This window comes from Scopulibacillus darangshiensis (assembly GCF_004341035.1).
Classification (GTDB): domain Bacteria; phylum Bacillota; class Bacilli; order Bacillales; family Sporolactobacillaceae; genus Scopulibacillus; species Scopulibacillus darangshiensis.
Genome location: NZ_SLXK01000009.1, coordinates 1 through 57,671 on the forward strand (window position 1 = coordinate 1; position 57,671 = coordinate 57,671).

Annotated in this window: 43 protein-coding genes, 2 pseudogenes and 1 other annotated feature (1 of these 46 running past the window's edge); of the genes and pseudogenes, 31 read left to right on the top strand and 14 right to left on the bottom strand. The window is 42.0% G+C overall.

All coding sequences use genetic code 11. From position 1 onward, the window contains the following. Positions 1-364 precede the first annotated feature (364 nt). Positions 365-1,882: a flavin monoamine oxidase family protein gene (locus EV207_RS08080; RefSeq protein WP_243646992.1), complete on the bottom strand. Its 1,518-nt coding sequence runs from the start codon at positions 1,880-1,882 to the stop codon at positions 365-367. 152 nt (positions 1,883-2,034) lie between these two features. On the opposite strand from EV207_RS08080, the gene EV207_RS08085 reads away from it, so the two are divergent. From EV207_RS08085 to EV207_RS08130, 10 genes are all read left to right on the top strand, one after another. Beyond that, the gene (locus EV207_RS08085) at positions 2,035-2,412 is read left to right on the top strand and encodes a PH domain-containing protein (protein WP_132745511.1); all 378 of its coding nucleotides are present in this window, start codon (positions 2,035-2,037) and stop codon (positions 2,410-2,412) included. Positions 2,413-2,701: 289 nt separating this feature from the next. Further along, positions 2,702-3,880 carry an ROK family transcriptional regulator gene (locus tag EV207_RS08090; protein ID WP_165886873.1) on the top strand — a complete coding sequence of 393 codons (1,179 nt, stop codon included), beginning with the start codon at positions 2,702-2,704 and terminating at the stop codon, positions 3,878-3,880. Beyond that, on the top strand, positions 3,877-4,869 hold the full coding sequence (locus EV207_RS08095; RefSeq protein WP_132745515.1) for an asparaginase: 993 nt from the start codon (positions 3,877-3,879) through the stop codon (positions 4,867-4,869). Before EV207_RS08090 ends, EV207_RS08095 begins: the two co-directional genes overlap by 4 nt. A gap of 17 nt (positions 4,870-4,886) precedes the next feature. Next, positions 4,887-6,452: a glutathione ABC transporter substrate-binding protein gene (locus EV207_RS08100; RefSeq protein WP_132745517.1), complete on the top strand. Its 1,566-nt coding sequence runs from the start codon at positions 4,887-4,889 to the stop codon at positions 6,450-6,452. Positions 6,453-6,538: 86 nt separating this feature from the next. Beyond that, on the top strand, positions 6,539-7,462 hold the full coding sequence (locus EV207_RS08105; protein ID WP_132745519.1) for an ABC transporter permease subunit: 924 nt from the start codon (positions 6,539-6,541) through the stop codon (positions 7,460-7,462). A 62-nt stretch (positions 7,463-7,524) separates the two neighbouring features. After that, complete coding sequence (locus EV207_RS08110) at positions 7,525-8,376, top strand: ABC transporter permease (RefSeq protein WP_132745692.1); 852 nt, start codon at positions 7,525-7,527, stop codon at positions 8,374-8,376. Between the two features lie 13 nt (positions 8,377-8,389). After that, positions 8,390-9,391 (top strand): ABC transporter ATP-binding protein, encoded by a 1,002-nt coding sequence (locus EV207_RS08115; protein WP_132745521.1) that lies wholly within the window; start codon positions 8,390-8,392, stop codon positions 9,389-9,391. After that, the gene (locus EV207_RS08120; RefSeq protein WP_279389180.1) at positions 9,378-10,343 is read left to right on the top strand and encodes an ABC transporter ATP-binding protein; all 966 of its coding nucleotides are present in this window, start codon (positions 9,378-9,380) and stop codon (positions 10,341-10,343) included. Before EV207_RS08115 ends, EV207_RS08120 begins: the two co-directional genes overlap by 14 nt. Positions 10,344-10,363: 20 nt before the next feature. Beyond that, positions 10,364-11,749 carry a leucyl aminopeptidase family protein gene (locus EV207_RS08125; protein ID WP_132745523.1) on the top strand — a complete coding sequence of 462 codons (1,386 nt, stop codon included), beginning with the start codon at positions 10,364-10,366 and terminating at the stop codon, positions 11,747-11,749. Next, positions 11,739-12,422 (top strand): copper homeostasis protein CutC, encoded by a 684-nt coding sequence (locus EV207_RS08130; protein WP_132745525.1) that lies wholly within the window; start codon positions 11,739-11,741, stop codon positions 12,420-12,422. The genes EV207_RS08125 and EV207_RS08130 overlap by 11 nt, the downstream gene beginning before the upstream one ends. 389 nt (positions 12,423-12,811) lie before the next feature. Here the strand turns inward: EV207_RS08130 and EV207_RS08135 are convergent, their stop codons facing one another. Genes EV207_RS08135 through EV207_RS08145 form a run of 3 tightly spaced genes read right to left on the bottom strand, consistent with a single transcriptional unit; the run spans position 12,812 to position 16,869 of the window. Further along, positions 12,812-13,804: a substrate-binding domain-containing protein gene (locus EV207_RS08135; RefSeq protein WP_132745527.1), complete on the bottom strand. Its 993-nt coding sequence runs from the start codon at positions 13,802-13,804 to the stop codon at positions 12,812-12,814. 15 nt (positions 13,805-13,819) lie between these two features. Next, on the bottom strand, positions 13,820-15,100 hold the full coding sequence (locus tag EV207_RS08140) for a response regulator transcription factor (RefSeq protein WP_132745529.1): 1,281 nt from the start codon (positions 15,098-15,100) through the stop codon (positions 13,820-13,822). 2 nt (positions 15,101-15,102) lie between these two features. Beyond that, positions 15,103-16,869, bottom strand: a complete 1,767-nt coding sequence (locus EV207_RS08145; RefSeq protein ID WP_132745531.1) for a cache domain-containing sensor histidine kinase — start codon at positions 16,867-16,869, stop codon at positions 15,103-15,105. 233 nt (positions 16,870-17,102) lie between these two features. Here EV207_RS08145 and EV207_RS08150 point away from each other — a divergent pair, with 233 nt between their 5' ends. The 6 genes from EV207_RS08150 to EV207_RS08175 all read left to right on the top strand — a co-directional run bounded on the left by EV207_RS08150 (position 17,103) and on the right by EV207_RS08175 (position 26,724). Next, positions 17,103-18,095, top strand: coding sequence for an ABC transporter substrate-binding protein (locus EV207_RS08150; RefSeq protein ID WP_132745532.1), 993 nt, complete (start codon positions 17,103-17,105; stop codon positions 18,093-18,095). Positions 18,096-18,194: 99 nt separating this feature from the next. Further along, positions 18,195-19,730: a sugar ABC transporter ATP-binding protein gene (locus tag EV207_RS08155; protein ID WP_132745534.1), complete on the top strand. Its 1,536-nt coding sequence runs from the start codon at positions 18,195-18,197 to the stop codon at positions 19,728-19,730. Further along, a complete protein-coding gene (locus EV207_RS08160) occupies positions 19,714-20,709 on the top strand; it encodes an ABC transporter permease (protein WP_132745536.1) in 996 nt (331 codons plus the stop codon). Before EV207_RS08155 ends, EV207_RS08160 begins: the two co-directional genes overlap by 17 nt. Beyond that, positions 20,706-21,734 (top strand): galactofuranose ABC transporter, permease protein YjfF, encoded by a 1,029-nt coding sequence (gene yjfF, locus EV207_RS08165; protein ID WP_132745538.1) that lies wholly within the window; start codon positions 20,706-20,708, stop codon positions 21,732-21,734. Before EV207_RS08160 ends, yjfF begins: the two co-directional genes overlap by 4 nt. Before the next feature lie 101 nt (positions 21,735-21,835). Beyond that, a complete protein-coding gene (locus tag EV207_RS08170) occupies positions 21,836-24,646 on the top strand; it encodes a PA14 domain-containing protein (protein WP_165886874.1) in 2,811 nt (936 codons plus the stop codon). A gap of 344 nt (positions 24,647-24,990) precedes the next feature. After that, the gene (locus EV207_RS08175; protein ID WP_132745542.1) at positions 24,991-26,724 is read left to right on the top strand and encodes an ATP-dependent nuclease; all 1,734 of its coding nucleotides are present in this window, start codon (positions 24,991-24,993) and stop codon (positions 26,722-26,724) included. A 163-nt stretch (positions 26,725-26,887) separates the two neighbouring features. Here the strand turns inward: EV207_RS08175 and lsrF are convergent, their stop codons facing one another. Genes lsrF through EV207_RS08195 form a run of 4 tightly spaced genes read right to left on the bottom strand, consistent with a single transcriptional unit; the run spans position 26,888 to position 30,576 of the window. Further along, positions 26,888-27,682 carry a 3-hydroxy-5-phosphonooxypentane-2,4-dione thiolase gene (gene lsrF, locus EV207_RS08180; protein ID WP_132745544.1) on the bottom strand — a complete coding sequence of 265 codons (795 nt, stop codon included), beginning with the start codon at positions 27,680-27,682 and terminating at the stop codon, positions 26,888-26,890. Further along, positions 27,683-28,051: a cupin domain-containing protein gene (locus EV207_RS08185; RefSeq protein WP_132745546.1), complete on the bottom strand. Its 369-nt coding sequence runs from the start codon at positions 28,049-28,051 to the stop codon at positions 27,683-27,685. Between the two features lie 22 nt (positions 28,052-28,073). Then, complete coding sequence (gene lsrK, locus EV207_RS08190) at positions 28,074-29,633, bottom strand: autoinducer-2 kinase (RefSeq protein WP_132745548.1); 1,560 nt, start codon at positions 29,631-29,633, stop codon at positions 28,074-28,076. Beyond that, entirely contained in the window at positions 29,611-30,576 is a 966-nt protein-coding gene (locus EV207_RS08195; RefSeq protein WP_132745550.1) for a sugar-binding transcriptional regulator, read from the bottom strand. The genes lsrK and EV207_RS08195 overlap by 23 nt, the downstream gene beginning before the upstream one ends. 258 nt (positions 30,577-30,834) lie before the next feature. On the opposite strand from EV207_RS08195, the gene EV207_RS08200 reads away from it, so the two are divergent. From EV207_RS08200 to EV207_RS08220, 5 genes and pseudogenes are all read left to right on the top strand, one after another. Further along, the gene (locus EV207_RS08200) at positions 30,835-32,355 is read left to right on the top strand and encodes a sugar ABC transporter ATP-binding protein (RefSeq protein ID WP_132745552.1); all 1,521 of its coding nucleotides are present in this window, start codon (positions 30,835-30,837) and stop codon (positions 32,353-32,355) included. Next, a pseudogene (locus tag EV207_RS08205) lies at positions 32,355-33,302 on the top strand (ABC transporter permease subunit); the annotation flags it as partial. The gene EV207_RS08200 and the pseudogene EV207_RS08205, both read left to right, overlap by 1 nt. A 73-nt stretch (positions 33,303-33,375) precedes the next feature. Further along, positions 33,376-34,377 carry an ABC transporter permease gene (locus tag EV207_RS08210; protein WP_132745696.1) on the top strand — a complete coding sequence of 334 codons (1,002 nt, stop codon included), beginning with the start codon at positions 33,376-33,378 and terminating at the stop codon, positions 34,375-34,377. Continuing rightward, complete coding sequence (gene lsrB, locus EV207_RS08215; protein ID WP_132745556.1) at positions 34,377-35,453, top strand: autoinducer 2 ABC transporter substrate-binding protein LsrB; 1,077 nt, start codon at positions 34,377-34,379, stop codon at positions 35,451-35,453. Before EV207_RS08210 ends, lsrB begins: the two co-directional genes overlap by 1 nt. Positions 35,454-35,516: 63 nt before the next feature. Further along, positions 35,517-36,167, top strand: a pseudogene (locus EV207_RS08220) (amidohydrolase); the annotation flags it as partial. Between the two features lie 52 nt (positions 36,168-36,219). Here EV207_RS08220 and EV207_RS08225 read toward each other — a convergent pair. The 3 genes from EV207_RS08225 to EV207_RS08235 form a co-directional block, all read right to left on the bottom strand. Further along, positions 36,220-37,545, bottom strand: coding sequence for an MFS transporter (locus EV207_RS08225; RefSeq protein ID WP_132745560.1), 1,326 nt, complete (start codon positions 37,543-37,545; stop codon positions 36,220-36,222). A 182-nt stretch (positions 37,546-37,727) separates the two neighbouring features. After that, positions 37,728-38,921, bottom strand: a complete 1,194-nt coding sequence (locus tag EV207_RS08230) for an iron-containing alcohol dehydrogenase (RefSeq protein WP_132745562.1) — start codon at positions 38,919-38,921, stop codon at positions 37,728-37,730. Between the two features lie 203 nt (positions 38,922-39,124). Continuing rightward, on the bottom strand, positions 39,125-39,847 hold the full coding sequence (locus EV207_RS08235) for a GntR family transcriptional regulator (protein WP_132745564.1): 723 nt from the start codon (positions 39,845-39,847) through the stop codon (positions 39,125-39,127). 354 nt (positions 39,848-40,201) lie between these two features. Next, positions 40,202-40,435: a binding site (T-box leader), on the top strand. Positions 40,436-40,516: 81 nt separating this feature from the next. On the opposite strand from EV207_RS08235, the gene proB reads away from it, so the two are divergent. The 3 genes from proB (at position 40,517) to EV207_RS08250 (ending at position 44,323) form a co-directional block, all read left to right on the top strand. Further along, the gene (proB, locus tag EV207_RS08240) at positions 40,517-41,641 is read left to right on the top strand and encodes a glutamate 5-kinase (protein ID WP_132745566.1); all 1,125 of its coding nucleotides are present in this window, start codon (positions 40,517-40,519) and stop codon (positions 41,639-41,641) included. Next, positions 41,638-42,888 (top strand): glutamate-5-semialdehyde dehydrogenase, encoded by a 1,251-nt coding sequence (locus EV207_RS08245; RefSeq protein ID WP_132745568.1) that lies wholly within the window; start codon positions 41,638-41,640, stop codon positions 42,886-42,888. The genes proB and EV207_RS08245 overlap by 4 nt, the downstream gene beginning before the upstream one ends. A 130-nt stretch (positions 42,889-43,018) precedes the next feature. Beyond that, positions 43,019-44,323, top strand: a complete 1,305-nt coding sequence (locus EV207_RS08250) for a M20 family metallo-hydrolase (protein WP_132745570.1) — start codon at positions 43,019-43,021, stop codon at positions 44,321-44,323. Positions 44,324-44,372: 49 nt separating this feature from the next. Here EV207_RS08250 and EV207_RS08255 read toward each other — a convergent pair whose 3' ends face one another. Together EV207_RS08255 and EV207_RS08260 are read right to left on the bottom strand one after the other, a co-directional pair. Beyond that, on the bottom strand, positions 44,373-46,106 hold the full coding sequence (locus tag EV207_RS08255; protein ID WP_132745572.1) for a hydantoinase B/oxoprolinase family protein: 1,734 nt from the start codon (positions 46,104-46,106) through the stop codon (positions 44,373-44,375). Next, complete coding sequence (locus tag EV207_RS08260; protein ID WP_132745574.1) at positions 46,107-48,152, bottom strand: hydantoinase/oxoprolinase family protein; 2,046 nt, start codon at positions 48,150-48,152, stop codon at positions 46,107-46,109. It lies immediately after the preceding gene. 266 nt (positions 48,153-48,418) lie between these two features. Here EV207_RS08260 and EV207_RS08265 point away from each other — a divergent pair, with 266 nt between their 5' ends. The 5 genes from EV207_RS08265 to EV207_RS08285 all read left to right on the top strand — a co-directional run bounded on the left by EV207_RS08265 (position 48,419) and on the right by EV207_RS08285 (position 55,381). Beyond that, positions 48,419-49,180, top strand: a complete 762-nt coding sequence (locus EV207_RS08265; protein WP_132745576.1) for an IclR family transcriptional regulator — start codon at positions 48,419-48,421, stop codon at positions 49,178-49,180. An 81-nt stretch (positions 49,181-49,261) separates the two neighbouring features. Then, entirely contained in the window at positions 49,262-50,902 is a 1,641-nt protein-coding gene (locus tag EV207_RS08270) for an OPT/YSL family transporter (protein ID WP_132745578.1), read from the top strand. Positions 50,903-50,920: 18 nt separating this feature from the next. Next, a complete protein-coding gene (locus EV207_RS08275; RefSeq protein WP_132745580.1) occupies positions 50,921-52,018 on the top strand; it encodes a DUF917 domain-containing protein in 1,098 nt (365 codons plus the stop codon). Further along, entirely contained in the window at positions 52,015-53,571 is a 1,557-nt protein-coding gene (locus tag EV207_RS08280; RefSeq protein ID WP_132745582.1) for a hydantoinase/oxoprolinase family protein, read from the top strand. The genes EV207_RS08275 and EV207_RS08280 overlap by 4 nt, the downstream gene beginning before the upstream one ends. A gap of 148 nt (positions 53,572-53,719) precedes the next feature. Beyond that, entirely contained in the window at positions 53,720-55,381 is a 1,662-nt protein-coding gene (locus EV207_RS08285) for a PucR family transcriptional regulator (protein WP_165886875.1), read from the top strand. Between the two features lie 77 nt (positions 55,382-55,458). On the opposite strand, the gene EV207_RS08290 is transcribed toward EV207_RS08285, so the two are convergent. After that, positions 55,459-55,659: a substrate-binding domain-containing protein gene (locus tag EV207_RS08290; protein ID WP_207902933.1), complete on the bottom strand. Its 201-nt coding sequence runs from the start codon at positions 55,657-55,659 to the stop codon at positions 55,459-55,461. A gap of 463 nt (positions 55,660-56,122) precedes the next feature. Between EV207_RS08290 and EV207_RS08295 the strand changes: the two genes are divergently transcribed. Both EV207_RS08295 and EV207_RS08300 read left to right on the top strand, forming a co-directional pair. Next, positions 56,123-57,058, top strand: coding sequence for a DUF1177 domain-containing protein (locus EV207_RS08295; RefSeq protein ID WP_132745586.1), 936 nt, complete (start codon positions 56,123-56,125; stop codon positions 57,056-57,058). Positions 57,059-57,080: 22 nt separating this feature from the next. Continuing rightward, on the top strand, positions 57,081-57,671 hold the 5' end (the start) of the coding sequence (locus EV207_RS08300) for an MFS transporter (RefSeq protein WP_132745588.1). The gene runs 723 nt beyond the window's last position; the window shows 591 of its 1,314 coding nt (coding positions 1-591); the start codon lies at positions 57,081-57,083; its stop codon lies beyond the right edge, outside the window.

Consider the following 57,671-nt stretch of genomic DNA (forward strand, 5'->3'; position numbering starts at 1 on the left):
TCGTTCATAGTGGCGATGAACACCCAAAGCCGGTAAAAATACGGCCTCGAGGTCGTTCATAAGGGTGATGAAAGCCCGAAGTCAGTAAAAATACGCCTCGAGGTCGTTCATAGGTGAGATGAAAGCCCAAAGTCGGTAAAAATACGGCCTCGAGGTCGTTCATAAAGGCGATGAAAGCCCAAAGTCGGAAAAAAACGGCCTCGAGGTCGTTCATAGTGGCGATGAACACCCGAAGTCAGTAAAAATACGGTCTCGAGGTCGTTCATAGGTGAGATGAAAGCCCGAAGTCGGAAAAAATACGGCCTTGAGGTCGTTCATAAGCGATTTGAATCCCTATGAGTGGTCCAAAGAACCATCCGCCGCCTTATCTTCTCGGCAGATCATTGATTTCATGGGCCACTCTAATCCCTGATTGGATGGCTCCCTCCATCCAGGCGGGGAGGGTTGACGTATGGTCCCCTGCAAAATGAACGCTTCCCTCAGGGGCATAGATATAAGGAAATAACTCCGTTTGCTGACTTGGTTTGAACAATGAAAAGGCTCCGCCGCCAGTGAATCGGTCGTGAGCCCAACTTTGGGAGGCTCCTGTAAGAAATGCGTCATAAATTGAATTGCCGTGGACGGTTGCCAAGTTATCCAACGCATGCCTAATTCGGCTTGACTCAGGTAGACTATCCCATGGCAGCGTATCATCCTCCCATGTATAACTTGCCAATATTATACCGGATCCCGAGGAACCAATTAAATGGCTTGGATAATAAGCAAATCGAATCGGCATATCCGTGATCAATTTCCCGCCCCGGAGCCCTTCTTTCTCCCAGAATCTGTGTGTGAACTGAAGCCCGATTTTGGTGGAGCTAGCATAGTGAAGTTCCCTAATAGCCTTATATTTATTGTGAGAAAAAGTATGGCGCGGTTCAATGTCGATAATGGAAAGCACAGAAAAGGGGACAGTCACAATGGCAAGATCCGCGGTGAATTCCAGCTGCCTTAAGCTAGTGGTTTGGGTGGCGCGGATGGTGACTTTTCCGTCATTATGGTGTCTGATTTTTGTCATCCTATGCCCTAGCAAGATGTCTTCCTTCAAGTATGGGATAAAAGCCTTTGGCAGCCGGTCATTTCCACCCTCGACCTCATAATAAGACATGTTTAGATTTAACAGCGGCAGGAACTCTCTGAGAATTGAGGTGAAAGCAAGCTCTAGAAATCCCTCAAGATCAATAATAACTTCAACCATTTCTAACGCACCGGGCGATAAAGACGCCCCTACCGGATTATATCTTAGGAAGTCGCCCATTGAGTAGCTATCAAACCTCTTTAGAACCACGGGCCAGTTGTTTAATGGGTCTTGCTGAATAAAATCGATCACTGGTTTTATTGCTGACAGTAGCAGTTCTTCTGCTGTTTTTCCTTTTTCGTGCGGTGCTACAGGGTATTTTAAAATATCCGGGTTCTGCCAATACGTTCGAAGGTTTGTCTTGATTCCGTTAGCATAAATGAGATCTTGAGGCGTTGTATTTTTAAATTCATTTATTGGCAGGCGGAATTTTTCTAGGTATGCCAAGACTAAATGATGGGTATTTGGGATCCGCATCGCACCGACATCAAGGTACAAATCATCGACAAAAGGATACCTTAAGGTGTATACACGGCCGCCAATCCGGTCGTTAGCCTCTAAAATCGTTACGCTATGCCCCGCTTTTTTTAAAAGGGATGCCGCAACTAACCCCGCCATGCCAGCACCGGCAACAATAATCTTTTTTGGGAGCTGTGTTGGCCTTAAGCCTTGTCTAATGGTAAAAAGCATTTCTTCATACGACAATGAAGAAGGCTTGTAATCTGCCAATTCCTCTTCCTCCAAACAAACTTTAGGATTTACCATTATCCTATTCGCCTAAGGGTTCGGGTTATGATTTTTTGGTGCCAGGCACCAAAAAAAACGATATAATGAAAAAACACAATTGGACATAGACTTGAATGTGATACCCGAGTTTTCTAATCATGTAGAACAAAATGAGCAAAGGGGATGGCAAGATGGGATTATTAGGCGGTATGCTGGGAAATGCATCTAATGTAGATAAGGAAGATGTAAAAAGAGAGCTAGCTGATATTTTAACCGAATCTGAAGAAATTGATTTCGCTTTTAAACTAGTAAGAGATTTACTTGTTTTTACAGACAAGCGTTTTATTGTGGTTGATAAGCAAGGTTTAACAGGCAAGAAAATAGATTATCATTCCATTCCTTATAAAAGTATTTCTCACTTTAGTGTAGAAACCGCAGGCCATTTTGATTTAGATGCTGAATTGAAAATTTGGATTTCAGGGGCAAGTACACCTGCAGTTTCTAAACAGTTTAAAAAAGACAATGCCATCTACGATATACAAAAAGTATTAGCAACTGTTTGTGTTTAAGGGATCTGCATTTACCTCAGCAATGACAAAAGACCGTCGTCCTTCAGTAAGATGGACGGCGGTTTCTTTTTTGATCAAAATATGAGTGCAGACAAAAAATGCCCCTTTTATATATTTTCAGAATTGCATTGACTTTAGAAAAAGAATACTATATATTAATTAATAACTTCACTGGAGTAATTAATCATAGATTTATTGGTTATTTGTGTTTTATTGTCTTGTTAAAGCTTTCTAAATCTATATTTTATAAATAATTTATCCCATGGAGAAAAAATATAAAGGTGATGCTATGAAAAAGAAAGATCAAAATTACATAAAAAAGGAAAATAAAGGGTTAGTACTTGAATTGATTCGAACATTGGGGCCAGTCTCAAGGGCTAAGATTGCCAGAGTAACAAACATGAGCCCCACGACAGTTTCCAGGATTGTTTCTTCACTGATAGAGCTTAACTTTGTGGAAGAGACCGATCAGATGACGAGTGGCGTCGGCAGGAAAGCTAATCTATTGGCTGTAAAGGCTAGTTCGATTCTATCAATTGGGATTGAACTAGATGAAAAGTTAACAAGGGTAGGATTTATTGACTTTTTGGGAAATATCGTTTGTTTGGAAGAGTACCACAGAGATTCAGGAGGAAGCCCAGCACTTGTTATTGCACAACTAAAAAAGTATATCCAAGAGCTGATAGAAAAACACCATATCCAGACAGATAAAATAAAAGGGGTCTGCGTCGGCCTGCCTGGTTTGATCAATGCTGACAACGGCCATGTTGATCTGTCGGTCCAAATGCAATGGCGACAGGTTGAGTTTGCAAAACAGCTTAAGGATGTACTTGGTTATGACGTGATTATTGATAATGAATTAAAGCTAAAGGCTTATGCTGAGGGGATTTTTGGTAAGGGCAAAAAAAGCAAGAAAATGGCCATGATCGGCTTTGGCAGCGGGGTAGGCTCATCATTAATAGTTGATGGTGACATCTATCGCGGTCACTCCAATTATGCGGGGGAAATCGGCCATACCGTCGTTGACAGCAATGGCATCCTTTGCTCTTGCGGCAATTTTGGCTGCTTGCAAACCTACATAGCTGAACCGTTTTTATTAGAGGAAGCTTCTAAGAAAGGCAATGTTCGCAGCTTGCAAGACCTTATTGCAACCGCAAAATCGAACGAGAATTGGGCTATTAATATCATTGAGCGCGCCATAACGTATGCTGCTATAACCATTAATAATGTCGTATGCGTTAATAATCCCGATATGGTTGTTCTGACAGGGTCCTTAATTGAGCAGTCCAACTATATGAGAGAAAGAATTTTTAACAAATGCACGGTTCAAATTTGGGAGCCCTTAAAGGATTCTTTCACTTTAGAAACGTCATCTCTGGGTTCTCAAGGAGTGATCCTTGGGGCTGGAATGAAAATACAAAAGGAATTTATAAAACAACTTAATTTTGAAGAGGTGCTATTAAAATGATTGATTCCATTTTGGTTTCAGAATACAGAGGAAACATACTTGAGAATGTCCATCATGGTGTTGTCTGTGGCATCGATGAAAATAAAAAGGTCGTTTTTCAGAAGGGGGACATCCAGCACCCCGCCTTTTATCGCTCAGCAATGAAACCGCTTCAGGCTATTCCGGTTTTTAAAACGGATGTTGCCCAAAAATATGGTTTGACTTCTGAAGAATCCGCCCTTTTCATCGCTTCACATAGAGGGGAAAGCTATCATCGGAGAGCATTGCAATCGCTATTGGACAAGCTTAAGCTATCGGAGTCTTCGCTTATCTGCCATGAATCCTATCCCCTAAATGACCAACCTAAAGCGGATTGTTTGTGGAATCATTATCCTAAAAGAAAATTATTTCATAATTGTGCAGGGAAGCATCTTGGGTTTCTAGCATGTGCAAAGGAAAATGGCTGGGATGTCGGCACGTATTACGACACTGACCACCCGCTTCAGCAAGAGATTCTTGAGACGGTTTCAAATTTATCAGAGACACCTAAGCAGGAAGTTGGAATTGGATCAGATGGCTGCGGGGCGCCAATCTTTGCTGTTCCCTTATATAATATGGCTTTGTCGTATCTGAAATTTGTTTGTCCAGAAATGATAGAGAATGAGGATGTTAGACAGGCAGTCGTTAAAATTGGCCGGGTCATGAATGCAAATCCAAAAATCATTGCTTCACATCAATTTGTTTGTACGGAATTATTACAGGACCCGAACATCATTGCGAAGGGAGGCGCACAGGGAGTTTATTGCTTTTCGTTAAGAAAGGAAAAAATGAGTTTTGCCTTAAAAGTATTGAGCGGCTCTGAATTGGTATGGCCAGTATTGATTGCCGATATTCTTGAAAAAATCGGCTATGAAAATAAAGAAACAATTGAGCGATTATATGAGCTTAGATCACATGACATCAATAACGATAATGGAAAAGTGATCGGTCATACGACCTTAACTTTATAAAAGGAGAAGAGATGACTATGAATTATAAGAAAATAACCTGGTTGTGTCTCATTGTTGCAATGATAATGGCTATGACGGCATGTGCAAAAGGCCCTTCGGATTCAGAAAGTGCATCATCCGCTAAAAATGACAAGGATATTACAATTGCAGTCAATCAAAATTTTACGACGCTTGATCCGCAAAATGTAAGCGATACCTTGTCAATTTCAGCTACACACGCTATGTACGAAGGTCTAGTTGGTTTTGATAAGAATATGACTATTAAACCTGTGTTAGCAACAGATTATAAGGTTAGTAAGGACGGATTGGTTTATACCTTTAATTTAAGGAAAAACGTTAAATTCCATGATGGGGCAACATTTGATGCCAACGCTGTAAAGGCCAACTTTGATAGAATTCAAGGTTCCAAAGGTTCACTGACCGCTTCACACTATTTGAAAAACTTAAAGGATATTAAGGTTATTGATGACAACACCGTTCAATTTACTTTAACCAAGCCTTTTAGCGCAATGCTAAATAAATTTGCGATGATACCGATGATTAGTCCTAAGGCCATTAAGAAATATGGCAAAAACATTGGTCTTCATCCAGTGGGGACAGGACCTTTTGAATTCGTAAAATGGAATCAAGGTGAATCATTGATCTTAAAAAAGAATCCGGATTATTGGGATTCAAACTATCCGAAAGTTAACAAAGTTACATTCAAATCAGTACCTGAGAACGGTTCGCGCGTAGCGATGCTAAAAACTGGAGAGGCAGATTTTGTTTATCCTTTACCGGAACAAAACGTGAAGTCTCTCAAATCTTCGAGCGATATCAGCATTGATCAGACTGAATCGACGATCGTAAGATATGTTTCCATCAATACGAATAAGAAACCATTTAATAATAAAAAAGTTCGATTAGCAATGAACTATGCTTTAAATAAAGATACTTACATTAAAGTTGTAAAGAATGGCTTTGGCAGTAAGTTAGATTCAACGATGTCCCCTAAAACCCAATTTTATTCTAAACAGGGGGTTTATGAGTACAACCTGGATAAAGCAAAAAAATTAATGAAAGAAGCGGGATATCCAAATGGGTTTTCAGCAGAAATTTGGGGAGATACGGCATCAGATACTATGAAGGGCATGCAGTTTGTTCAGCAACAACTTGCCAAAATCGGCATTAAATTAAAGGTAAAAGCAATGGAACAAGGCACATTATCGAATGAAATCTATTCGCCTAAAACACCTGACCAAGCCAAAGTGCAGCTATGGTATGTCAGCTGGTCACCATCATCAGGAGATGCTGATGGGGCAACCCGTTCATTATTCAGCAGTGAGTCATTCCCGCCTAACGGCGCAAATACTGCCTATTATAAAAATAATGAAGTAGATAGTCTGATTAAAAAAGCTAACAAATCAACTGATCCTGATGAACAGGCTAAAATATATAAACAAATTCAAAAGGATATATACAGTGATGCGCCATGGATCTTCTTAGGAGTAGATACAATTCTTTCTGGACACAGGAATAACTTAAAAGGTGTTTATGTTTTGCCAGACGGTTCTATTAATATAAAAAATGCACAACTAAAGTGAAGGATTAAAGGGGCTGCTTCAACAGCTCCTTTTATTCCCTAGTCGCAAAATGATAAAGGTAATTTTGATAAGGGGAGGTCTGTCATTTGGGTAAGTACGTGATCAAACGAATTATTGGGATCATCCCGTTACTTGTTGTTGTTTCTTTTATAGTATTTCTTTTTATTCACCTTATTCCCGGTGATCCAGCGCGGTTAATTGCCGGCAAGGAAGCCACCGTAAAGGAGATCCAAGCAATTAGACATGAATTGCATCTTGATGAACCTATTTTTCAGCAATACCTGATTTATATGGATGGTCTTTTGCATGGTGACTTTGGTGAATCAATTAAGTCTCATATTCCGGTTATGCATTTAATTGGCGAAAGAATGCTGCCATCCATAGAATTATCGTTGTTAAGTATGGGTTGGGCACTTGTTTTCGGTATTCTTATTGGCGTTTTGTCCGCTGTTTTTAAAAACCGTTGGCCAGATTACGGCGGAATGGTGACTGCGGTTTCTGGGATATCTCTGCCGAACTTCTGGCTTGGGTTAGTCATGATTCAACTTTTTTCTGTCCAGCTTGGTTGGCTGCCGACTGGAGGGGCAGATTCTTGGAAAGGGTATATCATGCCTTCAATTGCATTAGGTGCAGGGATAATGGCAATGATTGCCCGATTTACTAGGTCTTCTCTCGTTCAAACTTTAAAGGAAGATTTTATAAGAACGGGACGTTCACGCGGTCTTAGCAGCATGACGATCGTTTTCGGACACGCATTGAAAAGCTCTCTTATTCCAGTGGTTACTGTGGCAGGATTGCAGTTCGGATTTTTGCTTGGTGGATCGGTTGTTGTTGAGACTGTATTTAGCTTCCCGGGTATGGGACGGTTGCTGATTGATTCGATCCAGTTGCGTGATTATCCAGTGGTTCAGGCGGAATTATTACTGTTTTCTTTTGAATTCATCCTGGTTAATTTAGTTGTCGATCTTTTGTACGGCTTTTTGAATCCAAAAATTAGTTACGAAACATAATGTTATTTAGCAATTATTAGGGGTGGTTGAAGTTGGCTGAAATCGTGACAAAAACGGATTATATGCCCAAAAGCAGAGGGAAGCTCCGTTCCTTTTGTGCGGCGTTTATCCACAAAAAAACGGCTGTTGCATCATTTTTCTTTTTTTGCTTGCTCATTATTTTAGCCTTAATTGGCCCTTCTATTGTTCCATATAACCCACAAACACCTGATTACAACCATGTTCTTCAAGGGCCATCATGGTTACACCTTGCTGGTACAGATGAGTATGGAAGGGATGTTTTCAGCAGGCTAATCGTTGGAACAAGGTTATCCCTTGGTGTTGGCATTTCCTCCGTTCTATTAGGGGCTGTTGCAGGAACAATATTAGGCTTAATAAGCGGCTATTTTGGCAAGTGGGTAGATAAAACAATTATGCGCATTTGTGATGTGTTTTTTGCCTTTCCGGATATACTGCTTGCGATTGGCATTATTGCGATTCTAGGACCGGGTCTTCAAAATGTTGTCATTGCAGTCGCTATTTTTAACATCCCATCATTTGCAAGAGTAGTCAGAGGCAAAACACTGGAGGTTAAGGAAATGCTTTTTATCGAAGCTACCCGTTCAATCGGGGCAACGAAAAGCCGTATTATTTTTAAACACGTGTTTCCAGAAACCTTTTCAACAATCATAGTCTATTTAACTATGAATTTGGGAACGGCCATACTTGCAGCGGCAAGTTTAAGCTTTCTTGGTCTCGGTGCATCACCTTCCTCATCTGACTGGGGGGCTATGTTAAGCATGTCACGGGATTACATGGGGACAGCTTTCCATCTTGTCTTTTTCCCAGGCTTGATCATTTTTTTAACCGTACTTTCTCTTAATATAATGGGCGATGGTCTCCGTGATGTTTTAGATCCAAAAAGTAAGGATTAGGGGAGTTATGGGTATGTATGATTTATTAAATGTAAAGGGCTTGAAAACAGCTTTTAAAAATAATAATCAACGGGTTTCTGTTGTCAATGGTGTGGACTTTGGCATCAATAAAGGTGAGATTGTCGGCATTGTTGGGGAGTCAGGCTGTGGGAAAAGCGTCACTTCCTTATCTATTATGCGCCTTCTCCACGATACGACTGGCGACATTCAGGATGGAAAGGTTACTTTTAAAGGGGAGAATCTATTAGATTTAAGTGAAAGAAGTATGAGAAAGATTCGCGGCAAGGAAATTGCGATGATTTTTCAGGAACCTATGACATCCTTAAATCCCGTTATGAAAATCGGCAAACAACTGATGCAGGGCATTATCCTCCATTTGAAATATTCTAAAGAAAAGGCCAAAAAGCATGCCATTGATACATTGAAATCTGTAGGTATTCCAAGAGCGGAAGACATAATGAATGAATACCCGCATCAATTATCAGGAGGGATGAGACAGCGGGTCATGATTGCCATTGCGATGTCTTGTGAACCCGAGCTCTTAATTGCTGATGAGCCAACTACAGCTCTTGACGTTACGATTCAGGCTCAAATACTAGAGCTAATGAAAAGATTACAGTCCGATCGCGGAACCGCCATCCTAATGATTACACATGACTTGGGTGTCGTGGCGGAAGTATGTGATCGCGTCATTGTCATGTACGCTGGAAGAGTTGTGGAGGAAGCAAGCGTAGATGAATTATTTGAATCACCGCGCCATCCATACACAAAAGATTTAATTGAATCTGTTCCTAAAATTGGCGAAAGAAAATCAAGATTGTATTCAATTCCGGGTCATGTTCCTAACCCAAATCAAATGCCGAATGGCTGCAAATTTGCCCCTCGTTGTCAACATGCAATGGAAATCTGTTTTAATAAAGAGCCAGAATTAACAAGCGAAGAAAAACGGAAACACCGTTGTTGGCTGTATCAACAGAATAACGTTGGGAGGGAGCAGAATCTTGGCAGCAAATAATTTATTAGAAGTAAAAAATATTAAGAAGTATTTCCCATTGTCTAAAGGCTGGTTTTCGGCAAAAGGCCATGTCAAAGCTGTGGATCAAGTTTCCTTTTCTATACAAAGGGGGGAGACCTTTAGTTTGGTAGGCGAATCAGGCTGTGGGAAGTCAACATTGGGAAGGTTGATTAATGGGCTGATTAAATCGGATGACGGGGAAATAATCTTTAAGGGAAAAAACCTGACGGGTGCAAATGAAAAGGCTTGGCGATCTTATCGAAAGCCAATGCAAATGATTTTCCAAGACCCTTACGCCTCATTAAGCCCAAGAATGAAAATCAAGGATATCTTGGATGAACCATTGAAAATTCATCACCCTGAACTATCAAAGGAAACAAGGAAGACAATGGTCCAAGAGATATTAGATGTATGCGGTATTGATGCATATCATCTTGATAAATATGCTCATGAATTCAGCGGCGGCCAAAGGCAGCGTATTGGGATTGCGAGAGCACTGATTTTGAAGCCTGAACTAATTATAGCTGATGAGCCAGTATCAGCACTGGACGTGTCGATCCAAGCTCAGGTTTTGAATCTCTTAAAGGAATTGCAGGAGAACTACCAATTAACCTATTTATTTATCTCCCACGATTTGAGTGTTGTAGAGCATATTAGTGATAAGATCGCTGTGATGTATTTGGGGAATATTGTAGAAATATCTCCAGCGGAGGACATTTTCAGCCGCCCAAAACACCCTTATACACAGGCGCTGTTGTCTGCTGTGCCTATACCCAATCCAAAGGTTAAAAGGGAGAGGATTATGCTTAAAGGCGAGATTCCAAACGCAGCAAATCCCCCCAAAGGATGCAAATTTCATTCGCGGTGTCCTCATGCAATGGATATTTGTAAAACGGTGGAACCGCAGCTAAAAAAAGTAGAGGGACAAATGGTGGCGTGTCACTTATATTAATATAGAAAGCTGGTTAGAAAATGGAAAAGTTAGCGATTCAATTGATCCGTTCAGATCATATGGATAAAAATAATCCCCTTTGGCATGAGGGGATCTTTGATTTCGGGCAAATCACACCCGCATATACCAAAGAGCAATATCTCTTATACGCTGGTGTTAAAAAGAACCCATTGACATTGGATGATGTCAGGCATATTGCGGGTGAGATCAGTAAATTCATAAAATCAAAGGAATGGTCTAATGCACATTTGGACCTTGATCATCTTACACAAACATTTCCTGAATACACTGCCTCTCAGTTAACGACGGCTTTTTATGAAGGATGGTATTTAGGCCAATACACCTTTAGTAAGTATAAAAAAGATAAAAAGGGAACCAGGGTTGAGCTTTATATGGAGGGCCAAGATGATGACTGCCGGCAGACCGCTCTGTGCCGGAGTGATGCTGTTAAAGCAACGCGTGATCTTTGCAATGAACCGCCGAATGTATTAAATCCGGATACGTATGATGTTTTATTGCAGGATATTTTTCAAGATTCTATGGTGGAGATCACGGTACATACGGAGGATGAATTACAATCACTAGAATTAAACGGCATTTTATCCGTGGCGCGCGGCAGTCATTACAGTCCTAAGCTTATCCAATTAAGTTACTGTGGGTCAGACGAAGCCCCGCATATTGCTTTGGTCGGCAAAGGGGTAACCTTTGATACTGGGGGTATTAATGCTAAGAGCGGTGATTTTGCGGACATGAAGATGGATATGGGCGGCTCCGCTGCAGTTGTAGGAGCGGTAAAGCTGCTTAGCGGCATGGAGGCGCGGGTTAATGTCACGGCTCTCATTCCTGTAGTAGACAATGTTCCTGATGCCCGGTCGCTATTACCCTCAGAAATTATCCAATATAAAAATAATGTTTCTGTTCAAGTGGTTAACACCGATGCGGAAGGACGCTTAATTTTAGCGGACGCGTTATTGTTTGCTCAGGAATTGGGTGCTGTTACAGTCGTAGATATCGCTACCTTAACTGGCTCGATCGGCCACGCTCTTGGTCTAAAAGTTGCAGGTGTGTGGAGCAATAATAACGATCTATCTGAAAAGATGAAAGCGATTGGCAGTAGCAATGGCGATCATGTATGGCCGATGCCGCTCGTGACAGACTATGATGAGTGGTTAAAAAACCCTTATGCAGACATTTCCAACGTCGGGACATCGCCATTTGGAGGAGCAATTACTGCCGCGGTTTTTTTGAATCATTTTATAAATCCGTCAACTAAATGGTTACACATTGACATGGCAAATACAGTGCAATCGTGGAAAGCGTTCGGATATTATACATCTGGCGCGTCAGGTTATGGTGCGAGGCTTTTGGCGGATTTTGTGTTAGGAGAAATTAAAAATGAAAATTGAAGTGATCGTTCAAAATGAAAAGGATGCAAGGGATGCTGAAAAAGCCGGGGCGGATCGTTTGGAACTGGTTTCTGCCATTAACGAGGGAGGCCTCACGCCGGCTTATGACACGATTAAAGGGGTATTAGAATCTGTAACGATCCCGGTTTTTGTCATGGTTAGGCCGCATAGCCGCACCTTCAATTATAATGCAGCCGATTGGAGCAAAATCGAAGAGGATGTAAAGATGGTAAAGACATTAGGAGCTCCTGGGATCGTGTTTGGCTGTCTAAATGAGAATAATGAGATCAACGAGGCCACGCTTTCCAAAGTAATTAATCTTATTGATGGCATGGGCATGACTTTCCATCGAGCTTTTGATGACGTTGTTAATCAAGAAAAGGCCTATCAAACCCTCTGTTCCTACAAAGCTGTTGAAAGAATCCTCACTTCAGGAGGTGCGCCAAAAGCCGAAGAAGGACTGAATCAGCTGCAAAGGTTAGTCAACCTTTCAAAAGAATCAGGCGGGCCGAAGATTTTAGTCGGATCCGGGTTAAACAGCGACAATGTTAACGCTATTCATAATGTGCTTCAAGCCAAGGAATATCATTTTGGTTCAGGGGTTCGGGTCAATGGATCGTTTTTATATTCGATTGATTCCCGGAAGATTGGAAGGATTCGTGAATTGGTTTAAAAGGTCGTTCCTTTTGGACACCTACCGCCAGTGATTTCGTTATAGTAGTACTGATAAAAGAGGCTGGGACAGAAGTTTTTTACTAATAGAAAAATCCGAACTCATTCAGACATCCTATCTGAATAGTTCGGATTTTTATTTTACATAAGAAAACAACGAAGTGCTCCGTCAAAATACTTCGCTTTCCACGGGCACGGCCTCAGCCTCCTCAGAAAGCAAAAACCGCTTTCTTGCGGGGTCTTCGGACCCGTGCTGTTCCCGTAGGAGTCTCCGTATTTTGACTACGCTTCGCATTTGCAATTATGCTTTTCAAATTTTATTGTTCGGCATATGAATGAACTCTTTTAGTTTTGTCCCAGTCTCTTTTTAGGGGCTTAGTCTTAGAAAAATTAATGAGATGCCTTCAAATAACCTTTTATATTATCTTTTGTGATTTTAATCGTACCTGTATCTTCAATTTCAGATATCTCTTTTCCTTCACATGCTTCATTTAGGCGTTTAATGATTAGCTTACCCCACGTAAATTCACGTTGGGCAATTGTAGCTGTCACTTGTCCATTTTCAATGCCGTTTAATATAATCGGTAGACCATCAAATGTCACGAGCTCCTTTTTGAGCCCCATTGCCTTCCAAACAGTAATCGCCGCAGGGCCAGAAAGGGAATCCATACCGACAAATAAATCAAAATGGGGATGACTTCTGATCATCTTCTCGGTATTTGAGAGGGCCCTGTTCGGGATGCTATCATTTGGCTTTATCTCTAACAATTTAATATTTGGATATTTCTTTAATACATCCTTCATACCGTTGATCCTTTGTTTAAGGTTTAGCAAAGTTGCCGTTCCAGTTCCTCCAATTATAGTACCTTTACCATGAAGGAGTTGGGCGACGACTTCACCCATGGAGCGCCCAGCTAAATAGTTGTTCGTCCCTATATAGGCTGTTCTTTTGCTGTTGGGGGCATCTGTGTCAAAACAGATGACTTTGATGCCTTCATCGACAGCTTTATTAATGATTGGTGTCAGTGCTTCTGAGTCAACGGGGCCAATCGCGATACCGTCAACATGCTTTTGTATCAGATCTTCCATAATACGGATTTGTTGTTTGACATCCGAAATTTGTGAAGCCCAAATGGATACGTTAACGCCTAAACTTTTTGCTGTTTCTTCAGCACTTTGTGTGACACTTTGAAAAAAGGGGTGTGCAACGGGGTAGACAATGGCAAAAGAGCGCTTCTCTGCATTTTTATTTTTATGGACTTTGTGTGTTGTGGCTGGCTTTTGAGTGTGTTGAGTCAAGTTGAATCCGCCGGACAAAAGGAGGAGTAAACATAAGAATATCATAAAAATAAAGAAAAGCTTCCTTGATCCTTTCCCGTCCATGGATCATCCTCCTTGTCATCTTGATCCTTGCCTTCTAAACGCCATTGGCGATAATCCTGTCACCTTTTTAAAAGTATTGCTAAAGTAATGGGGGTCATTATAACCTACCATGTAAGCAATGTTATATGACCTTTCCTTTGTTGAGGTGAGCAGCTCCATTGCTCGGTTTATCCTTGTACGCGTCAAATAATTAATGAATGTTTGCCCAGTTTCTTGGCTGAACATAGCACTAAAATAGCTAGGGCTAACATTCACATGTGCCGAAACGCTTTTAAGAGAAAGATCAGTTTGATCATAGTGTTTTACAATATAATCCTTTGCCTGTTCAACAATGCTTTGATTCAGGCCTAGATTTTCTTCAAAGCGCATCACATCCTGTATTTTCTGTTCATTTAAATCAAAGGATGGATTTTTCCTTTTAATTGTTTGATAGATTTTGTCTTTATCCGCCTCAGCAAACGATAGTGAAATGCCTCGAATACGCTCTTTAATCCCACCAACCCCAACATTGAAAACACAAGGATATTTTTTTTCGATATCCGATTTAAGCGGATTGATAAATGATGGGATCAATGCTTCCAGTTCGTTGACGTCATCTCTTTTATAAATCCAAACGGTTTCCTTAATGCTCCGTTGAAAATAAAATAAATTTTCGACGTGTTTTAACTTAATCATCAAATGGTCCCTAATATTACCGTATGTTTCTGCACTTTGATTATCCTTTAACAACTCATACTCGGTTATTATAACCATGTAATATTTAGAAATCACATCAAGCTGTAAAGCGTCCGCCATCTCGATGGCTTCCGAAGGCGTCAAGGTGCCTAAACAGAGATCATTGAAAAATCTTTCTTGTGAAACACGAAGGCGATTATTATTTTGATTTTGCAGTTCCTCTAATTGGTCTCTTGCACTTTGTTCCAGATCGATTTGTTTTGCTACCTTATGAAGGAGCCGTAGTAAGTCGGAAGAACTAAATGGCTTTAGAACATACTCCATAACGCCAATGCTAATCGCTTCCTTGGCATAGTGAAATTCATCATGACCGCTTAGAATAATAATTTTAATCCAGGGCATTTTTTGGCGGATAATCCGACTGACTTGCAGACCATCCATAAATGGCATCTGAATATCGGTTATGAGAATATCAGGCTTTTCTTTTTCAATTAAAGGGAGGGCAATTTCACCATCCGCCGCATCTCCACAAAAATTGAATCCCTCGTTATGCCAAGCAATATGGTTTCGAATCCCTTCTCTTATTAAAATCTCATCATCAATAAGAAAGACCTTTTTCATGATTATGACCTCTTTGCAGGTATGGTTATTAAAACGGTTGTCCCTTGTAAATAAGTACTTTCTATTGTGACACCGAATGGTTTGCCATAATAGAATTGCAGTCGTTTATGAACATTATTTAGACCAAAGCCGCGGTCATTCAGATGATCCCGATCATCGCTGGATAACTGTGAACGGATGTCGGCTAATTTCTCTTCGGTCATCCCGATTCCATTATCAATGATTTCTATTCTGATTTGGTCTTTTAAAATGTCCTTACCTGTAATTCTAATCGATCCAATCCCGCGTTTATTTTTTATGCCATGATACAGTGCGTTTTCAACGACAGGCTGTAATGTAAGCTTTAGGATGTTGCAATCATAAATTTTTGGGTCAATATCGATTTGAAAATCGAATATATCATTGTATCTCATTTTTAAAATGGTTAAGTAATTCCTGACGTGTTCTATCTCGTCCTTTAATAGGATCTGATCTCTGCCTTTGCTAAGCGTAATGCGAAAAAAGTGTGATAGTGATTTCACCAATTCAATGACTTCCCGGCTTTTTTTTGCTTCTGCCATCCAAACAATCGAATCGAGAGTGTTATATAAAAAATGGGGATTAATTTGAGCTTGCATGGCGCGGATTTCAGCCTTTTTTATTTGTTTCTGTTCTTTAATGCTGTTGTTTATAAGCGCCCTAATTTTTTTTAGCATGATATTAAAACTATTGCCAAGGTCAGCAATTTCATCTTGGCTATGATTAATCACCTTGGTATCCAGATGGCCTGCAGCAGCTTGTTCCATCTTCCCCTTCAAATCCAAAATAGGGCGGGTTAGCCGTGACGAAATGAAGAAATACAAGATAATAGCAAACAACGTGCTTAGGAAAACGCTAATAAATATAAAATGCCGTATATCATATGCTGCCTTCATGACTTGATTCAGCGGGGCCTCGCCAATAACCTTCCAGCCAGTTAATCGTGAAGTTGAGTAAACAACAAATTGACGGCCCTGGTTCGAATGCTCAATAAAGTTTCCTTTTTTGTTAGTAAGAACGGTCTGCATATTTTTCAGATGATAATGGGTGGCGTTCTTCACTTTTGTTGGCATAAAAATGGGATTGCCTTTCCTCTCAACTATATAAAAGTGGCCAGTATTGCCCAGTTTTGCATCACTGCAAAATGTCTTAAATAAAGCGGCGTCTATATCTATTGTCATAAACCCGATAACTTCGTTTGTAATGGTATGTTTAACGGCCATCATGATCGATACCGTCGGGTGTTTTGCTTCTGATGTATGGTCCGATGATATAATCAATGGTTCGTTTGGATTGTTTAATATATTTAGGAATTTTTTGTTTTTCATTTCATCAGTACTACGTTTATAAACACCTTTTCTTTCACTAATACCTCTTCCATAGCGATTGATAATCTTAACATCGATAATTTTATTTGTGAATTTATAGGTTTCTCTTAAGAGATTAAATGTATTTAATATGTCCTTGGCCTCTTCATATGTATCGCCATCTGTTGTTAAAAAGTGGAGAACGCTTTGATTGTCAGCGAGTTCGACATATTGCTTTTCAATATCTTGAACAAAAGTGTCAATTTTACGTGAGACGCTTTCAGCGATCAGTGAACTGGAAGCAATGCTATGATCCCAAACGGTTTGATATGACTTCATATAAGAAATGATGCCTACGATGATAAGCGGGACCGCCGTTAAGATGATAAACATTGTTAATAACTTTGTTCTAAGGCTTATTGTAGGCCATTTTGTTTGCATCATTTTAACCTTTCCATTCAGGGAAGATATGTTTATTAAATATTTTAACAAATATCTTCTTAGTGTAAAGATAAAAATTTACACTATTCAAAATAAGTTACACTATTCAACTTCAGATTCTTTAATTAGCAAAATAAATCGCAAAAAAATCAAATTTAATTCCATTTATCCTGGCATGTAAGCGCTCTATAATTTTATGTACATGATAAATATATTTCGAATTTAGGGGGATTCAAATGAAAAGAATGATGAGGGTTGGCTTACTTATAGGCGTTGTGTTTGTGCTCGCTCTGATGGCAGCGTGCAATGGCGGCGGTTCCGCCGCTTCCGAAGGGAAAAAAGATGATAAGAAAATTGTGATTGGTTTTTCGCAAATCGGTGCTGAAAGCGGATGGCGGACAGCGGAGACTAAGTCAATTAAAGAAATGGGCAAAAATGATCCAGAAATTGAACTTAAGTTTTCTGATGCACAGCAAAAGCAATCAAATCAAATTAAAGCGATTCGCTCATTTATTGCTCAAAAGGTCGATGTGATCGCTTTGGCTCCGGTGGTTGAAACCGGGTGGGAGAAAGTTCTCAGAGAAGCAAAAAGGGCAAAAATCCCTGTGGTTTTGTTAGACCGAAGAATTAAGGTTGATGATGACTCACTATATACCACCTTTATTGGGTCTGACTTCATTGAAGAAGGCAAAAATGCAGCTAAATATCTTGCTAATTTGATCGGTCCTGATAAAAAGGTGAATATCGTTGAACTGCAAGGCACAGTCGGTGCAAGCGCCATGATTGAAAGACAAAAGGGATTTGCTGAACAGCTCAAAAAATATCCAGGTTATAAAATAAAAAAATCGGAAACGGCTGATTTTACAAGATCAAAGGGGAAAGAAGTCATGGAAGCGTTCTTAAAAGCAGATGGGAAAAACATTGATGCCGTATTCGCACATAACGATGATATGGCCATGGGTGCAATTCAGGCAATTGAGGAGTACGGACTTAAGTCCGGAAAGGATATTAAGATTGTTTCCGTTGATGGAATTAAGGATGCCTTTCAAGCAATTAAAGATGGCAAGTCAAACATAACTGTTGAATGTAATCCGCTACTCGGGCCACAGCTCGCGCAAGTAGCAAAGGAATTACGTGATGGCAAGAAGGTAGACAAATGGATCAAATCTAAAGAGGATGTATACGAAGGTCAAAAAGCGATTGACGCCTTGCCAGATAGAAAATATTAATCTTTTTAAAATAGATGATGGATCATGAAAAGGTCTGATTCGTCATTTATTTTGCCAAATAAGGGACATGTGACATTTTTAATACAAGGAGAATGAGGTATGGATACAACAACGATTTTAAAAGCGGCGGGGGTAAGTAAGTTTTTCCCAGGTGTCAAAGCGTTGTCCAAGGTGAATTTCACATTAAGAAGGGGTGAAATTCATGCGCTAATGGGGGAAAATGGTGCCGGGAAATCAACGCTCATTAAAGTTATGACAGGTGTTCAAAAACCTAATGAAGGAACGATATTATTCAACGATAAAAGGATCTCACCGAAAACACCCCAAGAGGCGCAAAACATAGGGATTAGTACGGTTTATCAGGAAATAAACTTATGCCCAAATATTTCAGTAGCGGAAAATATTTTTATTGGAAGACTCCCGAAAAAAAACGGGAAAATTGACTGGAATACGATGAATGAACAGGCAAAACAAATTCTTGAAAGACTTCATATTCAAATTGATGTATCCCGCCTCGTCTCCTCTTACTCTATCGCTATCCAACAAATGATAGCGATCGCCCGTGCTGTTGATATGTCTTCGGGTGTATTAATACTTGATGAGCCAACCTCAAGCTTGGACAGCCGAGAAGTACAAGAATTATTTAAGATTATGAGAAAACTTAAGAATGAAGGTATGGCAATTATTTTCGTTTCCCATTTTCTTAAGCAAGTCTTTGAGATATCCGACCGTATGACGGTGTTAAGAAATGGGTTGTTGGTAGGGGAGTACAAAACCTCTGAGCTTACGCAGACTCAGCTTGTTGCCAAAATGGTAGGAGGTACATCAGTGACAAGTGAAGAACTGCCCAACAAAAGAAGGAAGCCAAGAGTGATGGAAGGCCAAACTTTCTTAAAGACTAATGGTTTAGAGAAACATGGCTCTATAGAAGCGTTTGATTTGGCTATTCGAACCGGGGAAGTGATCGGGATTGCGGGACTTCTCGGTTCCGGAAGAACTGAAATGGCTAAGCTAATTTTTGGCATTGATCAGGCTGATCAAGGCAATATCACGATAGACAATAACATGATGACATTAATGTACCCAAGAAAAGCGATTAAAAATGGCATCGCATTTTGTCCAGAGGATCGAAAAGTAGAGGGTGTTGTTGAAGATCTGACGATTCGGGAAAATATCGTGCTTGCGTTGCAGGCAAAACGCGGCTATTTTTCATATATGCCTTTAAAAAAGCAGTGCCAGTTGGCACAGAAGTACATTGATCTGTTAAAGATTAAAACACCGAGTATGGAACAAAAAATCGGTAATTTAAGTGGCGGAAATCAGCAAAAAGTCATTTTAGCACGGTGGCTCACCACAAATCCAAAATTACTCATTCTTGATGAGCCGACGAGAGGCATAGATATTGGTGCAAAAGGGGAGATTCGCAGAATTATCTTGTCTTTAGCGGCTGAAGGGATGACGATTTTATTAATTTCTTCAGAATTAGAAGAGCTCGTTAGGTGTTGTGACCGTGTTGTCATTCTTCGCGACCGTTCGCTAATTGGTCAATTAGAAGGGGATGGCATAACGGAAACTAAAATAATGAAATTGATAGGCGAAGGAGGTGTCAAAGCGGCAAATGAAGACATTGGTTAAAAGGTTTGCACAATCGAAAATGTTTTGGCCTCTGATCGCACTGATATGTATTATCATCATTAACCTTATTTTAATACCAGGCTTTTTCGACATTAAGATTTATAACGGCCATTTATTTGGAAGTCCAATTGATATTTTAAATCGTATGACACCTCTTCTCATCATTTCGTTAGGCATGACATTGGTCATCGCGAAGGAGGGTATCGATATTTCAGTCGGTTCAGTTCTAGCTATATCAGCAACAACCGCAGCGACGCTTATCCAAAGCCATTCGATTTTCATAGCATTACTTGCAGCAATAGGGGTTGGGGTGCTTTGTGGCATTTGGAATGGGGTGCTTGTCGCATATATAGGTGTTAACCCTATGGTAGGTACACTTATATTAATGACTGTAGGCCGTGGCATTGCTCAACTTATTTCAAATGGCCAAATCATAACAGTTCACAGTAAAGCCTATCATTTTATAGGTGCAGGGTATTTATTGGGATTTCCTTTTTCGGTATTTGTTGCAGTCGTTTGTTTTATTCTGTTGTATTTTCTCATGAGGAAAACCGCAATGGGGCTTTTCTTGGAAGCGGTAGGGGGAAATCAAACATCAAGCAGGTTCGCAGGCATCAATGTTAAAAAAATAATGTTCATTGTCTATGTCGTTAGCGGGATTTGTGCTGCCATTGCCGGTATTCTTATTAGCTCAAATGTAAATAGTGCCGATGCAAACAATGCGGGATTATGGATTGAGCTTGACGCTATTCTTGCAGTCGTAATAGGTGGAACGTCGATGAGCGGTGGGAGGTTTTATCTTGGTGGTACCGTTGTTGCTGCACTATTTATTCAGACAATAACAACAACAATCTACACCATGGGTATACCTCCGGAAACGGTGATGGTCGCCAAAGCGGTTATTGTCATCATTGTTTGCCTTCTTCAATCCAATGCGTTCAGGGAAATGTTTATGCGTAAGAAGGCGGTCGAGGTATGAAAATAAAATTTCAAATTGGTGGAAACAACATTACGATTCTTGCAACATTGCTTTTATTTATTGTTTTGTTTGGAAGCGGCTCGATTCTTTATGAGGGTTTCTTTTCTTTGCAGGTCTTTTTAAATTTGTTCATTGACAATGCCTATTTAATCATTGTTGCAACTGGCCTTGCTTTTGTCATTATTACTGGAGGTATTGATCTCTCTGTAGGGGCAATGGTGGCACTGGTCAGTACAATTATTGCTTTCCTCTTAAAGCAAGGGGTAAACCCTTATCTTGTCATCATTTTTGTGCTTATTATTGGGGTTTTATTCGGCTTTGCCCAGGGTTTTCTTATTACTCGTTTTCACCTCCATCCCTGGATTGTGACATTGGCAGGCATGTTTTTTGCTAGGGGATCAGCGCAATTAATTAGTACAGATAACATCGCGGTTAATAATAAGTTATTTTTAAAGTTTTCCGAGATTATAATCCCCTTTCCAGGTGGCAGTTTCTTGTCTATAGGTGCAGTTGCAGCAATCATCATTGTTGTCGCTGGAGTATATGTTGCGAAGTTTACGTCATTTGGAAGAAATGTCTACGCTTTAGGCGGGAATGAACGGTCAAGTTTGTTGATGGGTCTACCTGTAAGGAGAACGAAAGTCATGGTTTATATGCTAAGCGGCTTTTGTTCCGCGTTAGCGGGTATTGTCTTTACGGTTTACACCTTATCCGGTTTTGCTATGCATTTATTAGGCATGGAAATGGATGCGATTGCAGCATGTGTCATTGGCGGCATTTTATTAACAGGAGGTTATGGTCATATCATAGGACCATTGCTTGGCACATTAAGCACTGGGGTTATTCAAACGATTATTACTTTTCAAGGGACGCTTAGCTCCTGGTGGACAAAAATTGTCATTGGCCTATTATTATGCCTCTTTATTGTCCTTCAGAAATTGATAGTGACGGGGAAATTCAAGTATAGAAGCACAAAGGTGAGTAGGAAAGAGGAAATCAAGGCGGAAAAGCGATCAAGTATATAAATGCTTGAGGGTTGTTTTCTATTAAAGGAGGTGATGTGAGCTGTCAAACTAGAAGTTAGGTGAGTTGTAAAAATAAAGACAAAAAACAGAGGAGGATGTCAATGTGTCATAAAAAATCACTTTCAATTTTTATGTTAATCGTACTTGTTGTGATGCAAATCATTGGGGGACTGCCAAATCGTACGATTGCAGAAGAAAACGGCAATGATTCCGAACCAATGCATGGCTTGAAAGCCGAATATTATACAAGTTCGGCGGACGGTGCTTTTGATTTCGATCAATTAAAGAAAACAGTTGTAGATCCGAATCTTGATTTTGCGGATTTAAATCCAACGTTTAAATCCCTTGCTAATCAAGAGGATAATGTCACCGTTCGCTGGACGGGAAAAATTCAGCCGAAATACAATGAAGACTACACCTTTCATATGATTGGTGACAATGGTTTTCGATTGTGGGTGAATGGAAAGCTTATCATTGATCACTGGGTTGATGATTGGGAGAAAGAACAAACAAGTCAGCCTATTTCATTAGAAGCAGGGAAGAAATACAGCATTAAGGTTGAGTATTTTGAACACTTTGGGGGAGCCAACCTGCATCTGAGTTGGTCAAGTGCAAGTCAACCTAAGGAAATCGTTCCTTGGAGTGCTTTTTACCTTCCCGAAGATTTCCATTATGCCGGCCCGGTATCTTCAGAGGTTAATAAGAATGGAGACATTGTAGTGTTAGACTTCCCTAAAGATCTGAAGCCATTACCGGAAGATGCTGCTGATCATTTTAAATTGATGGGCAGAAGTGTTCCGGTTAAGGCTGCTACATTGAAAAAGGGTGATCCATCGACAGTCATCCTGCGTTTAAACTACGCTGTTACGAAGCCAACTAAGAATGTTAGGGTGATTTATGACGGAGAGTCGAGTATTACCTATAAAGATGGAAACGAATTGCCTTATTTTAATACGTTTGCGGTAAACCATTCAACATATATTATCTCGTCACAGTGGGCAAAGGATGTGTCGAAGGATCATCCACTGAATGAATATCCTCGCCCGCAGATGAAGCGTGGTCAGTGGATGAACCTGAATGGGGAGTGGCAATTTGAAGCAGCTTCTGAGGGTGATTCAGTCCCAACGGGAAAAAAATTAAATGGAAAAATTCTTGTACCATTCCCGGTTGAGTCGAGATTATCTGGTGTTGAAAAAGATATCGACCGTATGTGGTACAAGCGTCAATTTGATATTCCGAAGGGTTGGAATGGTCAGCAAGTTCTGTTACATTTCGGGGCTGTTGATTGGCAAGCAACCGTCTTTATAAATGGTCATGAAGTTGGTGCTCATAAGGGCGGCTATGATTCATTTACTTTTGATATTACGAAGTATCTCAGAAAGGGTAACAATGAGTTGATTGTTGGAGTCAGTGATGTGACAACTGAAGATCATGCCATTGGAAAGCAAAGAGAGAATCCGGGAGGTATTTTCTACACGTCTGTATCAGGAATATGGCAGACGGTGTGGCTGGAAGACGTGTCTAAGGCACATATGTCTGAACTAAAAATGAAGCCTGATATTCACAACAATGTTTTAAAATTATCCGTCTTGGGACAGAACCTTGATGGAAAAACGGTGAAAGCTACTGCGTATATGAATGGTAAAGCGGTGGGCACTGTCAGTGGAAAAGCAGGGGATGAAATAAAGGTCCCAGTGCCTAATGCGAAATTATGGTCACCGAGTGAGCCTGTCTTATATGACCTCAAGGTAAAATTGAAGGATGGTTCCAAAACAGTGGACAAGGTCAGCAGCTATTTCGGCATGAGGGAAATCAAACTGGGTAAGGTTGGCGGAAAAATACGTCCAATGGTTAACGGTAAGTTTGTCTTCCAAATGGGGCCGCTTGATCAAGGCTTCTGGCCGGCTGGTATTTATACAGCTCCGACGGATGAAGCATTAAAATTCGATATTCTGAAGACTAAGCAGTTGGGATATAATATGATCCGTAAGCATGTGAAGATAGAACCTCAACGTTGGTATTACTGGGCTGACAAATTAGGTATTTTGGTTTGGCAAGATATGCCGAGCATGTTTAACGCCAATGCGGAAGCCGAGGCGAATAAACAATTCAAAACGGAAATGCAGCAAATGGTGAACGAGCACTTCAATCATCCTTCCATCACACAATGGACTGTCTTTAATGAAGGATGGGGCCAGCATGACACGAAAGCATTGACCGATATGGTGGAAGCCATGGATCCGACGCGTCTCGTTAACAATTCCAGTGGCTATAACGTCGGTACTGCCACCGATAGTGGAACAGGCGATGTTATCGATCCCCATTGTTATGTAGGGCCATGTGGGCCGGCACCGAGTTCAACACGGATGGCTGTTGTCGGTGAATTTGGCGGACTTGGTTTGGCGATTCCTGGCCATATGTGGGCTACCGAATCAGGCTTTTCCTACGACAGCCAGCAGGACCAAAAGGAATTAACGAATAATTATGTGGAATTAATAGAAAAGGCCAAGGAATTTAAGGCAGATCCAGGTGTTAGCGGTGCAGTTTACACCCAAACCACGGATGTCGAAGGTGAACACAATGGATTATTGACTTATGATCGTAAAGTGTTAAAGATGGATTTGAAAAAGGTACGTAAAGTGAATGAAGAATTAACGGATACAACAAGTATTTCATCTATTCGTTACCTCGTGACAAGGTATCAGAAATACGGACAAATCAAACATGGATTGGCCAAACAGTTGATAAATAGCCTTAAACAGGCACAGCGTCACCTAGACAAAGGAAAGAAAAACTTGGCAATAAAAAGTATGAAAAACTTTGATAAACATCTCAATAAGAACAATGGTATCTCGAAAACGGTCCAAGATGTATTAAATGTCGATTCGAACTTGTTAATTGAGAAGTGGTAATGAAGGAAATCCTAACAACCAAATGTAAAGCTCCTAACTGTTTAAAATAGACTAGGAGCGATGTCACCGCCTGGCTACTGTTGAATATGAGAGTCAGGTGGTTCTTTTTGGTGGTTACATCTCATTATTGGGGAGTTCCATTTATGAGGAACGCCAAACGCTGTGTATGGCCTTTATTAGTTGCAAAGGTTTATCAACATATCGAAAGAATAAAGAGGACCGGCTATTTAAGTAGGATTCGGAATGATTCATGATTTGGATAATTCCAATAAAGGGATTTTAATTATTATGTTGAATTCTGAAAGTATAGGTAAAGTATTGAAGTTAATTTAGGGAGGAATTAAATGAAGCTTAAAAAATTGATTGTTAAAAACTTTCGAGGACTAAAAGGGGACCAAAATGTCATTGATTTTGAAAACTCTGATATCATTTTTCTGATTGGAAAAAACAATAATGGTAAGTCTACTTTCTTACATGCATATAACTTTTTTGTAGAGCCGAAGACCAAAGCGGTTTTGTCCGATTTCTGTAATAAGGATAATTCTGTTCCAATTGAAATTAGTGGAATATTTGTTGTGGAAAAAGATGATGAGAAGGATAAAACACTACAAAAAAATGACCCTGATTGGATAAATAAATGGGTTGATGAAGAAGGCTTTATTAAAATCAAAAAGGTTTGGTCGAATGAAAGCGAGGAAGGGAAAAAGGAAACCTTTAATCCTAGTACCAAGGAATTTGAAGAAGGTGGTTTTGGTGGCTTTGATACCTTACTAAAAAGGTATGCTCCAACTGCGATATATATAAATGCCATATCAGACCCTCAGGAACTTGAAAAACAAATCAATGATATAATAACCAAAAACCATATAAAAAAGCTTGAAACTCAGTATTCAGATAAATACACAAGTATTATAGAAAGCTTAAATGAATTAAAAAATGAAATATCTAAATCTGATGATATCAATGACATTAATGAAAAAATGAACGGTTTCTTTTCTAATATTTTCCCTAAACTTAAACTAGAAATTTATTCAATTCCAGATTCCGGCATAGATATATCTAAGACTTTAAAATCAACACATGGCCTTAGCGTTACAGAGCTGGAAGTATTAGAAAATGTGTATGACTTAAAAAATAATGGTCATGGCGTAATGAGACAAGCTTTCTTTAGTTTTCTATCAACATTAGGGGCGAACTTAAACGAAAAACGGAAAGAGTATCTAATTCTTTTTGAAGAACCGGAATTATACCTACATCCCGAAGCTATCTTTTCCTTACGTGACCAGTTGTATAAATTAGCACAAAATAGTCCCTTTCAAATCCTTTGTGCGACTCATTCTTCTTTAATGATTGATACGTCTAAACCACATTCTTCATTAGTTAGATTAGCAAAAGAGAGCAATAGAAATACTAAGACGTACCAGGTAGAATTTGATATTTTTGAAGGTGAAGAAAAAAGCCAATTACAAATGATAAATAGATTCAATCCGCATATTTGCGAATGTTTTTTTGCAGAAGAGGTAGTCCTAGTAGAAGGTGATACAGAAGCGATCATCTATCGTGAATTAATTGAACGGTTTTTTAAAGACCAAAAAGATGTATTTGTTCTTAATACCGGTTCAAAAGCAAATATGGTTTTTTATCAAAAAATATTAACGCACTTTGGAATTAAGCATATTATTGTACATGATGCCGATTCGCCAACATATTTAACGAAAGATAATAAAGAAAAAATTAATGCAATGTGGACTTATAACAATAGCATATGGGACCAAATAAATAGTTCTAATAATGAAATCCAAGATATTTCTAGAAGGTATGTCCACATTAGTAACTTTGAAGAGGCTCATGGTTATAAGGAAAATAAATCTAAGGGTAAACCTTTAAGTGCATACGAGTTTTCCAAAAGTATACCGTATGAGTCCAATCTTCCATGTATTAAGTTTTTGAAAGATCTTTTTTCAGACTCACAAATAAATCATACTCAAGAAGAAGTTGAGTCTGTTTATGGTGATATTAAGAATGTAGATGTGGAAAAAGAAAAAGTCCCAACTAAATTTCACCATTCTCAGGTATAACAATACTTGGGATTAACACTTTTATAAGATGCTTTGGGGTACATTTCCATTATTCATATGTGAATGGATTTCTGAAGGGGAGATCCCCTTCAGGGTTGTGTTTTGGATAAATCTGTTGGTTAATATCTATTATGTGGAATAAACTCCCTTCTGTAAATCTTCCCTACTCCGCCTTCACCCCAGCAACCGACTCATAAAGCTCATGTGCTTTATCCACGGAATATCCCTTTTTGACAATCGAATGAATCGCTTGGATCATGGCGACAGGGTGCTCTGATTGCCAGATGTTGCGGCCCATATCAACGCCGGCAGCTCCTTGTGCGATAGCGTTATAGGTGATGTCAAGTGCTTCACGCATGGTGTCGAACTTTGGCCCGCCGGCAATGACAATCGGTACGGGGCATGTGCTTGTGACTTTTTCGAAATTCTCGCAGTAATACGTTTTGACAATGTCGGCCCCCATTTCGGCGCCAATTCTTGACGCAAGGGCGAGGAACCGTGTTTCACGTTTTTGCAGTTCTTTTGCTACAGCTGTGATGGCAAGGACGGGGATACCGTAGTCATGGGCTTCAGTGACCACATTTGCAAGATTAGTAACAGTTTGTGTTTCATAGTCAGAACCAACAAAAATAGAAACACCCACACCAACAACATTATGGCGGATCGCCTCTTTAACAGGGGTTACAAGCCTTTCATTTGCCAAATCCGCTCCAACAACACTGGCGCCGCCGGACACCCGCATGAGCATCGGTTTGCTGCAGTCATCTGGAATGCACGAAGTTAGGCTGCCTCTTGTAAGAAAAAGAGAATCAGTAAAAGGCATGAGTTCCTCCACTGTTTCTCCGGGCTTTTCCAGACCGTGGACTGGACCTAGGAAGTAGCCGTGATCAATAGCCAACATGACAGTTTTCCCATTAGGTAGAATGGTGTTCATTCTATTTTTTAATCCCCAACTCATTTATTCTTCACTCCCATGTAATTTTGGATTATCAACATTAATTGAATCCCTTGCCTCAATATGAGGTGATTTTATAAAAACAGCCTTGAAATCTTGCTCGGAACTGTTTATCAAATAATGTGATTCTGTTGGTCTAACTTGGAGCATATCACCTTGCTTCATCGGTACATGATGATCATTTATATAAAAATCAATAGCCCCTTCTAATACATAAAAGATTTCTTCACATGTTGTATGATAATGGTTTTGAAAGTCTTGGCCTGGTTTGAGTACAACGACTCCGACATCAACGTTCGGTCCTTTTGTTAAATATTTGGGACCGTTATCGCCAAATCGAAAACTACGTTCATGCTCACCTACTTTAAACATACCAGTCATCTCCTTTCATATTTTATAATCCAGGTGCTTTCCACATATGCTCAGTTAGACCGGCATCGGAAAGCTCAAGCTGCTTTTTATAAACAGTTCGCCATTTTTCGTAATAGCCTTTGTACGCTTCATGATTTTCCATGTTTGGCTGATGCAATCTCTCCCATTTAACAGCTTTTTTTATCCCCTCATTTATATTTTTGAATAACCCTACACCGACGCCAGCCATAATGGCGGTTCCTAATGCAGCTGCCTCCTTTTCAACAGGTATTTTTACCGGAACGCCTAGAACGTCAGACAGCGTTTGGCTCCATAGCTCGCCCTTTGCGGCACCGCCGGCGAAAATGACTTCCTCCGGAAAATAACCTGTGGCTTCCTCAATAAGTTTCAAATTTCCTAAAGTCGTAAAAGCGGCATTTTCCTGTATGGATCTAAAAATTTCCTTTTTACCGCACTTTTGTGGTTCAAGACTTAGGTTCAAGAAAGAGGGCGAAGCGTGCCGCCAGGAAATATAATTCATGACATCGGAAAAAATAGGGATGATGCCGTGTGATCCAATTGGGACGTCTTTTGCTTTTTCTTCTAGGATAGCGTAGGCGTCTCTGCCTGTTCTTGTTGCCTCTATTTTTTCTTCCGCACAAAAAGCATCGCGGAACCATCTCATTACAAGACCCGGGAAAAAGGAAATCGTTTCAACTTGCCAAAGGTCTTTTACTGCATGACAGTTAATACGTATACGACACTGTGCATCTATTGCTGGTTTTCCGACATTGACTTCCTGCTGCCAGAAACTCCCCCCGCAGACAAATACTTGCCCTTCACTAATTGAGCCTGCTCCAACAGAGGCTAATTGAGCATCACCGCCGCCGCTAACAACTGGTATACCAACATACAAGCCAGTCTGCCTTGCTGCTTCCGCTGTTACCGAACCTAGCATTACCCCGGCTTCATTAACTGGGGGGAGAAGTGAATCCTTAATACCGCAAAGGTCCATAATCGTTGAACGCCAATTTCTTTCTTGCAAATGGAATATTCCAGTTGTACAACCGTTCGAAGGATCAACTTGCAGCTCTCCAGTTAACTTATATAGGATCCAATCATTGAGCATCGTAATAGAAGCGGCTTTTTCATAAAGGACTGGTTTATTGCGTTTTAACCATAAAAGTCTCGGCAGTGCACCAAGGGCGAAAGTTTGACCTGAAAGATTGTAAATCTTTTGTTCAAGCTCTGGGTCCTTCTGTTTTAGAAGCATCACCTCTTCGAAGGCGCGCGCATCGACATTTGCACAGGCCCATATCTCATTTCCTTTATCATCATAGAGTACAAAGCCTTCACGCATACTCGTTGCACTAATTGCTTTTATACCATCAGCTTGTAAGTTAGATTGTCTAAGAATCTCTGAAATACACAGCTTTATAATTTCCCAGTTTCGTACATAGTCAAAATCCATTGAACCCGGGTACGCGGGGTCGGGCCGATGCTCCCATTCATATTGGGAACAAGCTACTTGTTTGCCGCCCGTGTCATATAAAACACCCCGGACACTTCCAGTTCCAGCGTCAAACGCCAGAATATAGTCCATGTTGATCCACCTCCTTAGAGATAAGTGACGAAGCTGTCTTTTCATCAGTTATAAGTGTTTGGATATAACCGCCCCTTAGAGCGGAGCCAATTGCGTCAATCTTTGATGCGCCTCCGGCAACAGCAATGACATTTTTCATCTCTCTTAATTTAGTAATTGAGGTTCCGATCAAACGCTCATGATGCGGCAACTGCAGTTCCTTGCCGTTTTCTTCAAAGAATTGACCAAGAATATCACCAACTGCCCCTTGTTGTTCCATGTATTTAAATTCGTTAATGGTCATTTTTTCTTCTCTAATAAGTGTTGCATCGGGTTTCAATCCGCCGACACCCACAATCACATACTTAGATAATAATGCGAGGTCCAGAATCGTTCCTACAGAAGGTTCGGATAAAAGGCTTTGTGCCATATTGGCTGTAGAGGCTAGAAAGGGTGCTGGAATGATGTGTATTCGGCCATGAAATTTATCCAAACCTCCATCTCCAAGATTGCCGCCTTTTTGCAAATAATAATTGACACCACCTGTTAAAGTGACAAGTGATACCTCACTGTTCGGTTCAATTGAAAGATGTTCAATGGTGTGTGATACAGCTTCTCCCCAACCCAAACCAATCAAGTCATTTGGCTCAAGCTTGCCTTCAATATATTGCGCAGCAGCTTTTCCCAAAGACTCACTTAAATTCTTTTTAGGTGTAGGTATGACAAATGCATTAGCTAGCTGGAAAGTCTCTTTCAATTGATTTTCTATGCCGAGGCAGTTTGTTCCATTTCCCTTAATGTTAATCTGCACAATACCTTCCGTGCGCGCCTTATCAAGAAGCCGCACAACTTTGTTCCGCGATAGATCTAGTAATTCAGCAATTTCACTTTGAGTTAATTGGTCTTTGTAATAGTACCAAGCCACTTTAATCATCAAGTTCATGGCATAATCATCGGTTTTCATTTGTTACCCACCTCTCAAAAGACCAGCACTTAAACAAAGGTTTAATCAAAAATTTAATATCATATCTTTTGTCCAACTAGGCTTAGCTCTAGTTGCCCGCAAGATATCTGTAATTGATTCATATTAATTGAATAGCAAAAACATGTTTCTTTTATCCAAAAAGCAAACAAAATTTTATGGCGTGAAAAAAAGTCCGGAATTTAGGCAAGATTATTCCTCGCGACAATATATTTATTTAGTAAAAGGCAGGTGAGAGTGATGGACTATGATGAAAGCCCTGTTCTAATGAAGATGAAGACGGTCTTTAAAGCATTTGCCAGCCAGCCAGTTCTCCAGGGGGTGAGTCTTTCCTTAAATCATGGGGAAATTTTAGCCCTCATTGGTGGTAATGGTGCTGGAAAGTCGACACTTATGAAAATCATTGCAGGGCTGTACAAGGCAGATTCAGGTGACATCGAGATAGAAGGTGAGGAAGTTAAATTTTCGGCACCGGCAGATGCCCATAAAAAAGGTGTTTATCTTGTTCCACAGGAACCCATGATTTTTCCAAACATGACGATTGAAGAGAATATTATGATTGGAATGCCTGTTCCTCCGGGTGTTGTGCGGAAGAGGATAAAAGATGAAGTCAAAAGGTTGGATTGGCATTTAGACACTGAGCGACTGGCGTCAACTTTGTCTATTGCAGAGCAGCAGCTAGTTGAAATTTTACGAGGACTGGTCCGCCAGGCTGACATTCTCATTCTTGATGAGCCAACATCAACACTGACATTTGGAGAAATCAATTCACTGTTTAAAATAGTTAATTCGTTAACTAAAGAGGGATTGGGCGTTATTTATATCACACACCGATTTTCTGAAATATTCCAATTAGCTGATTCAGTAGCTGTCTTAAGGGGCGGTGTGATTTCATTACAAGGACCAGTTACTGATTTTACCTATAAGAAGCTGGTCGAGGCGCTCATGCCGATCGATAAAAGGTCTAGCGGGTCTGAGGAAAATCACCATAGTTCGATGGCGAATACTGCCATGTCAACAAATGAACAGCCGATTCTATCCGTTCATAAACTTTTTGGAGAGCGCTTTCATGATGTTTCATTTGACCTTTTCCCTGGAGAAATTCTTGGCGTTGCGGGCGTTGTAGGAGCAGGCAGAACTGAATTGGCCGAAGCAATATTTGGCCTCGCGCCATGGACTTCAGGGACTGTGACATTGCTTGGTGACCCGATAGCAAAAAAGTCGATTCGCACAAGGATGAACAAAGGGCTTGTTTATGTACCCGAAGACCGCCATTCTCATGGGGTGTTTAGGATCGCATCCATTAAAAAAAATATGACATCAACGATCCTTCATCGATTCAAAAGCATCTTTTTACCTTTCAAAAAGGAAAAAGAAATAACGCAGGAATATATGTCCGCTCTAGAAATAAAGTCGGTTGGGGAGAATGCCGAATTATCTTCGCTATCAGGCGGCAATCAGCAAAAGGTTGTCTTGGCAAAATATCTTGTAACCCATCCTAAAGTGATTATCTTAGATGAACCGACGCGCGGCATTGATGCAGGCTCCAGGGAGGATATTTATAAAATCATAACTGAGTTACAAAGTAATGGGCTTTCAGTCATGTTGATTTCTTCAGATATTGAAGAAGTGGTGCGCTTATCAGACCGTGTTTTGGTCATGTATGAAGGGCGTATTGAAAGAATCATAAAAAAACAGGATCTCTCAATAGATGCCATTACCAGTGCAGCCTTTGGTGTTAAGAAAGAGGTGGTCACATAATGCCATTTATTATAAAGCTAATTAAGGCTAGAGAAGTGTCTATTATGATCTTTATGGCTGCTTTTTTTATCATTGCCGGGGCAATCAATCCGGAATTTCTAACAGGAAGTTCCCTTTCACTGTTATTAAAAAGCAGTATGATTCTCCTTCTATTGGCTATTGGCCAATCCTTTGTCCTTATTACAGGAGATATTGATGTGTCAGTTGGGTCGACTATGGGTTTGTCCGCTGCCGTTTGCGGGGCCCTTCTTGTAAATGGCATACCTTTTTGGGGGATGTGCCTTGCTGTATTAATGGTGGGGCTTATCATTGGATTTATTAATGGCGTTGGTGTCGCCCAATTTAGGGTGCCGGCCATTATTATGACACTCGGGATGCTTGGAATAATCAGGGGTGCCATGTTGATTTTTACTGGCGGGAAATGGATAGAAGATATTCCAAATTATTATAAAAAGCTTTCGAGTTTAGATTTTTTGGGATTAAACTTAGCTGTTTGGATAGGCCTTGTAATAATGGTTATCATCCATTTGATTTTGACTAGAACAAAGTTCGGTCGAAACTTTTTTGCGGTAGGAGACAATGTGGAAGGGGCAAGAATGGTCGGGCTCCCTGTCAAAAGGGTGAAAATTCTTGCATTTATGTTTTCTGGTATCTCAGCTTCGTTTGCTGCCTTAATTTTCGTTATGAACATCGGGTTTATTCCTAATGAGACAGGAAGCGGCATTGAACTTCAGGTTATTGCAGCAGCTGTTTTAGGAGGAGTAAGTCTTACCGGGGGTGTGGGATCGGTTATAGGTGCAGGACTAGGTGCAGTGTTCTTAACAACGATAAGCAGTTCACTTGTTTATATGAAGGTTCCGGCTTACTGGAATAACACTATATCGGGTTTCCTCCTATTAATCATTGTGGTGGGTGATGCTAAGCTCTCACAATTTGTTAAAAATCGAACATCCCGCAAAAGTAAATTTAACAAACCGGTTGAATTGGATGGGAAAGAAGGTGATAGCCATGCAAAATCTAATAAGGTACTTATGTAAATGGGAGCTGGCACTCGTTCTTCTTTTAATTATAGAATTGATCGTATTTGGCTCAATCACACCGGGATTTCTTAATGTGGGAAATATTTTATATAGCTTAAATGACTTCGTATATATTGGCATTGCAGCGATACCGATGACCTATGTCATTTTAACCGGAGGAATTGATGTTTCGGTTGGAGCTGTTATGGGACTATCATCGATTACAGCGGGAGTGATATGGAGCCATGGAGCAAACATTTGGATTGCGGTTATTATTGCGTTATTAGCAACTGTAGTAGGAGGGCTTATTAATGGGTTGATAGTTGCCTTCACCGGGGTTCAACCACTTGTTGTCACTTTGGGAACAATGTTTTTGTACTCCGGAATAGCTTTGGTTATTTCAGGTGGATCAAGTGCAAGCGGTTATGAAGGGATAAGCGGCTTCCCGGAAAATTTCGTTCAGTTAGCAAACAGTACAATTCTAGGGATCCCAAACCCTATTATACTTCTAATCATATTAATGGCTTTCTTTGGGGCAGTCCTTCATTTTACACCCTATGGAAGACATGTTGTTTTAGTAGGGATCAATATTAAGGCTGCCAGATACAGCGGCATCCGGACAAGGTGGACAGTAGTGAGCACGTACCTATTAGCTGGTTTGGGAGGTGGTCTTGGTGGATTGATTTTAACTTCCTATTTTGGTTCAGCACGGTCTGACTTAGGATCGGAAGCCATTTTACCTGTTATCACAGCAGTGGTTTTGGGAGGAACGAGTATTTTTGGCGGTAAAGGAAGCGTTATTGGCACAGCTATTGCAAGTATTGTTATTGGATTTTCTCAGTACGGTCTACAGATGGCAAGTATGTCAAGTGAGCAAACAAGTGTCGTTATTGGGGTGTTACTAATTCTTGCTGTTGTAATGAGGCAAGGAAATTGGCGGGAAATAAAAAGAAGGCTGGTTTCAAAGAAAATACCTGATAACTCAAAAAGGGGTGCTGTCTAATGAGGGGAAAAAACGGGTTAGTTTTGATTCTTGTCGTTATGTTATTTGTTGGTATTATAACTGGTTGCGGTGCAAATAAAGGTTCCTCTAGTTCAGCGGGGTCAAATACGGAAAAAAAGGAGAGGAAGGATGTTAAATTAGCTTTTATTCCTAAACTGACAGGGGTTGGATTCTTTACCTCGGGCGGTGAGGGAGCGAAGGAGATGGCGGATAGCCTGGGAGTTAAGTTGAAATATGATGGTCCGACAGAAGCTACCGTAGCAGGGCAGGTGCAATATATTAATAGGTTTGTGAATCAAGGTTATGATGCGATTATGGTGTCGTCTACCTCTGTTGATGGATTAAATCAAGCATTGGATCGAGCCAAAAAACGAGGGGTTAAAGTCCTAACTTGGGACTCTGATGTTAACCCAAAGCACCGCAATTTTTATATCGATCAAGGGACACCTGATCAATTGGGTGAACTGCTTGTAAAAATGACAGCAGATCAGGTTGATGATAAAGCTAGAGTTGCCTTTTTCTATTCGAGTCCAACTGTAACCGACCAAAATCAGTGGGTTAAGAAAGCAAAAAAAATTATTGCTGAGAAACACCCGGGATGGGAAATTGTAACGACCCAATATGGTGAAAATAACGCTCAGAAATCCCTTTCTGTCGGAGAAAGCATCTTAAAAACATATCCAGATATTGATGCTGTTATCTGTCCAGATGCCACAGCACTTCCGGCAATGGCTCAAGCCACCGAAAATCAGGGCAAAGGCGGTAAAGTAGCGATCACGGGTTTCTCCACACCGAATGTTATGAGGGATTTTGTTAAACGCGGCACGGTTAAACAGTTTGGACTATGGGATGTTAAAAAACAAGGGGCATTAGCTGCTTATGTGGCGTATCTAATGACTGCAGAGGGCAAAAATCTGAAAGTCGGTGACAGCTTTAATGTCCCAGGTATTGGCAAAGTAAAAATTCAACCGAATACGATCCAAGGCTACAAATATACCGCAAAAGACAGCGGCATTATTCTACTGCCTGAGAGAGTTATTTTTACAAAGGATAATATTGATGATTATGATTTTTAATGTACTAATTGTAAGTTGAATATAAAAAATAAACAACCCGTGAAGAATGCCTTCACGGGTTTCATTTTGTGTCAGGTACTGGAGGACGAAGGGTTTGCGGTCGAGCGGGGTGTCGGCGGTATAGAAACAGCATTTATAGGGACGTTTGGCAGTGGTAAACCTGTTATCGCCATATTAGGGGAATTTGATGCCTTATCCGGACTGAGCCAAAAGAGGGGAGCGACATTCTATGAACCCGTTATTCCCAATGGAAACGGTCATGGTTGCGGGCATAATCTCTTGGGAACAGCTCCTCTTGCAGCAGTTGTTGCATTGAAGCAATATATGGAAGAGCATAATATGGAAGGAACGATTCGGTATTATGGCTGTCCGGGCGAAGAAGGCGGTTCTGGAAAAACATATATGGCTAGAGCGGGGCTGTTTGACGATGCGGATGCTGCCTTAACGTGGCATCCTGAGTCATTTAGCGGCATCTTTTCATTAACAACGCTAGCCAATTATCAAGTCTATTATAAATTTAAAGGGGTTGCCTCACATGCCGCGAATTCTCCCCATCTGGGAAGAAGCGCATTGGACGCTGTTGAATTAATGAATGTCGGCGCCAACTATCTTAGGGAACATATCTTGCCTGATGCCAGGCTCCATTACTCTGTTATTAATGCCGGTGGCATCTCTCCAAATGTGGTACAAAGAGAGGCGGAGGTCTTGTACTTGTGATCAGCAGCCTGAATTTACTTCTTCCGGCTGCTGATCTTGAATATATCCGTTACAACGGCGTAACCTTCGCCTTTTTACCGCCCTTTTGCAGTGATTGATTTTGCCGCGAGTATATCCAACGTGCAGAGATCGCGCTGACCACACCGGAAAAGATAACATACAGCGTGAGCAATGTAGGGGAACCATTGGTGAGGCCTAGTAAGGACGTGGCAATAATAGGGGTCAAGCCGCTTGCGAAAATACCGGAAAATTGATAAACAAATGACATGCCGGTGTACCTGACCTCCGGATCAAACAGCTCAGCGAATAGAGCAGCTTCCGGGCCATAAACAGAGGCATAGAAAATGCCAAATGGTATAATGATGGATAACCAGATTAATAATGTGTTGCCTTCGCTGTTAGACATAAGCCAAAACGCCGGCAATGCTGAGAGACCAGTGATAAGGCTTCCGTACCAATAAGTCCGGGTTCTGCCAAAGCGATCTGAAATGTAGCCGAATAAAGGAAGGGTAAAGCACATCACAAAAGCAGCGGCTGACACGCCTATTAAAGCGATATTCCGGGAAATATGAAGGGTATTCGTCAGATAAGTAATTGAGAAGACGCCCATGACGTTAAAGAAAACGCCGTCAATATAACGGGCTCCCATTCCCGCTATGACGTTGCCGGCATTGCCTCGCCACATATCGGCAAATGGGATACGTGATTCTCTATTCCGGTCTTTTACCTTCTGGAATTCAGGTGTTTCGGAAACAGTTAATCGAATCCATAATCCTACAAAAATTAGGAGAGTACTGAGGCCAAAGGCAATTCGCCACCCCCATGCCATGAACTGGCCATCAGTTAATAAAGAAGATAATAGTGCTACAATACCAGAAGATAATAATAGGCCGATGGCAAGGCCAATCTGCGGCAAGCTGGCATACAGTCCTCGTTTGGAAGGAGGCGCATGTTCAAAGGTCATAAGCACAGCGCCGCCCCATTCACCGCCAAGGCCTATCCCTTGTAGAATGCGTAAGACAAGCAAACAAATCGGTGCCCAAATGCCAATCTGTTGATAGGTGGGCAAGATAGCAACCACTGCGGTACTGCCCCCCATGATCATTAAAGTCAAAATCAGCATACTTTTACGACCGATTTTATCTCCGAAGTGGCCGAAAATGACACCGCCCAATGGCCGCATTAAAAATCCAACAGCAAAAGTGACATATGCCAGAAGTGTTGAAACTACAGGGTCGTTTGCCGGAAAGTAAAGATGATTTAGCACAATACCAGCTACAACACCGTACAAAAAGAAATCATACCATTCAATTGTTGCACCGATTAAACTTGAACCAACCACCCGCTTGAGCATTGTCCTATCAGAAGCACTCATTAATAAACTTCCTCCTTAAAATTTTCTTCCTGCTATTAAAGACATTCAAGTGACCAGGTAATGATGGTAATGTAATCGCTGTCATTTGTAGATGCAATCAAGGTTTAGTCATTTGTTTTATGGTTAGGGTGTAAAGACCTGAAAGCCGAGGGCTTTGGTGACGAGTTGCAATAATTTCTCAATCACTGTGTAATATTTACCTTTTCTTCACTTAGTTTTTTTACTAATGAATGATAAATAGCTTTTATATCATCAGATGTGGGCAGGACTCTATTCGTTTCAATGCCATTTCCGGACAGAGCATCCTCAACAAGATGAGGGATGGTTTGCTTTAGTTCCTCAACATTTTTGATGTGCTTTCTACCAAAATTCCAAATGTCAAAATGGCGGTTAAAGTTATGAACAATATCAACGGATGTTTTGGCAAGTTGTTCTTGATTGCTTGAATTTTCAGCGCCTAAGGAAAGGGCTATGTCAGCAAAACGGTCTTTTGCTGCAGGCAAACTAAATGCCATGACAAATGGGAGAAGAAGGGCAACGCTCAAACCATGAGGGATATGGAAATGTGCCCCTAAGGGTCTACCCATGGCATGAGCTAAATTCGTCGATGCGTTGGAAAAGGCGATACCGGCATAACAGCTTCCCAATATCATGTGGTTTCTTTTTTCGATGTCGGAGCCATTTTCATAAACCTTTGGCAAAGACTTACCAATCATTCCAATGGCTTTAATGGCGTAAAGATCGGTCATAACGGATGCGCGGGTGGAAACATAGGCTTCAATAGCATGGGTCAAGGCATCAAGCCCTGTAAAGGCGGTAAAACTCTGTGGCAAACTTAGGGTTAACTCGGGGTCTAAAATGGCTGCGTCGGGGATTAATTTGGGGTGTCCCGGGTTCATTTTGAAATTTGTCTTTTTATTTGTGATGACCATTACTTTTGTTGCCTCGGATCCTGTACCCGCTGTCGTTGGTACAGCAAATAACGGCAGTCGATCTAAATGCGGCAGACTCGGGATACTTTCCCATTTCAAGTCTTGAGTTGCGCCGAATACGGATGTTGCTTTTGCAATATCAATAGCACTTCCGCCCCCGATAGCAATGACGCTGTCACACTTGTATTTGGTTAAGGCTTTAAGGGAAGCATCAACATGGTCTGTTGTCGGTTCCCCTGAAAATTGGCAGAATAAATGTGGTTCCAATTCTTCCTCTTTTAAAATGGCAGCAACTCTTTTGTGCAGATTCAAAGGAGGACTAGCTAAAAAGGAATCCATAATTATAACTGGCCTTTTTCCGCCATAGGCCTTTACCTTCTTACCTAAATGTTTAAAGCTTCCGGGACCGGATTCAATTTGGCGTGGTAAAACGACAGATGGCATTGTTACAACCCCTTTATAAAGTATTTTAATTAAAAAAACTAACTGGTTATTACAGGTAACTACCAGTCGGGTCAATTAAAACACATGTCTTGAATTGTGTCAATAGTGTGACTAATCTTTAACGTGAAAACAAAGTCATAAAATGGGAAGGAGTGGAAGGGGCGTGCGTTCCGAGGTTGCATAAAGTAAATTCTTAAGCCAAGCTAGCCCTTTCGACGCTTCATTTCGATATTAAAGGCATACATATCTGATCGAAAGACACTTTTTAAAAATTCTACGGTATCCCCCTTAGGGGTTGTTATGATCCGGTCACTCATTAGCACACTGGAGTCCTTAGATATCATTAAATGCTCTGCATCCTGGATTTCCGGTTTGCCGGCTGTGATCATTTGATCGGCTTTCCACAGGTTTACCCCAAGGGCTGATTCAAGCAAATCATATAATACAGCGGAGTTTAGGTCATATTTTTCAAGTTCTTTGCCAATTTCGAGCGGGTAATAATGTTTTTCAATGGCAATTGGAATGTCATCGGCAAATCTTAATCTCTCAATCATGTAATATTTTTCTGTTTCTAAGATATTTTTTATCTTTTTTGAAGATGATTCAATGCCATTAAATAATAAGCGCGTCCCTGGTTGCATTTTCATATTTTTAATTGTTTCGGTAAAACTTGTAAAGGATCCGAGCCAATCATGAACGGGAACATTTGAAACAAACGTTCCTTTACCGTGCCTTTTCTCCAATATGCCTTCATGGACCAAATCGGAAATAGCCGCACGCACAGTCGTTCTGCTCACCGAATAACGATCCATAAGTTCCCGCTCACTTGGAATTTTATGTTTATAAATGCCGCCCATTATTTCTCTTTTCAAATAGTTCTTTAACTGAATATGTAAAGGTTCGGCACTTTCAAAATCTAGTTTCATTAGTGACCTCCAGAATGATTAAATAACGGTAATATATAACTTTATTTAACCAAAGAAAAAGCGTAAATTCAATTTTTGGCGGCCTAAGCCGGGATGTAAAATGGTTGTTTAAAGGAATTTTTATGGGCTTAAGAGGGTATTTGTCGAAATTTCTTCTAAAAACAAAATCTCTATGGAAATAACAGCCCAAAATAAAGAAATATCAGGAACGAAGTCTTTTACAGTTAACATAGCATAAATTTTATTTTTCCATAAGTATAGGTGATCTAGGATGGTTTAGTGAAACTGCACATGACATCTATTCCCATTGACATAATGCATGACATCAAGCATAATATAATTTAATTTTATAAAAATTCAGCACTGACAGGGACGAGTAATGAGCTGGTTGGGATGAAAGAGAGTGGAATTCATCGGCTGGAAGATTCCATCATTTACAGGCTACATGAACCTACCCCTTGAGCTGTTTGGCGAATAACCTGACCGTTTTTTCCCGCGTTACGGGAATGATAAGTGGGTATCTGCTATTTTATGTATGATACCAAAGTAAGGTGGTACCGCGGATCACAAGCCCTTTCCGTCCTTTTGCATCGTCATGCAGAAGACGGGAGGGCTTTTTTGTATACGTTATTTTGAAGAGGTTTTATTCAGGAAAGGGTGTGAGAACAAGTGGGAAAAAAGCGGGTTGTTGTTAAGATTGGCAGCAGTTCTTTAACCAATACAATTGGCGGGCTTAGTGAGAGCAAACTTGCCGAACATACAAAAGCATTAGCACAATTAATCAAACAGGGGCATGAGGTCCTTTTGGTTTCTTCAGGTGCAGTATCGGCTGGTTTTGGGGACTTGGGTTATCCCGCCCGTCCTGTTACCACATCGGGAAAACAAGCGGCAGCTGCTGTTGGTCAAGGACGGCTCATTCAATCTTATACTGAATCATTTAAGGCATACGGGATTGTACCAGCTCAGCTGTTGTTAACGAAGAATGACTTTACTAATAAAGAACAGTATAGCAATGCTTATTCCGTGTTAACCGAACTGTTAAAACGATCTGTCCTGCCGATTATTAATGAAAATGATTCGGTTGTAGTTGATGAACTGACATTTGGTGATAATGATATGCTAGCTGCTCTCGTCAGCGGTCTTGTCCATGCTGATTTTTTGATGATATTAACAGATGTTAACGGTTTATACGAGGAAGATCCAAGGGTCAATCCGCAGGCACTGCGCTATGACTTTCTTCCCGAAATAACTGAAGACCTCCTGCAGCAGACAAAGAGTACATCTGTTTCAAAATTCGGTACGGGAGGAATGAAATCCAAATTATTGGCCGCGCAAACGGCTTTATCACTCGGTGTGAATTGCTTCGTCGGAACCGGTCTAGGGCCGGACAAATGTCTTGATATCTTGGATGGAAAAGGGGATGGCACTTATATAGGGCATTCTCCAGGCCCCATTTTAAAGAAACCGAAACAATGGCTTGCGCTACATTCCCAAGTCTCAGGGGAAATTCAAGTTGATGGCGGCGCGGCCCGCGCAATCACTGCAGAAGGAAAGAGCCTTTTGCCTGCAGGAATTAGACATATCAGCGGGTCATTCGACACCGGTGACGTTGTTGAAATAACGACCACAAAAGGGGAAGTCATAGGAAAGGGCCAAGTCAACTATTCTTCGGCACAATTAAAGATGGTAATAGGATTGGCGAGTCAGGAGGCGATGCAAAAAACGGGGGGGAAACGCCCCGAGGTTATTCATCGTGACCACTTCGTACAAATCATAGGGGAGGCGCTCATATGAGTGAACTTATCGAAAAGGCAGCAAAGGCAAAAGCCGCTGCCAGCCAGTTGAGCTCGAAGACCACATTGCAAAAGAATGAGGCACTGAAGACCATTGCGGATCAGCTTACAAATGAAATGGCCTATATTTTAAGGGAAAATGAAAAAGATATTGATGCCGCAAAAGAAAAAGGCATCGGCCAATCACTTATCGACCGCTTGATGTTGAATGAAGGCCGGATTGTTGAGATGGCTGAAGCGCTTATTCAACTAACGGCCTTACCTGATCCAATCGGTGATACATTGGAATCGTGGGAACGTCCCAATGGCCTTGCGATTCAAAAGGTCAGGGTGCCTTTGGGTGTCGTCGGGATGATCTATGAAGCGAGACCCAACGTCACGGTTGATGCTTCTAGTCTTTGCTTGAAAACCGGTAATGCCGTCCTCTTACGCGGAAGCTCATCCGCCCTGCATTCGAACCAGGCGCTTGTTAATGTCATTCATCGGGCGTTGGAGGGGACTGAATTGCCAGCCGATGCCGTGCAATTGCTTGAGGATGTCAGCAGGGAAACAGCCTCCGATATGTTCCGGCTGAACGACTATTTAGATGTACTGATCCCCCGCGGAGGAAAACGGCTGATTCAAACCGTTGTTCAAAATGCTTCTGTTCCTGTACTGGAAACGGGTGCGGGGAATTGTCATATTTTCATAGATCAAAGCGCGAAGCCCGGGATGGCAGCTGAAATTACTGTTAACGCCAAAACACAGCGGCCTTCAGTTTGTAATGCTGCGGAGAAACTGATTGTACACGAAGCATGGGCGAAGAGGCATTTAGCGGAACTTGCTGTTAAGCTTCGGGACCATCATGTGGAACTGCGCGGTGATGAAAGGGCTACAGCTTTCGTGCCGGATCTCATCCCGGCGGACGGTGATGATTGGGAAACTGAATATCTAGATAAAATTCTAGCAATCAAGGTTGTCGCAAATGTTCATGAAGCAGTCCGGCATATTAATCGATACGGTACAAAGCATTCTGAAGCGATTCTCACAGAATCCGAGGAAAGCGTATCCGCCTTTTTCCAAACGGTCGATGCAGCCGTCCTTTACCATAATGCTTCGACCCGTTTTACCGATGGTTTCGAATTCGGATTCGGTGCCGAAATCGGGATCAGCACGCAAAAGCTCCATGCCCGCGGTCCAATGGGGCTGCCAGCTTTAACGTCGACAAAATATACTGTTTGCGGGGAAGGGCAAATAAAAGGGGTCTGACCCCTGTCATGTGGATAAGTGACTTATTTAGGGGGGTCAGACCCCACCCCTGTGGATAAACGGTATTTATCCACAGGGAAAACTTTATTTTATTTGGTTTTGCCAAAACACTAAAAAAGGGGAATTTGCCATGTCACAACTATCCGATCCGTTAAACTTACAGCAACGTTTGCTTGAAACATATGATTCCGCCCTTGATCACTCGGGGATTAATGGCGGCAGACTTGCTTCAAGGCTTGCGGCATTATCGTCAATCGGTTTGACAAAGGAAGAGGGTTCATATCGAATCGGGTTTTCTCAGGAGGAAAGACAGGCTAAGGATTTAGTTATAGGCTGGATGGAAGAAGCGGGACTTAGTGTAACAGAAGATCAAGCGGGGAACGTATTCGGTCGATTGGAAGGTGAAGAAAACAGTGAATCTGTCGTTTTGTCCGGTTCCCATGTTGATACAGTGCCAAACGGCGGCCATTTTGACGGGACATTAGGTGTGTTATCAGCACTTGAAGTCGTAGAAGCATGGCATCAGACCGGTTACCGTCCGAATAAATCTTATGAAGTTGTCATTTTTTCCGATGAAGAAGGGACAAGGTTCAATGGAGGGTTGATTGGCAGCGAGGCAATGGTTGGCGATCTCGATGTTACCGGGTTAAAGCAAAAGAAAGATCTCAATGGTATTTCTTCCGATGAAGTTATGAATAGGATTGGATTAAGCATTGATGATTTCAGGAAGGCAAAAAGGGATTTAAATAAAATATCCGCTTATGTAGAAGTTCATATTGAACAGGGAAAGCAGCTTGAAAAAGCGAATGTCGCAACAGGGATTGTAACTGGCATTGCGGGTCCATGTTGGCTGGAAGTAACCTTTACAGGAGAATCCGGGCATGCTGGGAGCACCCCAATGGATAATCGAAACGATGCTTTGGTCGCTGCCGGGGAATTTATCACGGAAGTCAATCAACTGCCAAAGCAAGTCAGTTCTACCGCAGTGGCGACGATCGGAAAGCTTAATGTGCACCCGAACGGGGTCAATGTTATTCCAGGTCAGGTGACTCTATACGTCGACATTCGTGATATTTACTTGGAAACTCGGGACAAATTAGTGGATCTTGTTATTCAAAAAGCTGAAGCCATATCGGAAAAACATGGGGGTTCTGTATCCTATAAGGAAACATTGCGTGTCAGTCCTGTCCCGATAGAGGCGGACATGCAAAATAAGCTCGAAAAATCGGTTAAGGCACAAAATATAAAACCCGTTTACTTACCAAGCGGAGCAGCCCATGATGCTATGAATGTCGGGCAACACCTTCCAGTAGCCATGCTTTTTGTCCGGAGCAAGGACGGTATCAGCCACAATCCAAAAGAATGGTCAGCATTAAATGATTGCGTTAAGACGGTCCATGTTCTGAATGACTTTTTAAAAAAATTGCTAGTGTGATTTAATTGCTGCAAAAAAAGAGCCATTCCTTGGGAATGGCTCTTTTCGTCTAATCTCTTAGAAGTTTTATCACGTCAAATGATTCCGGGTCGATGACGACGCCAAACGTTTCTTGGGCGTGCTCGAGGGAAATGTAGCCGTTTTTAACGTCGTCAGCTACTTGTTTTGCCGGGCGGTTAAATGGATGGCCGTAACCTCCGCCTGTGGCTGTTACCAGTTGGACAACATCGCCCTTATTAAGAGGGTATCTTGTTGTCATACCAAATGGACCAGCGGTTTCGCCATTTGCTTTCCTGAAATAGACGTTATTCGGTGAACCATCTTCGCCGCCGTTTAACCCCCATGGAGCGAACTGGTGCCGCCCGAACATGGTGGTAATGGTTTGATTGTCGCTTAAGGCTCGATATGAGCGGATCACGCCGGAACCGCCAATATACTCACCAGCACCGGCACTGTCGCAATGCAGGCTGTATTCATCAATTAATATACCGTATCGTGTTTCTGCGACTTCAACAGGGACATTGTATGTTTCCCCATCACCAATGCAAAATTGGCCTCTGGCACCATCCTGCCCTTGACTTGCTCCCCAGCCGCCAACGGACGGTTCGACGACAAGGAACGGTTCATCATTGCTAGGGTTTTTACCTGATAGCGTCACAGAACATACGGATAATAAATGCCCTGCTGACAAGCGATCTGGAAGTTCTGGAGCGAGTGCCTTCCATATTAAATCCGCTCCGCCCAACCGGCCTTCCCAGTTCATAGATACAGGGGCAGGCCGCCCAGCTGAAATGATAGAGCCTTCATCGGTTATCACTTTCAATGGGCGGAAGATGCCGTCATTTACATTTTTTGACGGGCTGATAATGGCTAAGAAAATGGCCCTGACTCCAGCAATTAAGGCATAATATGAACAGTTGACCGGTAATGGCACCTGAGGGTGGCTGCCTCTGAAATCACAAATAAAGTGATCATCATTAATTGTTACATTCACTTTGATTTCAAACGGACCATCCCCGTTGCCATCATCTTCTATGAAGCTGCTGGCCGAAAAGGACCCTTTAGGCAGCTTTTTTAGTTCATTTCTGGCTAATTGTTCTCCTTGATCTAACATTAGTTCAATGGCCGAAGAAACCTGGGTTTTGCCGTATTTCTCACAAAGATCGATGATGCGTTTTTCGCCTGTGCGCAGCGCGGCAACCTGAGCCCACATATCACCAATCGATAGGTCGGGGAATCGAACATTATATTTTATAATATCAACGACAGCTTGATTGACTTTCCCTGAATCGAATAGCTTCACTCCAGGGAATTGCAGCCCCTCCTGATAAATTTCAGTCGAGTCACTGGTGAAAGAACCGGGATCCTTCCCGCCCACTTCTGTCCAGTGAGCTTTATTAACAGAGAAAGCAATCAGCTCATTTTTATGAAAAATAGGCAAAACCAAGCCGACGTCCGATAGATGTGATCCTCCGCCAACGTATGGGTCATTGATAATAATAATATCTCCGGGCTTCAAATCCTTGCCCTCATCGTATTTTTGCATGACATGCTGAACCATGGGGCTTAACATGCCTATAAAACTCGTCACACCATTGCCTTGGGTCAACAATTGCCCTTTGGCATCTGTTAATCCACTGGCATAATCAAGCACTTCGTAGATGATCGGGCTCATAGACGTGCGAGCCAGGGCATAAAACATTTCATCACCGACAGCCATTAAGGATTCCTTGATAATTTCCAGTGTAAATGGATCTACTTTCGCATAGCTCTGTTCAACCATTTATTTCACCCCTGTATCAATTATAAGATTGCCATATTCATCGACAGTTAGTGATTGATCCGGATAAATCACTGTTGAGGCAGAAGGCTCTTCCACAATAGCCGGTCCTTCTATCATGGCGTCCGGCACCAGCCGCTCGCGTTGGTAGATGGTTGTATCCAGCCACCCATCTTCTTCGTAAAAGACGGGCCTTGTGGCTTTAATGGCTGATTTCACCGATTCATTGGATGTTGCCAGCTTTTGAAGTTTCGGTTTTTCGACAGTTCCGAATGCTGTTAAATGAAGATTAACAATTTCCGCCTGAGTATCCGGCAGTTTAAATGTGTAATTTTTTTCGTGCAGCTCATGAAATCTTTCAGTGATTTCGGTTAATGTTGCTTTTGTCCAAGCTACATTTGGGACGGGGACCTTGACAGTATGTTCTTGTCCAAGATAGCGCATGTCGGCAAATCGGCTGAACAGCACACGGCCTTTATCAATGCCCTCTGTTTTAAATTGTTCAAGAGCCCGGGATTCGAGTATTCCCCATTCATTTTCCAATATAGATAAATCAATGTTGTTAACCCGTTTTATATGGGTTTGGATGTCATCGTGCCTTAAATCGGTCATTAGCATTCCCCATGCTGAGAATACCGAGGAAGCAACGGGCACGATGACTTTTTTTACCCCTAATTCTTTTGCAAGGGCAGGCGCATGCATGGAGCCGCCGCCGCCAAAAGCAATAAGTGTGAAGTCCCGAGGGTCATGACCTTTTCTAATGGAAATAAGTTTTAATGCATTAAGCATGTTGGCATTGGCCATTCGAATGATGCCCAAAGCCGCGTTTTCAACGGATGTCCCGTAATGCTTGGCAATGTTTTTGTCAATGGCAGCCTTGACTTTATCAATGTCGACGTCGTAATCGAAATTATCTTTAGACAGCCTGCCAGTGACAAGATTAGCATCTGTGGTAGTAGGTTCAATCCCGCCTTGGCCGTAAGCAACGGGTCCAGGCATGGCCCCAGCAGACTGCGGTCCGACTTTCAGAGATCCAGTATCATCAATTTTTGCAATCGATCCCCCGCCGTTTCCAATTTCCAGTATATCGACAACGGGCACCTTGATAGGATATCCGGCATGGCGGTCATCTTTTTCAATAAAATAATCTGTTGTGATTTTAACCTCACCTTGATTGATCAGCGAGCATTTGGCGGTTGTACCCCCAATATCAAAGGCGATGATGTTGTCTTCGCCAAGTATTTCTCCTAATACCGCGGCTCCATAGATACCAGCGACCGGGCCGGATTCGACCATGTTAATCGGGGTTTCTTTAGCATGGGAAAAGGTCGTTGTTCCGCCGTTCGATTGCATGATGTAATTGTTGCTGTTGACATGGTTATGATTTAATTTACCGTACAGTTTGTTAATATACTCAGCAGCAATCGGTTTAACGTAAGAGTTAAAAACCGTCGTGCTTGTCCGCTCATACTCGCGCCATTCTTTGGTCACCTCATGGGAAGCCGTGACCGACACTTCTGGCCATAATTGCTGAATGATGTCAGCCGTTTTTTGTTCGTGTTCGGGGTTGATATAGGCATGCAAATAACAAACAGCAATGGCCTCAACATTTTCCTTTTTAAAATAATCGACAGCAGCTTTGACCTGGTTTTCATCTAACGGAGAGATGACTTCACCCTGATAGTTCAGCCGCTCGTTCACCTCGTAGCGCAGATGCCGGTCAATAAACGGCACAGGTTTTTCATAGCGGACATTATATAAGTCGGGACGATTGCCGCGGGCTATTTCCAGAACATCTCTAAAACCTTTGGTCGTCAACAACCCGGTTTTGACACCTTTGCGTTCCGTCAATGCGTTAATAATCACGGTCGTCCCATGGATAAATGTATCAATAGACTCCGGATCAATGCCGCTTTCATTAATGACATTGATGACGCCGTTTTCAAAATTGGGCGGGGTGGTATGGGATTTGGCCATGTCGATTTTTCCTTGATCATTGACATAAACCAAATCTGTGAATGTTCCTCCGATATCTGTGGCCACTCTCATTGGGATCCCTCTTTCTTTTTTGTATTGTACCTATATTAGAACCAGTGGTTCTTATTTTAATTTAATGTTAGTATACAAGATGGAGATCAAATTTTCAACATTATCAGGTATTTTAGTGGATTTTTCTATTAGTGCTGCGATTTGGCAGTGATTTTTTTGCCCTATTTTTAGAATATTGTTGCTAATTGGACCGCTTTATATTATTATTGGTTTAAAATAAGGACAGATGGTTCTAATATAGAGACATTAAGTGGGAGGCGGATCACGTGAGCTTAAAAACATTGGATCAGGCGCTGGAAGTCTTTAAATATTTTACGAAGGAACACCCTGCATGGGGGGTTAGGGAGCTTGCGAAAGAATTAGACAAAAGCCATTCGATCATTCATAGAATCTTATCCACATATGAACAACACGGATTTTTGAAAAAAAACGAAGATACAAAGAAATACGAATTAGGCCTAAAGTTCTTTGAATATAGTGTTTTGGTACAAGATCAATTAAAGATTACAGATATTGTTGATCCTTACATGAATGAATTGGCTGAAAAATCTAAGGAAACGGTGTTTTTAACCTGGCATGACAGAGGTGAGGGGGTCTGCCTCTCCATTGCAAAAAGCAGCCACAGTATTTTATTCTCAGTATCTGTCGGCTCTAGGACACCGCTCTATGCAGGGGCTTCAGGCAAGGCTGTTATGGCCTTTTTGTCCGAAAAGGAGCAAGCGGCGATTATTGAAAAAGGTGTAGATCGGCTAACCTCAAACACCATTACGAATCCAGAACAATTAATTAATGATTTGGAGGCTATCCGGAAGAGGGGGTGGTGCTATACGTTAGGAGAATATTCTGATGAGGTTGTTGGTTTGGGCATACCCCTTTTTAATCACAAGAATCAAGTTATTGCCTCATTGACCATCGCCGCCCCCTCATATCGATTATCTGAAGAAAGAGCTAAGGAATTATTAGATGACATAACGTATGCCCGTGATCAGATCCAAGGAAAGATTAGAACGTATCAATTAAATCCGTAGTCGGGTGTTAATGCGTGCTTTTTTAAAAGGAAAAGGCACGTAAAAGAGTTATTATCAAAATATTTAGAGAGTGGTGAAAACATGAAGAAGGGCCAATTCCAAAATGAAACACCATCCATTCTATCACCTTTATTTTTAATAATAGTTGCTGCTGTATCGGTATTTGGAGCGATTGTCGGTCTGCAATTAATCACATCATTAGGTATTTCCGCCAATACATCCATTATCGGTGCGTTATTGGCTATGGTCATTGCCAGAATCCCAGTCAGCGCGCTTATTAAATTTAAGTCTGTCCATACACAGAACCTTGTTCAAACGTCCATATCCGCAGCCACTTTCGGGGCAGCTAATAGTCTATTAATTCCAATAGGCATACCCTTTTTGCTTGGACGGACGGATTTAATCATTCCTATGTTTATTGGCGCCGTCCTGGCATTGTTTGTGGACGCTATCCTTTTGTATCGCTTTTTCGATTCGAAACTGTTTCCTGCCGCTGGTATTTGGCCGCCGGGGATTGCCACGGCCGAATCGATCAAAGCGGGGGATGAAGGCGGCAAAAAAGCGGGATTTTTAGGAGCCGGGATCGTCGGAGGTATTGTTGGGGCTTGGGCAGGCATCCCTATGTCGGCATTTGGGGTTGCTTTTATCGGCAACATTATGGCTTTGACAATGTTTGGCATTGGTTTACTCGTCAGAGCATACAGCGAACCTGTCTTTGGCATTGACATTGATGCCTTATATATTCCCCATGGATTTATGATCGGTGCCGGTGTCGTTGCCCTTATACAGATGATTTTTATCATTATGAAGGATCGAAAAAACACCCAAACACTTGCATCTAATGAAGAGGCAGCCGCGGCAGAGAACGCAAAAGAAGATCCCCTGCAAACCGAAGAAACATCTTATACGAGAACACGCAGGGATACTTCTAAAGCATTTGGTTATGGCTTTATAGCTTATTTAGCTGTGGCGTTGATACTTGCGCTCATCGGTGGTCTTATTTCGCATATGTCGATTCCAATGTTAATTGGTTATATGTTATTTGCGGCTTTTGCTGCATTTATTCATGAAATCATTGTCGGGGTAGCGGCAATGCATTCCGGTTGGTTTCCGGCTTTTGCTGTCGCACTGATTACATTGATTATTGGAATGTTGATTGGATTTCCTCCTATTGCATTGGCTCTGCTGGTTGGTTTCAGCGCGGCAACTGGTCCGGCATTTGCTGATATGGCTTATGATTTTAAAACCGGCTACATTCTTCGGGGCAATGGAAAGGACAGAGAGGCAGAGCTTTACGGACGGCGCCAGCAGTTCAAGGTGGCATTAATCGGCTTTGCTGTAGCATCCGTCGTGGTTCTGCTGACCTTTAATCATTATTTTCAGCAAGGTCTTTTGCCGCCTGTTGACAAGGTTTTTACAGCCACCATCCAAGCGGGGGTTTCGGCGGATGTTGCGATGAAATTATTAATATGGGCGATTCCGGGAGCACTGCTGCAGTTGATCGGCGGGCCCAAACGCCAAATGGGCGTACTGGGTGCAACGGGTCTATTAATCAATTTCCCAATGGCTGCCTGGGCGGTTCTTGCCGGAATAGCGATAAGAGTCACCATTCTGAAGGTTGTCGGGAAGAAGGCAGAACCGGCTATGTACACAGCAGCAGCGGGGTTTATTGCCGGTGATGCATTGTTTACTTTCTTTCATTCCATTTTCAAAGTCAAATAGATAGGAGTGTCATTTGTTATGAGATATCTAGGTGAACGTGAAATTGAAGATATTGCTGTAGGAGCTTCCCTTCTTGGTACTGGAGGGGGCGGGGATCCGCATATAGGGAAATTAATGGCCCTGCAAGCCATTGAGGAACAAGGGCCTGTTCAATTGTTGGAAGTCGATGAATTGCCAGACGATGCTCTTATAGTGCCCATTGGCATGATGGGAGCTCCGACGGTCCTGTTTGAAAAGGCACCAGGTGAACATGAAGCGACCAATGCTTTTAGTATGATGGAAGACTATTTGGGAGAAAAAGTTTATGCTACTATGCCGATTGAAATCGGCGGGGTCAACTCCCTCCTTCCAGTTGCTGTCGCTGCCCGATTAGGCTTGCCTGTAGTCAATGTGGATGGCATGGGACGGGCTTTTCCTGAATTGCAAATGGTCACCTTTTATTTGGATGGCATCTCAGCATCACCGTTAATTCTAGCTGACGAAAGAGGGAATACATCGGTGATGAACACAGTAGATAACCATTGGGCAGAGCGCCTTGCCAGAAGCGCCACGATTCAAATGGGCGGCTCGGCGACAGTCGCACAGTACCCTATGCATGGCAAAGACGTTAGAAGAAGCGGCATAGCCGGAAGCTTAGGCCTTGCTGAAGATATAGGGAAAGCCATCCGTGAAGCCAAACAAAACAATCAGAACCCGGTGGATGAAGTGATATTGCGCTCGGGGGGGATCAAATTATTTGAAGGCAAAGTGACGGATATCAGCCGGAGAACGGTGACGGGATTTGCAAGAGGCACAGCGACGATTGAAGGCATTAATGCGGATCGTTCGCACACCCTTAAGCTGCATTTTCAAAATGAATTTCTTTTGGCTGAAAAAAATGATGCCCCTGTTTGCATCACGCCTGACCTCATCTGTACGTTGGACGCTGACACGGGAACACCGATTACGACGGAAGGCCTCCGTTACGGTGTCCGCTGTGCCGTAATTGGCATTCCATGTCACGAAAAATGGCGAACAAATAAAGGCCTTGAAACATGCGGGCCCGGTTATTTTGGTTACGGCATGGACTATATGCCATTAGAGACGCCGGCAGCGAAAGGGGATAAGACAGTATGACTTATCGGATTGGCATTGATGTCGGGGGCACCAATACAGATGCCGTCATTTTGGATGAACAATTTAATGTGTTAGCGAAGACGAAGAGGCATACGACTGCGGATGTCAGTAAAGGCATCTATCAATCAATGAAAGAAGTGATTGAAGCGTCCGGAGTGCCGCGCCAAGACATCCAATATGCCATGCTTGGCACCACGCATTGCACAAACGCGATCGTGGAAAGGAAACGTTTCAATCAAGTCGGCATCATCCGCATCGGCGCTCCGGCGGCTATGGCTGTTAAGCCAATGACAGGCGTTCCAGCTGATTTAAAACAGAAGTTAAATCAACATGTCTATTTGGTTGAAGGCGGACATGAATTTGACGGGCGGGAAATCGTTCCCTTCGATGAGGAGGCTGTGTATAATGCAGCCCGAAAAATGAAGGATGAAGTCGACTCGGTTGCGGTGACATCGATCTTTTCTCCAGTTTCAAATGCCCATGAAAAACGAGCTGCGGAAATCATTCAAGAGGTTATTGGCAGCATCCCGGTGTCGCTGTCATCGGAAATCGGCAGTGTCGGACTCTTAGAAAGAGAAAATGCCACGATTCTTAATGCATCGGTCGTCAATGTCGCCGAGGCCACGGCCGTTGGCTTCATGAATGCTCTGGAAGAGGAAGGCATCGATGCAAAGGTTTTCTTTGGACAAAACGATGGCACGTTAATGTCGGTCGACTATGCGATCAAATATCCGATTTTAACAGTTGCTTGCGGGCCGACGAACAGCTTGCGCGGCGCTTCGTATTTATCAGGAAAATCGGATGCTCTCGTCATTGATGTTGGGGGAACGACTACAGATATCGGGGTTTTAATTGACTCGTTCCCGCGGGAGTCCTCACTAGCTGTTGACATTGGTGAAGTCAGAACAAATTTCCGCATGCCTGACCTCGTATCGATCGGTCTTGGCGGCGGAACGGTGATCCGCATGAAAGATGATCAAACATTCGCTATCGGGCCTGAAAGTGTCGGTTACCGCCTGCCGGAAAAAGCCTTGGTATTTGGCGGGGACACATTAACCGCTACCGATGTTGTCGTTGCCCTTGGCAAGGCAGATATTGGTGATCCGTCAAAAGTTCAGCATCTTGACAAGATGCTTCTTACAAATATTTATGCGTCCATGATCAAGATGGCTGAAAAAGCGATCGACCAAATGAAAACGAGTGCTGATCCAGTTCCTGTCATTCTTGTCGGCGGGGGAAGCATCTTATTTCCGGATGCGCTTGAAGGGGCTTCAGAAGTGATCAAACCGGAAAATTTCGGTGTCGCTAATGCCATTGGCGCTGCTATCGCTCAAATAAGCGGACAAGTCGAGAGAATTTATTCCTTGAATGATTGGGGCCGTGATAAAGCAATTGACCATGCCAAACAAATCGCGATTGGAGAAGCAGTAAAAGCCGGCGCTGATGAAACCACATGCCAGATTGTCGATATAGAGGATGTCCCATTGGCGTATTTGCCTGGAAACGCCACCCGAATCCGGGTAAAAGCAGCCGGTGAGCTTGCGTCAACCTGACATCCAGAAGTAAAAACGCATAAATCCCTAAAAATCCTCGGTACAGTCAATTTGTACCGGGGAATTTTTATTTTTCCCTCCCTGCCATGATATGATTAATGTAATTATACTTTCTGACGGAAACTTCTATAAAAGATGGTGGAACGATATGGATGTCAAAGAAGCAATGTCAATCGGTGGTTTGGAAAAAGGGGAGATTGTAGCAGGGAATAAAGGAGTAAATCGGCCGGTACGAGCGGTCGAAGTGATGGAGGTTCCCGATACAACGAGTTGGCTGACGGAAGGGTTGTTGATTGTCACAACCTTTTATGCCATTAAAGACAATCCGGAAGCGCAAATAAATTTTTTCCAGACCCTGATTAAGGAAAAAGGGGCAGGATTAGTGATCAAGCCGGGGCGCTTCATTAAAAATCTCCCTGAAGAAATGTATCGGTTGGCTAACCAAAACAATATGCCATTAATTACAGTTCCGAATGATGTCGTCTACGGGGACATTTTAACGCCTTTGTATGAAGAACTTTATAAAGAGCGCTCAGCAGATCTCGGCTATTATCAGGTATTGGCTTCCATTTTGGATACAACGGATCAAGATCTCAATCACATTGTCAATCGCCTGGAAGATTATTTAGGAAATCCAGTATATATAGAAGACACAAAAACAAGGCTGCTGGCGGCATCACAGGAAAAATTGAATGATGACTGGCGGCGTAGCTACTTTTTGCTTACGAAGGCTTCATCGGGTTTTCAACGGTTTATAAATAACCCTGAGACCTTAGAGAAGTTAAAACATGGGAAATGTCCAGTTAAGGTGGGAAGAGAGGAGCAACGGGAGTCACGTGTTATCTTCCCGATCCGGGATAATAATCAATTGCTGGGCTTCATTACTGTGATTGAAAAGAATCAGCCCCTAGAAGAGGAAAATGACGCATTGCTTCAACAAGTGGCATCCCATCTGTCATTGCTGCTGATAAAGGATCGGTTTTCGAGCCAAGCGCAGCAATCGTTAGAAAGGGAATTTGTTAACGATTTGATTGAAGGAAACATTTTGCCGGGAGAATTGGAACATCGCGCTGCGGGTCTTGGCATTCATTCACATCATGCGTCATTTTTCTTAACGCTTAATTATCAAAGCTATCTTCAGGAACATGCTGAGGAACAGGACGTCAGATCACAAGATCCTTTTGTTCTCCAACAAATCAAGACGATTGTTCAACCGTTGTTTGAAAAGACCATGATTTTCTTTAAAAGAAATCAGTTGTATCTGTTTTGCTCGGTCCCGAGTGAAAAGGATGTGTCACAAGCGGTAAAGGAGAAAGGCCATCAAATGATCGAACGCATTAATCAAGCCTTTCATTTTCCTTTTAACCTTGGAATCGGGAGGGTGTATTGCGATCTTAATGATGTTTACAGGTCTTATGAGAAGGCGCAATTGGTTTTGAAAATCGGGCGCGACGTTTGGGGAACGGGCCAAGCTGTCCACTTTGATCAGTTAGGGGTCTACCGGTTTTTAATGAAGCTAAGAAATGACTCGGAGACCCTTCAATATGCACATGATTTGCTTCGCCCGCTGTTGGATTATGACCGAAAGAATCTTCAATCGCAACTGGTGAAATCTTTGAAAGTTTATTTACAGACGAATGGCAATGTAACAAAAGCCTCGGAACTTCTGTTTGTTCACCGCAGCACGTTGAAGTACCGATTAAAAAAAATACAAGACATCACTCATATGGATCTGGATGACAGTGAGATGCGCTTGCAATTCCAAGTGGCTTTTAAATTGTTGTCTATGCATAGCGATTCAAGCTTTTAAAAACAAAACTTAACTGCCTTTTGCCTGCTTCATTCCATCAGCGACTTCTTTAATCGAGACTGACTCTAGTCCGCCTCCTAAAGGTACCAGTATTCAGGATTAAGATAGACAATATGTTCGTTTTTATAAGCATTCGTCTTTTTATCTAATGCATTCTCGATAACTTTTTTCGCTGATGCTCCTTTGCCGATTGCGGCATCACGGTCTATGACAACTGGTGCTACACCAAGGACATCATCTATCATGCCGAACCGCGAACCAAGTCCATAAGCGCTCACTTTCCCGCCAGTTGTCAGTGTGACTAAAGCCTTTTTGTTCTTTGACGAAGTTGCATCTTTTACCTTTTTAATAGATGTATCAATTTTATCAAGCTCATTTTAAAATCTATTGTTTCAAAAGACCTTAATACCTTACACTCCGATTTCTGTCTGCATGTCTTTGCCTTTTCAATTAATCGATCTTCGTATGCCTGAACTTCAAAACTTGCATTCTGTTCGAACATGATAACCCTCCAAAATTATGTTGACTTTGCCTTATATAGGTAAGACCGTCAAACGCTTTTTTTATTTTTATTTAAATAAAAGTTTTGGTTAAGGATGGTCAGTTTTATTTGTCCAATGCGTACAAAAAAGCGGACAGACATTAAGCCAATGTGTGGATATCGCGCAACAATTTGAAAATTTATAATTTGTAGATAAGGGATTTGATTTATCCAATAAATTATAAAGGGGAAGATGGATCATGACTTTAAAACAAACATTAACAGCTGTTGATGTCTTAGATAACGCCGGTGCGGCGGGAGAGCATGTCGTCCAGCTCTTTGTGGGATTCAAACACGTGGAAGCCGAGTCAACAACCGTAGAAGGGGAAAAGGGTTCAACAGATTTCATTAAAATTGTTGTAAAAGGCACGGATGGAAAAAGCGGCGGCGGGAACGCACCGACCTTTGGCATTGTCGGACGTTTGGGAGGCATTGGCGCCCGTCCGAACCGGATTGGATTTGTTTCGGATGGGGACGGTGCTGCATCTGCGATTGCCGCGGCTTTAAAGTTAGCCGAAATGAGTGAGCGAGGTGACCGGCTAAAAGGGGATGTGATCATGACGACACATGTCTGTCCAACAGCCCCCGCCATCCCGCATGAGCCGGTAGATTTCATGGGGTCTCCCGTCGACATCCTTACGATGAATAACCACGAAGTGCTGCCGGAAATGGAAGCACTCCTGTCTATAGACACAACAAAAGGCAATCGGGTTATCAACCACAAAGGGATTGCGATTTCACCGACCGTAAAGGAAGGTTACATTTTGCGCACAAGCGAGGACTTGCTTCGTGTGATGGAAATGACGACCGGACAACTTCCAGTGACATTCCCGGTCACTATGCAGGACATCACGCCTTATGGGAATGATATCTATCATGTTAACAGCATTTTGCAACCTTCCGTGGCTACATCTGCTCCGGTCGTAGGTTTGGCGATTACAGCTGAATCAACTGTTCCCGGCTGCGGAACCGGCGCAAGCCATGAAGTTGATATAGCTTCGGCAGCACGCTATGCCGTCGAGGTGGCTAAGGAATTTACCGAGGGTGTGACAACGTTCTACGATTCAGAGGAATTTAAGAGAATGACGCAATTATATGGTTCAATGACCGTTTTGCAAACCTTGGGTCAGGGTTAAAATCGATTGACGGGGTGATTAGATGAATGCAACGCATAAGAAAATCAGGAAAATAACAATAACGACAGTTGTTATATTGTTTACCGCATGGCTGGTTGATTACATTGATCGATTCTTGATCACGATTGCACTTCCCTCCATCAGCGATGATTTTGGCCTCAGTGCCTTTCAACAAGGTTTGGTGTTAAGCACGTTCTACTTTTCCTATGCCCTAATGCAGATTCCCGGAGGCTTTTTAGCAGATAAATTTGGTGCCAAGAAAATCATGGCTATTGGTATGGTAGGCTGGTCAGTATTCACAGCAGCTACAGGATTAGCATTCAGTTATGTCACACTGCTGGCCGCCCGCCTTTTGTTTGGGGTCGCTGAAGGTATTTTCCCAGCGGCTTCCTATAAGGCTATCGCTGAACGGACGACAAGAAAGAAACGGATGACGGTGCAAGGCTTTACAATGTCTTCAAATCAATTGGGCGGGGCATTGGGCACTTTGGTTGGCGCGCCGATTATAGTATGGATCGGCTGGCAGCATACATTTCTGGCCTTTGCTGTCCTTGGTGTTTTAATGTCTCTCGCACTTGTCATGTTCCTGCCGAGGAAGCTGACGGCTGAAGAA

What these genes read in the sequence shown, in the direction of transcription:
- EV207_RS08255 (WP_132745572.1), bottom strand. Translation starts at nt 46,106, where the DNA reads ATGGTTGAACAGAGCTATGCGAAAGTAGATCCATTTACACTGGAAATT.
- EV207_RS08170 (WP_165886874.1), top strand. Translation starts at nt 21,836, where the DNA reads ATGTGTCATAAAAAATCACTTTCAATTTTTATGTTAATCGTACTTGTT.
- EV207_RS08115 (WP_132745521.1), top strand. Translation starts at nt 8,390, where the DNA reads ATGTATGATTTATTAAATGTAAAGGGCTTGAAAACAGCTTTTAAAAAT.
- EV207_RS08185 (WP_132745546.1), bottom strand. Translation starts at nt 28,051, where the DNA reads ATGTTTAAAGTAGGTGAGCATGAACGTAGTTTTCGATTTGGCGATAAC.
- EV207_RS08295 (WP_132745586.1), top strand. Translation starts at nt 56,123, where the DNA reads ATGACTTTAAAACAAACATTAACAGCTGTTGATGTCTTAGATAACGCC.
- yjfF (WP_132745538.1), top strand. Translation starts at nt 20,706, where the DNA reads ATGAAAATAAAATTTCAAATTGGTGGAAACAACATTACGATTCTTGCA.
- EV207_RS08145 (WP_132745531.1), bottom strand. Translation starts at nt 16,869, where the DNA reads ATGATGCAAACAAAATGGCCTACAATAAGCCTTAGAACAAAGTTATTA.
- EV207_RS08230 (WP_132745562.1), bottom strand. Translation starts at nt 38,921, where the DNA reads ATGCCATCTGTCGTTTTACCACGCCAAATTGAATCCGGTCCCGGAAGC.
- EV207_RS08085 (WP_132745511.1), top strand. Translation starts at nt 2,035, where the DNA reads ATGGGATTATTAGGCGGTATGCTGGGAAATGCATCTAATGTAGATAAG.
- EV207_RS08250 (WP_132745570.1), top strand. Translation starts at nt 43,019, where the DNA reads ATGTCACAACTATCCGATCCGTTAAACTTACAGCAACGTTTGCTTGAA.
- EV207_RS08285 (WP_165886875.1), top strand. Translation starts at nt 53,720, where the DNA reads ATGGATGTCAAAGAAGCAATGTCAATCGGTGGTTTGGAAAAAGGGGAG.
- lsrF (WP_132745544.1), bottom strand. Translation starts at nt 27,682, where the DNA reads ATGAGTTGGGGATTAAAAAATAGAATGAACACCATTCTACCTAATGGG.
- EV207_RS08260 (WP_132745574.1), bottom strand. Translation starts at nt 48,152, where the DNA reads ATGAGAGTGGCCACAGATATCGGAGGAACATTCACAGATTTGGTTTAT.
- EV207_RS08125 (WP_132745523.1), top strand. Translation starts at nt 10,364, where the DNA reads ATGGAAAAGTTAGCGATTCAATTGATCCGTTCAGATCATATGGATAAA.
- EV207_RS08245 (WP_132745568.1), top strand. Translation starts at nt 41,638, where the DNA reads ATGAGTGAACTTATCGAAAAGGCAGCAAAGGCAAAAGCCGCTGCCAGC.
- EV207_RS08130 (WP_132745525.1), top strand. Translation starts at nt 11,739, where the DNA reads ATGAAAATTGAAGTGATCGTTCAAAATGAAAAGGATGCAAGGGATGCT.
- EV207_RS08150 (WP_132745532.1), top strand. Translation starts at nt 17,103, where the DNA reads ATGAAAAGAATGATGAGGGTTGGCTTACTTATAGGCGTTGTGTTTGTG.
- EV207_RS08200 (WP_132745552.1), top strand. Translation starts at nt 30,835, where the DNA reads ATGGACTATGATGAAAGCCCTGTTCTAATGAAGATGAAGACGGTCTTT.
- EV207_RS08195 (WP_132745550.1), bottom strand. Translation starts at nt 30,576, where the DNA reads ATGAAAACCGATGATTATGCCATGAACTTGATGATTAAAGTGGCTTGG.
- lsrK (WP_132745548.1), bottom strand. Translation starts at nt 29,633, where the DNA reads ATGGACTATATTCTGGCGTTTGACGCTGGAACTGGAAGTGTCCGGGGT.
- EV207_RS08155 (WP_132745534.1), top strand. Translation starts at nt 18,195, where the DNA reads ATGGATACAACAACGATTTTAAAAGCGGCGGGGGTAAGTAAGTTTTTC.
- EV207_RS08280 (WP_132745582.1), top strand. Translation starts at nt 52,015, where the DNA reads ATGACTTATCGGATTGGCATTGATGTCGGGGGCACCAATACAGATGCC.
- EV207_RS08110 (WP_132745692.1), top strand. Translation starts at nt 7,525, where the DNA reads ATGCCCAAAAGCAGAGGGAAGCTCCGTTCCTTTTGTGCGGCGTTTATC.
- EV207_RS08140 (WP_132745529.1), bottom strand. Translation starts at nt 15,100, where the DNA reads ATGAAAAAGGTCTTTCTTATTGATGATGAGATTTTAATAAGAGAAGGG.
- EV207_RS08095 (WP_132745515.1), top strand. Translation starts at nt 3,877, where the DNA reads ATGATTGATTCCATTTTGGTTTCAGAATACAGAGGAAACATACTTGAG.
- EV207_RS08135 (WP_132745527.1), bottom strand. Translation starts at nt 13,804, where the DNA reads ATGGACGGGAAAGGATCAAGGAAGCTTTTCTTTATTTTTATGATATTC.
- EV207_RS08160 (WP_132745536.1), top strand. Translation starts at nt 19,714, where the DNA reads ATGAAGACATTGGTTAAAAGGTTTGCACAATCGAAAATGTTTTGGCCT.
- EV207_RS08225 (WP_132745560.1), bottom strand. Translation starts at nt 37,545, where the DNA reads ATGAGTGCTTCTGATAGGACAATGCTCAAGCGGGTGGTTGGTTCAAGT.
- EV207_RS08100 (WP_132745517.1), top strand. Translation starts at nt 4,887, where the DNA reads ATGAATTATAAGAAAATAACCTGGTTGTGTCTCATTGTTGCAATGATA.
- EV207_RS08235 (WP_132745564.1), bottom strand. Translation starts at nt 39,847, where the DNA reads ATGAAACTAGATTTTGAAAGTGCCGAACCTTTACATATTCAGTTAAAG.
- EV207_RS08275 (WP_132745580.1), top strand. Translation starts at nt 50,921, where the DNA reads ATGAGATATCTAGGTGAACGTGAAATTGAAGATATTGCTGTAGGAGCT.
- lsrB (WP_132745556.1), top strand. Translation starts at nt 34,377, where the DNA reads ATGAGGGGAAAAAACGGGTTAGTTTTGATTCTTGTCGTTATGTTATTT.
- EV207_RS08080 (WP_243646992.1), bottom strand. Translation starts at nt 1,882, where the DNA reads ATGGTAAATCCTAAAGTTTGTTTGGAGGAAGAGGAATTGGCAGATTAC.
- EV207_RS08090 (WP_165886873.1), top strand. Translation starts at nt 2,702, where the DNA reads ATGAAAAAGAAAGATCAAAATTACATAAAAAAGGAAAATAAAGGGTTA.
- EV207_RS08270 (WP_132745578.1), top strand. Translation starts at nt 49,262, where the DNA reads ATGAAGAAGGGCCAATTCCAAAATGAAACACCATCCATTCTATCACCT.
- EV207_RS08175 (WP_132745542.1), top strand. Translation starts at nt 24,991, where the DNA reads ATGAAGCTTAAAAAATTGATTGTTAAAAACTTTCGAGGACTAAAAGGG.